Here is a 57368-nt window from a genome sequence, read left to right on the forward strand (position 1 = left end):
GATGTGAATGGAACTGAACGATTTTCACTTACTTTTGAAGTGGACGGTCAGGAGGCATTAAGGAAGTTACATCAGGATTTTATCGAACATGAGATTAATGTCGGTGAAATCGAACATAGAGGACATTCAGGAATTAACTTCGTTTTTAAAGATCTGGATGGAAATAAATTCGATGTGTGGAGCGAATTGAGCCCATCGTTTAAGAAAGAAAATGACTGAAAAATCAAGGGGGAACGTGGGGCATGGGGTATATTAGCGAATTGAGGGAATTGATTGGAACTCGTCCAATCATAATGGTCGGTGCGAATGTAATAGTCGTAGATTCAGAGAATCGATTGCTCTTACAACTACGGGCAGATAATAACTGCTGGGGGTTGCCCGGAGGGTCTATGGAGCCTGGTGAATCCCTACAAGAGGTGGCGAAGCGAGAGTTATATGAAGAATGCAATTTAGTAGCCAATCAACTAACCTTTTTAAATATTTTCTCCGGTGAGCAATATTATTATCAATATCCCCATGGTGATGAAGTTTTTAACGTCATTGCCACTTTTGTTTGTGAAGATTATGAGGGAGAATTACAGGAGGATCAAAATGAGGTTTTATCTTTACAATTCTTTTCGATTGACGATCTGCCGAGTAATTTAAATCCCCCGGAATTTCCAATTATACAGGAATATATCCATAAGAGGGGGATGAAGATTGAAAATTATTCGCTTGGATGAAATCGCGGGGAAACACATTTCTCAATATCGCTCAGATTTTATCATGAGGAAGATATTGATGACAAAACAACCATCTCACGTTGGCATTATGGATTTGAAGGAAAATGGACTCGTAGGTTATCACGAAGCGACAGTTCCGCAAGTGCTCATCATCCTAGAAGGTGAAGGTTGGGTCCGAGTAGGCGAGGAAGAAAAGGTGAAGGTCACAGTAGGGGATGTCGTCTTATGGGAAAAAGGCGAAGGTCATGTAACGACAACAGACAAGGGTATGAAAGCGGTTGTCATTGAATCTGAAGGATTGGATATTGGTGCGTTTTGAAGCGATATCAATAAAATCAAAAAGTAGATTTGGAGATTATAGATAATGAAAAATAACTTATTGGCCCGAATCGAACATATACAAAATGAAATACAATTCTCGGGCACAGTTTTGGTGAGAGATAAAAAAGAGACCTATGCAGATGCTAGTTACGGTTATGCAAATCGTGCTGAACAATTGAAAAACGAAGCAGGAACGCGTTTTGGAATTGCGTCAGGCTGCAAACTATTTACGGCTATTGCGATTTGTCAGCTTGTGGGCGAGGGGAAAATATCTTTTGATACAAAAGTGACAAAGTATCTTCCGTTCGACTTTCTGCATTTCGACGAACATATTACGGTTCACCATTTACTTACTCACACATCTGGTGTACCTGATTATTTTGACGAGGAAGTCATGGACGACTTCGAGGAATTATGGATTAAGAATCCTATGTATCATTTACGTCGTCTAGAGGACTTCTTGCCATTATTTCAAAATGAGCAGATGAAATTTAAACCGGGCGAACGTTTTCATTATAATAATGCAGGGTTTATTCTGCTTGGTTTGATTGTTGAAAAAGCTAGCGGTCTTGTTTTTAAAGAATATATTCAGCAGAAGGTTTTTGCAAAAGCAGATATGACCGATTCTGGCTATTTTGCGCTTGATTCACTTCCTGGAAAAACAGCGATTGGTTATATTGACACCGAAGATGGTACATGGAAAACGAATGCTTATTCAATACCTGTCCAGGGCGGATCTGATGGTGGAGCTTTTGTGACCGCAAATGACATGGCTAAGCTATGGGACGCACTTGTAAATTATCAATTAGTAAATAAAACGCTTACCGATCAATTGCTGACCGCACATGCCAAAGAAGAGGATGGCGATTATTATGGATATGGCGTATGGATTGAGATGCATGACGATAGTGTAGTTAAATATCATGTAATGGGATACGATCCAGGTGTCAGTTTTCATTCCGCCTATTATCCAGCGACAGATATCCGTCTCGTTGTCTGTTCCAATGAATCCGCCGGTGCATTTAATGTAATGCATGGGATTGAAGAAGAATTGAAGTTGACTGAAACAATATAACTAGTACGAGGGGGATAAGAAATGGAATGTTTTATTTGCAAGAAACATCGGGGTGAGCTTCAAACAGATGGCGTTTCAATCTATGAAGATGATTTTGTCTACGTGGGTCATATTGATAACAATGGAAAGCCAGGTTATTTAGGACATCTGATGATTGATCTGAAAAGGCATGCACCGACACTTGGAGATTTGAATCAAGAAGAAGCGGCTGCATTTGGAAGGATCATGGCACGCGTGAGCAAGGCGCTCATGGTTACCGAGGGGGCTGAGCATATTTACTCACTTGTTTCTGGAAACTCAGTACCTCATTTGCATATGCATATCGTGCCGCGTTACCCGGGAACACCTGAACAATATTGGGGACCGATGTCAGTCCGTGAATGGTCCGACGCTCCAATTGGGGGGAATCGTGAAGTCGTCGAGCTTTGTGAACGAGTACGGTCATATTTGGAGAACAACGATGCGCAATAAGTTTTCATGGGTTGGAAGTGAAAAGAATTTTATTGACGAAAAAGACATTCAGTCGGTAGATCGTGTAACCATTGGACGGTTTGGGGGTAATTCTTCCGCCGGTCAGTATAAGAATGAGGATGGCTGCTTGGTTTGGATAGGAGAGGGTTGGGAGTTTGCCGCGATTTTAGACGCGCATTACGGTGCTGAAAGTGCCGAACTTGTCATCCAAACTTTAGAAGTGTACGAACAAGAACTTATTAGGATGATAGCCAATCCGGGATTTCACGATGTGCAGGAAAAGCTTCTTTCTATCTTCCAAAGTGATAAATTTCTTGAGCAATGCAAGAAGGTCAAAGGAGAGACTGCTTGTCTGATCTGTATTCGAAAAGAAAACTACCTTTGGTGGTTTTCCGTCGGGGATTGTGTCGTTTACGTTTTCCATCCGGATTTAATCGCCCTTGGTCAATTTCAATTGAATCAAAGGCAGTTTTATGAGTGGATTGGCCGAGTGAATACGTTTGATAAAACAGTTCCTTGCTTTTCGTCAGGCGTTCGGGAATTAAGGAAAGGGGTCAATCGCATATTCATGACAACAGACGGCTTGCTGGAATGCCCGGGGGAACCCTTTTCCAATCCAATCGACTTAGCGAATATCTTTAACGCTGAACAACTAGAAGTCGCCTTTTCCTTGCTTCTGAATGAAATTGAAAAGAACAATGTAAGGGACAGTACGACAATGATTGCATGGGCAGTTGAAATTTCGAAACAAGGCAGTATTCCAAGCGATTTTATTGAAAATAAATAATCCTAAGGAGAACTGTAATGATAGAATATCCCAATGGTATCCAATATGTCTTTAACGAGGAGCAACAGCGGGAAGTTGTAATAAGAATGCTCGCGCTGATAAAAGAATCTTATATTTTTCCTGACGTTGCAGAGAAGGTATATCAAATAATTCTTAGCAAATTAAATAATGGAGAATATGCAGAAATACTTGACCCTACTCAATTTGCGCTAACAATAACGAAAGACTTACAAGATAGTAGTAAGGATAAGCATCTTGGATTGAAATTTCTAGAAAAAGTCAGCGGGACAAAGTGAAGTAGATATGAAAAAAGAAGCCGAATATAGAAATAAACTTTTACGTTTGCATAATTATGGTTTTGATAAAGTGGAGAGATTACCTGGAAATATCGGCTATCATAAAACAGTTAAGTTCTTTGAAACGGAAATTGCTGGCGATGTAGCTGTCGCATCACTCAATTTCTTAGCAGATACGAGCGGTATAATCTTTGACTTGCGAGACAATACAGGTGGCTATGCGAGTATGATTGCTCTCATTTCGAGTTATTTATTCAAGGAGCAAGTGCACTTGAGTAATTTTCATTGGAGAAAAGATAATCGGATAGAGCAAGTTTGGACGAACTCACATATTCAAGGTCCTTCTCTTCATGAGAAGGATGTATTCATTTTAACGAGTAATCGAACCTTTTCTGAAGCAGAAGACTTTGCGTACACTCTTTAAACGCTTAAGCGGGCTACTATAGTTGGTGAAAGGACGAGTAGCGGTGCGCATCCAGGAGGATTCCAGAGAATCAATGATCATTTTAGTATCAACATACCTATTGGCAGAGCTGTGAACCCTATAACGAATGACAATTGGGAAGGAACAGGTGTGACTCCGCATATAGAAGTACCAGAAGAACACGCTTTACATGTAGCCCAATATATGATTCTCAAGAAATTATTGGAAGAGAGTCCTGATACTGATATAATGGAGAACAGATGGAGTCGACTTAAGGATGAACTTGAGTTAGATCTTAGTGTTGAGGGTTTAGATCTAGAAGATTTACTAAATCAGATGATTGTTAAATGATTTGATCAATTCGAAGATAGTCGGATAAATAAGTCCGAACAACTTGCAATTGTTAGAGGAAAAGTAAAATGAACGCTCCACAGCAAATCTAGTAAAGACGCTTTTCGAAACACGGAAAGCGTCATTTTTCATGGAACAAAGGATTTAGTTAACAAGTTTTGTGATGAAGTTTTACTAACTTGGCAATACTAAGGTGAGAGATTGGAGAAGATGCCACAATGAAAATAAAACAATTAATCGCGAACAATATTAACCGATTAGATGCAGCACTTCCAGAAGATAAATCGTTAGGAATTGCCGGGTTATCCGGTTCTGGAAAAACAACTTTTTGTCAGACGATCGGCGAAGAATCAAAGAAGCGCCTCGTATCGTTATTGCCAAAGGCTGAATATCAGTATTTATTCCCAAACATTATGGAGACCAATTTCAGTGCAATCAAAATGGAAGAGATGCCTTTAGTACTTTTCCTCGGCAGGTCATCCATTTCTTCGAATCCACGTTCTACCATTGGCACGCATACAGGTGTTTTTACAGAAATTCGTGCATGTCTTGCAGACAAGTATAATCTTTCTCCAGAAGTGTTTTCATTCAACAATGAATTAGGCTGGTGTCCAAAATGTAAAGGGCGCGGTAGTAACAGTAATGTCGAATGCAAAACATGTGGTGGTAAACGTTATAACAATGAAGTTATGCAATATACAATTGACTTGTTTGATCAACCACATGCGATTTTCGATATTAACAACTTGAGCGTTGAAACAATTCTCTTACTAGCTGAAGAACTACATCTTAGTGAAGCGAAACGGCTGATCCTCCAAAATATTATCAATATGAATATCGGTTACTTAACATTGAATCGAATCATGGGTACATTGTCGGGCGGAGAATTGACACGCCTTTACTTGGCGGAATTCATGGCAGCTAGTGAAAATACCGTTATTATTATTGATGAAATATCAGTCGGTCTTGATCGCCAAACATTATTGAAAATCTTAGAACAGATCAAGCAATTAGGCTATAAAAATCAAATTTGGCTCATCGACCATTCTGACACAGTGCTCGATATAACGGATGAGCAATTATTCTTTGGACCTGGCAGTGGTAAATACGGCGGGAAAATTGTAGAGGAATCACCACGTCCACAACCTGTGTTTCAGGAACGAAATGAGGAAAAGCCAACAGAAACCTATCTATTTAAAGATCTATACTGCCGTAATATTCAAATGGTTGAATTTGAAATTCCGAAAAATAGACTTGTAACTGTTACGGGTGAATCTGGCTGCGGAAAATCCACGCTTATCAATGAATGTGTAGCCAAAGATTTTGTAAAGCGATATCCCAAAGATAAATTGGTCATGGTTGGGCAGGATCGAAACCAATCAATTACGAGCAGGTCAACTGTTGCAACGTTTCTTGACATTAAACAGAAACTTAACAAATACAGCAACGAGATTGATGATATATTTGAACGTTCAATTGAAGATATTATTGATGAATTACCGAAGGAAGACATTGCTCATAAACGTTTGAGCTTATTGATCAAGCTAGGACTCGGTTATTTAACGTTGGAAAGAAAGACACAAACTCTGTCGACTGGAGAATTTCAATGTGTCCATTTAGTTTCGGAGCTGTTTGCGAACTCAAGAAATCCACATACGCTGTTTATATTTGACGAACCATCAAAAGGATTATCCCAAAATATTTTAAACCAATTCATCGATAGTGTGAGGCTGATTCTTCAAGATGAAACCGTTTCAGTCATAATGATCGAACATAATGAGTATATGATAGAGAGCTCCGATTACATTGTCGATTTCGGGAAGAGAAAGAGTGAGCCTGTCACACATCTAGACATTGATAGTCATCACGACTACTACAAGAATAAAAGCAAGGAAGCTATCAAACAGCCATCACATATTTCTTCCATGCTGAAACAGCAATATGGCATTTCCTATTTAACAGAAAATCATATCGCCTATTTTAAGAATGCGGAAAACATCTATAAAGGCGGTATTTTAAAAAGCTTGTCATCAATGGCCCGGTTGATTTACGGTGAATACGAGTCGGAACAAATTGCTCCAGTCATTGCCATTGACCTAGAAAGACATTTGTATAGCCAATATAGTTTTCTCTATGAGTTAGGTGGAGTGATTAACCATATTGTGGCGGAGCATCCGACAAATAAAGACACGAGAAGCTTCGATTTCTATAATAAGGACAATCATTGTCCCTCCTGCTCAGGACGACTCGAGATTGAAGTGTTTGATAGAGATGTTGTCATTCAAGATAAGAATGTCCCTTTCTGGGATGGTTTGCTTCATCCAGATGTAATGGAAGTATTAAAATACTATAAATATGAGAAGTTGGAATTTCTTTTTGAAGAAATAAAAAATGAGTTGGGTCATGACTTGACGAAAAGCTATAATGAGTTGTCTGATGAAGAAAAGCATACGTTTTGGTACGGATATTATGAGAAATCATTTTATGATAAGGAAGGCAAAGCCCGGAGAACGTGGGTAGGCTTTAATTCAATTGTCGGTATGTATATGTTTATCTCTAAATCAGTCATAAAAGAGGAAATGAAAGCTTCCAAAGAAATGATTGAATGCCCTATTTGTCAAGGTACGGTGTTAAACCATCAAAAGCCGCTTCTTTTTGGAGACAAAGATATTCGTGAATTGATCAAACTGCCGGTAGATGAAGTATTGAAAATTGTTGGAGACTTGCCCGTACTCGTCAAACTGAAATCGATCGTAGGCGGCGATATGATGTTGACAGATGATGTCTCGTTGCTGCCTAGGGAAACACAAGTCACCCTAAAGTTGTTTGAATTGGAGCAGGCAAGCTTCACCGGTTATGAAATGGTATTACAAAATGCCTTGCCATTTTGGGATCTGATTAAAGACAATGTTGAGTCAATATGCACCAATAACAAAGTGACGATCTGTGATTTCGCAAACATTCATGAAACAAGAGAAACAATTATCGATAAGTATTTCACAAATGGAAAATATAAAAAATTGACGTATGTGTATGAAGCATTTGGTTATAAAAAACTTGTTACCCTTATTAATAAAGTTAGAAAGGGCGACCCATGTCCATTCTGTAAAGGTAAGAAAGTGATTTCAGAAGATAATCTTCATGATGGCGTTCATAAATTAACCATTCCATGTGTAATGTGTCATGCGACAGGCGTCAGTGAGGAAGGTCTGAAGGAAATTGTTGAAGGTATCAACGTGCAAACTTGGCTCACTGGAACAGTAAGAGATGCTGTTGAAAAAGACTTATATACAGAAGAGGTTGCAGACATTCTGATTTTCAATCGTATCCGCGAGTTAAATAAACGGGATATGATGGCGCTTTATGAGTGCCTGGAGCGAAATAGATAATGACATAAAGCCTAATTACTTTCTTGCGAGTGAGAAAGTAATTAGGCTTATATTTTCAATTGATTTACGAGACAAGTTTTAGACCTACTGCAGCTCCTAACACCATCCCGATAAAAACAAGTCTTTTCCAGTCTTTGGACTCTCCATAGAAAACCATTCCTAAAATCGCTCCTCCAGATGCACCAATTCCTGTCCAGATTGCGTAAGCTGTACCCATCGGGAGTGTTTTCATTGAATAGGCAAGAAAGATAAAACTTGCTCCAAATCCGGCAATCAATATAGCGAGTGATTGCCAATTACGGTCCTTATGCAATTTATTAATCATCGCAACACCAAACATTTCACATAAGCCAGCTAAGATTAAAGCAATCCATGCCATCTTCATTCATCTCCTTCCTGAGGTTTGTCCGTTGTCACTAGTTTTAAGCCAATGACACCCGCTAATAAAAGCATGATCAAAAGTATTTTTTCTGGTTTAAATGGTTCTCCAAAGAAAAGGATTTCAGAAAAGACAGTTCCTGCTGTACCAAGACCGACAAAAACCGCATATACCGTTCCAACGGGAAGTTTTCGTCCTGCCATGATCATTAAATAAAAACTGATGTAAATCGCAATAGCAGTTCCCGTCCACGTCCAAAAGTCATTCGCATGCTTCAACCCAATCACCCAAAATACTTCGAAGAATGCAGCAATAATTACTTTGAGCCAATCTTTATTCATTTGAAAAGACACCTCCATTATTACTTTGCCCAAAAACAAAAAAGCCTGGGAGACAACTGTAAACAGTTTCTCCCAGGCTTTTATCCTTCCGTGGCACAGCTAAAGCTGTGAGTTTTCTCTCGGACCAGACCAACAATTTGTTGCGGAACCCTAGAAAACATTTACTTATATAATTACTTTACATTATACATACATGAAGAAAAGAGTCAAGGGAGGGCACAGTGCTAATAAGTTGCATATGATAATACATGAATCTCTGAAGGGAATGAAAAAATGTATTATCATCCTTATGGATACTCATATCAAAACCCTAGTTATATGAATGATTCTATGTATAATTATGGCCAAACGACGGATTATTGGATGAATCCTGATGGGGCAATCCAAGCAAATCAACCTAATCCTAATAATACTCCCACTGCTCAAAGGACGACAGGTAGGATAAGGGATTTTGGACCAAACCCAGTTGTCGTTAATATTAGCGAAGCGACGAAACGAAATAATACGTTTCGTACCGCGCTATGGACAGGAACCCATTTACAAACAACGTTAATGAGTCTAGGCCCTGGAGAAGATATCGGTTTGGAAATTCATCCTGATGTGGATCAATTCATTCGTATTGAACAGGGTCAAGGATTGGTTCAAATGGGTAAGTCGAAAAATACTTTGAGCTTTGAAAGAACTGTGTATGACGATTTTGCAATTATTATACCTGCAGGTACATGGCATAACATAACAAATACAGGTGATATTCCACTAAAACTCTATTCCATTTATGCTCCACCTAACCACCCGTTTGGTACTATCCATCGTACGAAGGCAGATGCAGAGGCTGCGGAACGGGGCAGAGGATATAACAATCGAAATACTGGATACGATTCAAGGAATTATTGGTGAAGTGATGGCTAGAGAATGCCCCGACACTTGAAGTATTTGTGTGGGGGCATATTTTTAAGGCCGTTTTGACTGTTTATTCTTTCTTGCTTTTCGAAGCTCTGCAAATTCTTTTGCAATCTCCTCATGCATATCCTCAGGTTTGATCTTCTGGTTCTTCGGTGTTTGCGGTAAAGAACGGGTATTGTTTCCGCCTGTTTTATTATTATGATTATCTCTTCCCATTTTTAATGCTCCTTTCGATTTGCTATCCTACATACTATGGCTTTTCGATAGAAGTTTTATGCCAAAAGGAAGTTCAGTTCAATACCATATTGACGATCTAGCCGTTTCAAATTGTTGTGGAAAGGGTATGCTTAAAAGAGCATACGTTAAGGAGGTTCGGGATAAATGTCACTTAGTGAAGAACTGAAAAAGTTGAAAGAATTCAAATGTAATTCTCGCTGTGTGTTGACTGTGTATTTGAATACGAACCCTGCTGACCCGGAACAACAAAATGGTGCGTGGCGACTTCATTTGAAAAATGGTTTGAAGCGGATTGATGAGTATTTGCAAGCTTCCAATGATGAGAAAGAAATAAAAGCGTATAAAAAACTTAAAGAAAAAGTAACGAAAGAAATTGAAAACAATCAAAACGACTTGAACAAAGGGGTCGTTATTTTTGCGTCTGATAACCCTGAATTATGGTCTGTCCATTATGTACAAGTACAAGTAAAGACAAGTTTCCATTGGGAAGATCATCCGGTCATTGAAGAAATGGAATATATGTTAAAGGCATATCCGGAGGCCGGCATCGTCTTGCCGAGTTTTGGAGAAGTTCGGATTTTGGATACAGCAATGGGCTTTGTTAATGGAGAAAGGACTTATGAATTCGATTCGGGTCTAGAAGTATGGAAAGAACAACAAAGCGTCCGTTCATCTCTCCAACGTGGTTCTGGCGGAGGACAAGGTGATGGACTTGATGACCGTCTTCGAGAAAATCTTGAACGTTTTTATAAAGAATTGGGTGTAATCGTCGAAAAAATGCGGAAAGATCGAAACTGGAAAGAACTATATGTCGTTGGCGAAGCCGAACTAGCAAATTCATTCGCCAAGTCATTACGGACGAAACCGAATAATTGTATTTATAAAAACCTGACCAATGTTGAAGCAAGAAAAGTACTCCATCAAGTATTTGAAAAATAGATTGAGAAACCGTTCCTTTTAATAGGGACGGTTTTTTTATAATTGTACAGTTATACGCTCATCGACATATCATATAGAAAACGATTGATGGGGGGTTGAATTATGGGATTGTTTTTTAACAAGAAAAACCACTCAAACATTTATAAAGGCGAAAAAATTGCTGAAATAAACCAGACCATCTATAGATCCGATACGTTGTCGGAAGCAATGAAGGAGCAACAGAGAGCATTCGACAAGATGAATGAAAAATATAGTGAAATGGAAAAGCAACTACAGAAACAGCGAAGAGTCCAATCCGATCGATGGAAGACAACCGGATTGCGATTCGAAGAAATACTTGATCATCAATCGCAGCATCGTCAATTCGAGCAGGAGGCGATGGAAACGTTAGAAAACTTGGAAAGAAAACATAAAGAACTACAAAAAATTCTCGACAGCAAACGGAAGATGAATGAAGAGCTTGTCGAACAAATCAATATGCTCAGTCAAACCAATGCCGAAATTGCAGAGCGGTTAGATAAGTTTGATGCCGATCAAGAAAAACTCCTTTTGAAAATGGATGCCCAAATCGAAAAGCAGGATCAATTCTCCATTTCACTTGAAGAACAGAAAACAGTTCAAATGGAAATGAACAATCGGATTGAACAGCACGAAGGGTTAATGGATAAGATGATGCGGCAAATGGATTTTCTGAAGTCGGTCTTATTTGAAAGGACGCATTTTATTGCAGAGAAAATCGACAAGAGCTACAAGCTCACAACGACATATATTAGTAATTTAAGAGACAAATCCAATTCTGAATCAAATCGATAAGTCCAATGTCTGTTTGCAATGTGCAGGCGGACTTTTTTCATGAGCTTATCATTCCCCTTTAGCAGGCATTATTTTCATAGCACTTCAATATACTAGCTAGAAAAGGGGGTTGAAAAACATTGAATGAAAATAACGAGAAAAAACCATCTGAAATCGAAAAGGCAATTGAACAAACAGATGGCAAGAAGGAAGGCCAAAAGACATCCATCGGGTTAACAGAAAATGTTGGGGGAATGCTTTGTTATATTTTCATCATTGGTCTTATTTTTCTATTCATGGAAAAAGAAAACCGCTTCATCCGATTCCACGCATTGCAATCTGTTTTTCTGGCCATTGCCATTTTCCTAATTAGCATCATTTTGGGCTTCATTCCTGTCATAGGCACTATTGGTAGCCTGTTGCTAAGCCCGCTCGCTTTCGTCTTGATGATCTTCATGATGTACAAATCGTATCACGGTCATTATTACAAACTCCCATTCATCGGAGATTTGGTCGACAACCAATTGGAAAAGCCATGAGCAATAGCCGCTCGGAAATATCCGATGCGGCTCAGCCTGTTGACAAACGCTCGCATCCGTTGTTGAGGCCTACAGGATGTAGGTCATGCATCCGTTGCCGCAGGACGCGGCGCCTTTAGGATGCCTACTTCCGCTCGTCCGCTCATGAACTTAAGTTCTATTCGCGTCTTCGCTCCACTTCGCGCGGGCTCGCAGGAAGCGAGTCATGCAACCGTCGCCACAGTACGTGGCGCTCTTAGGTTGCCTTCCTCGACAAGCGTTTTCAATCAGGCTGAGGGAAATATTTATTTCTCGGGTTTTCCCTAAAATTAAGTGTAGACAAAGTCAAAAAACGACTTTGTCTACACTCTGAGCCCTTTTGAAATATCAAAAGGGGTTTCTCTTTGGTGAAAACCTAGTAACTTGTTCCTCCCAGCAAGATAATAAATATCCAAAAGAAAAGTTTCATTGCCAAAGTGATAGCGCCTAAAATGATCCCTGCCATTGCCATTCCTTTGCCGATTTGCTGTTTGTTCCCGGAGACTCCGAAGACGATAGCCAATATGCCCAGTAAATAAGGAAGGAGAGGAATTAGATTCAACACCACTCCTAAAATACCTAACACAAGTGAACTGACCGCCATGCCATTTGTTTGTTGGTTTTCATTTTCCACATCTTCACCCCCACTATGACAGCGTATGCAAGTGGAGACAGGGATTTGAATAAATGGAAGATGAAATATTCTAAGAATAATGTAAAATGACATTCTTTTATATCTATTGAAGTGTTATACTATAATTTGATAGGAAATAGAAATTTGCTTAGGAGGAGAATTATGATACCTTTTGCAAAACCAACAGTTGAACAATTTTTCCGTACGTATACAATTACAAATTTTGCTGTAAATAATGATGAAACGAAGCTTATCTTTAATACGAATTTAAATGGCAAGATGAATTTGTGGGCAATGGATTTACCTGGCTCATTCCCATATTTGTTTGCTCACCGGGACGAGTCGTGTAATTTTATTAAGTTCGATCCGGAAAATCGCTATGTATTAGCGGGGTTTGATCAAGATGGGGATGAAAATTATCAAATCTATTCTATTCCGTTCGACGGAGGTTTACCGAAGCCGTTAATTACAGGAGAACCGAATGAGAAATTCTATTTCAGTCATTTAAGTGAGGATGGAAAGAGAATTTACTATGTGACATCCTTAGACAATCCGATGTATTTGAATACACATATGCATAACTTGGAAAGCGGCGTTGATACGTTGTTGAATATCGGAGAGCTTTCACCGACACAGCTCGCTGCAGTTTCTGATGACGAAGAGAAGTTTGTCTTTTCCAGGTCGTTCGCGAATACGTACGTGATCAGCTTTGTGAAAATTGGGGAGGAGACTTTCAACGTAACCCCGGACGCGGCAAAAGTGCATATTGCTTATGATCCGGTCTTCACAGATGATGAGACCATTCACTTTGTAACGGATTATGAAAGCGACTTTGCATATATTGCAAAATTCGATTTTAAAACTAAAACCTTCTCGAAAGTCTTGGAAGTAGAAGGCGAAAGTGTCCAGACAATCAAATATAATAAAGATACAGGTAACATCCATTTCCTTACTATTAAAGGGGTGGCGGACAAATACTATCGCACTGATGTAAATGGGGAAAAGCTAGAGGAGTGTACCTTGCCGGTCGATGTTGTCGATCAAATCCGCATTGCAAAGTCCGGCAACGTATACATTTTAGGTAGAAGCGCCACAGTTCCTCATAATATTTATAAATCTGCTGACGGTAATGAATGGAAAAGGCTTACCGAAAATAAGGTGCTCGGCGTAAGTGAGGATGGCATGGTCGATCCAGACGTCGTTTCCTATACTTCCTTCGATGGTTTGGAAATTGAGGCTCTTTTATTCAAAGCGAAAGAAGAAAACGCCAATGGCTACACGATCTTCTGGCCACATGGAGGGCCACAAGCATCCGAACGGAAGATGTTCCGCTCGATGTTCCAATGTTTCTTGAACAGAGGCTATAACATTTTTGCACCGAACTTCCGCGGAAGCACCGGCTATGGCTCGGAGTTCACAAAAATGGTCGAACAAGATTGGGGAGAAGGTCCGCGCCTCGACTGTTTGGCAGGAATTGAATGGTTATTCGAGAAGGGTATTACTGACCGGGAGCGCCTATTCCTTGTTGGTGGAAGCTATGGCGGCTACATGGCATTGCTGCTCCATGGAAGACATGCAGAGTACTTCAAGGCGGTTGTGGACATTTTTGGTGTGTCCGACCTATTCACATTTGTCAATTCTGTTCCGCCTCACTGGAAGCCGATCATGGATCGTTGGCTAGGTGATCCGGAACGTGACAAAGAGCGTTTCGTCAAAGATTCTCCTGTCACGTATCTTGACGGAATGACGAAACCGATGCTGGTCATCCAAGGTGCGAAAGATCCACGCGTCGTCAAAGAGGAATCCGACCAAATCGTTGCAAAGTTGACAGAGCTCGGGCGTGATGTCGAATACCTTGTGTTGGATGATGAAGGACACGGCTTCTCGAAGAAGGAAAATGAAATAAAGGTGTACAGCAGGATGCTTGAGTTTTTGGAGAAGCATCAAAACTGACTTGAAGAAAAGCTGTCCGCAGTCGTAAATTGACTGTTGGACAGCTTTTTTTTCATGAAGAAGTTTAGTTTTGTGATCATAAACCCGTGTGAGTGATCATAAACCCGTGTGAGTGATCATAAACCCGTGTGAGTGATCATAAACCCGTGTGAGTGATCATAAACCCGTGTGAGTGATCATAAACCCGTGTGAGTGATCATAACCCGTGTGAGTGATCATAAACCCGTGTGAGTGATCATAAACCCGTGTGAGTGATCATAAACCCATGTGAGTGATCATAAATCCGTATAAGTGATCATAAACTCGAATTCCGAACTCGAAAAAGAGTGTCACTCCCAATCCTGTCGCTGCATATCCTCCGCGACGAGTTGCAAGTCATCGGCAGTAATCGTGAGAACTTCGTAATCGCTCGTCTCTGCAAATTTCAATGCCATTCTTTTCATGAATTTGGGTGAACCTTCATTTTCTTCATCGTAGACGATTAATATTCCATCCGAATTCCGCAATAAAAACTTATCCCGCTCAATGAATTGCCAAGGGGCTTCGTATGGGCGTTTCGTTAAACTGACAGAGTAGTCCGCATGTGCAAGGATGAATTCGTATGCTTCTTTTTTTGCCTCGTTCCAATTTTTATCTTGTTCTTGGAAAGGGGTGATGACGGCGAATTTCAAGTCAGGATACAATTCTTGCAAGTCGATCACCGTATGCGCAGCCCATGTCTCCACTCCCGGCTGGCCGCTAATGATTACCCATTCCAGGCCGCTATCAAGTAGAGGAGTCAATCGGTTTTCCAATGCTTTTTTTATGATTCCGATGCCAGGATGCTTATCATTAAAAATGCCTAAATCATGCGCTTTATAGCCTGTTATCACGAGTCGCTTAATCATTTATTCATACCTTCGATTGCCGTACGCGCCAATTTTGAAATGACCATGTCATCCATTGGAGGATTATGCAATCCCGCCCGGACATCCCGATAATACCGTTGTAGTGGGTTGGACAGCTCCAAGCTTTTCGCACCGACGAGACGCATCGCTTGATCGACGATGCGGATTGCTGCGTTCGTCACGACATGTTTCGCTGCTCCTAATTCTTGCTTAATGAGCTCCCTTCGAACAGGATCATCGTAAGCTTGGGCTACACTGTAAAGGAAATGCCGCGATTTCATCAATTCCAGATCGATGTGACCGATATGACTTTGCACATTGGGCAATTCGGAAATTGTCCCTTGAATGCTGTTTGGACTATATTCGACAGCAAACTTCACTGCATAATCACGGGCGGCTTGTGCAATCCCTAAATAACAAGCTGGTATATGAAGAAGCCATCCATTCAATTTTTCTCCTCGAAGCCCTTTGCTCAACTCAACAAAGTCTTCCTCACTGACTTTCACTTCTTTTAAAACCAAATCATGGCTTTCCGTTCCCCGCATGCCTATCATATTCCATGTCTCCTTGATTGAAACACCTTCTCTCGTATGGTCGATGAGGAAAAAGCCAATAGCTTCTTGTTCTTCGACCCATGCGGAAACAAGGGAGTGAGTAAGGACAGGGGACATCGAAGTGAAGGTTTTCTGTCCATTAATTATCCAATACCCGTCTTTTTTGACCGCTGTTGTTTGAGGACGGCCACCGCGGGTCGGACTGCCAGTTTGGGCTTCGCTTGCCGCGCGGTTCACTAATGCGCCGTTCAAGATCTCCTTTGCAAACCTTTCTAGTTTGCTCTTTTCCCATAGCTTACTTGTATAAAGGTCACCGACAGCCCCTTGATGCCAGCCAATCGATAAAGCGGTTGCACCATCGTAGGAAGCGATTGTCTCCTGCATTAAAATCATATCTGTCACGGTAATCCCGCCACCGCCATATTCCTTCGGCAATGTGAGTGCTGTATACCCTAATTCCACAAGAGATTGTATATTTTCTTTCGGAAAAGAGGCTAGTCGGTCTGTCTGTTCAGCCGAACTCCGAATTTGTTGTTCAAGATTACTTATTTTGTCCAACCATTCCCTTTGCAGATCAGTTGCGATGAAGAGCTCCTTTGACATGTAGACACATCCTTTACGTAACGTTCTCATTATTTCTATTATACGGCACAAGTTGATGATTGCAGGGAAAAAGCAATCTTCTTTTGCAATGAACGATTTCATACTATATTTAAATTATAGAATAATCCATACGACACACGATTGCAGTAATGGAATGGATTTTCAAATTTAGGGGGATAAGAGATGAACATTCGACAATTAGAACCGCAAGATGCCGAAGTCTATTTTCAAATCCGATTAGAAGCTTTGTATAAAAATCCTGAAGCTTTTGGATCAAGTTATGAAGAGGAGAAAAAGGAAACCGCCGACAAGTACAAAGAAAGATTACAAGGTACTGATTCCTTTATTTTTGGTGCTTTTGATGACTCCAAACTTGTTGGGGTAATTACGTTATTGACAGAGAAAAGAATGAAACTCAAGCACCGTGCAACAATAGTTGCGATGTACGTAGCACCCGAAAAACGAGGGGAGGGTGTTGCGAAAGCGCTTATGAATGAAGCAATTAATAAAGCAAGGACCCTTGAAGGGATAGAACAAATTCATCTAACAGTTGTAAGTTCAAATATAGCTGCAAAGAAACTGTATTCATCCCTTGGATTCGAAGAATATGGTACTGAGAAAAGAGCGTTGAAAATAGAAGAAACCTATTTAGATGAAGATTTTATGGTTCTTTTCTTAAGGTAGAATTCTTATGAGAAAGCCCGAATATTCTCCTCAGACATTTTTTCGATGTTTAGTTTTCCTTCATTATAGGAACAGTGAAGGAAGATCATAAATGAGGAGTGACGAGAAATGGACGCAAAAGAAACAGCACGTAAAATCCTGGATGAAAGCTATGTCGGAACAATGGCAACTGTCCAACAGGGTAAGCCATTCAGCAGATACATGACATTTTTCAATGAAGGCTTCACGCTTTACACGGCAACTTCAAAAAAGACAGATAAAGTGGATGAGCTTGAAAAGAATCCGAATACACATATTTTGATTGGCTATGAAGGGGAAGGTTTCGGGGATGAGTACCTTGAAATTATGGGAACTGTGACGATCTCCGATGAGGAAAGTGTGAAAGAGAAGGTTTGGAATGAGCATATGAGTCCCTATTTTTCGGGTCCTGATGATCCGGAGCTCGTCATCATGAAAATAACCCCTGATTCAATGCGATTGATGAATAAAAAAGGAGAAGAACCTCAAGAAATTCAATTTTGAATGAAAAATGATCCCTTGCCTATAGGTAAGGGATTTTCTCTATGTGAACAGTATGCGCAATTATAAAAAAGTATTGATTCCGTGCATTCTACGCTATACTAATACAATGTTCTCCGGAGAAATTGGGAAAAGTGAGTGATTATATGAAACAACGTGAGCAATGGACATCAAAGATTGGTTTTATATTAGCAGCCGCTGGAAGTGCAATCGGACTCGGGGCCATCTGGAAGTTCCCTTATATGGCAGGCACGAACGGCGGAAGCGTTTTTTTCTTGTTATTTATTATTTGTACATTGGTAATTGGTCTACCTATTTTACTAGCTGAATTCGTCATCGGGAGAAGAGGGCAGCAGGATGCTGTCAATTCTTTAAAAAAACTGGCACCCGGAAAACCTTGGTTTCTCATAGGCTGGATGGGACTACTAAGTTCCTTTATTCTGTTATCCTTCTATAGCGTCGTAGGTGGGTGGATTCTTTCTTATTTGGTACGGGCGTTATTGTTCCGTCTTGACGTTACCGATTATGGGGGGCTATTCGATACGATTATTGCGAATCCAGGAGAAGTGCTCATTGCACAGGCTGTATTCATGATATTGAATATTTGGATTGTACAAAGCGGCGTCCAAGGCGGTATTGAGCGTGCGAGTCGGTGGATGATGCCATTGCTTTTCATCTTCTTCATTGTATTGGCAATTCGATCATTAACGCTCGACGGAGCAATGGAAGGGATCCGCTTCCTGTTCGTACCGGATTGGTCATATTTAACGGGTAAGACTTTCTTGCTTGCGCTCGGACAGGCTTTCTTCTCGTTAAGCGTCGGCGTAACAGCAATGATGACGTACGCTTCTTATCTATCGAAAGAGGAGAGGTTAGGCCAATCCGCTTTCAACGTGTCTATATTGAATATATTCATCTCGTTGCTCGCGGGTATCGTCATCTTCCCGGCAGTATTTGCGCTAGGCCAATCGCCTGCTGAAGGACCGGGTTTGATCTTCGTCGTCTTACCAGCGATTTTCAATGAAATTCCACTCGGCGGATTTTTCATGATTTTGTTCTTTATTTTATTATTATTCGCGACATTGACATCCTCCATTTCTATGTTAGAAATTGTCGTCTCGACAGGGATTCAGAAGAAAGTAGAAAAGAGACGAACTGCGGCTTGGGTGTTTGGAGCTTTGATTTTCATCGTGGGCATTCCGAGTGCTTTGTCTTTTGGTGTGTTAGCGGATGTGAAGCTGCCCGGAGGCACGTTCTTTGATTTTGCAGATATCCTGACAAGCCGGATCGGATTGCCGATTGGTGCGCTTCTCATTTCGATTTTCGCAGGACATGTGTTGACGACTGCGGAAACGGATGATGAGCTGCGAATGAATCCTCGCTTGAATCATACTTGGAAATTCATCGTGCGCTATATCGCACCAATTGCGATCATCGCTATTTTTATCGCTTCATTTATTGAATAAAGGAACATGAAAAGCATTCTCTTTTATAGAGGGTGCTTTTTCTATTGAGGAGAATTTGTTTTAGTAGTCTAAATAGTTTAAAATATTTGTGAGGTGTATTTTAAACAAGGGAAAAGGGGCCAAAACATGCTTAGTGTAAAGAAAAAGTATTCTATTGAACAATTTATCAATTGTGAGAGTCTATTGGGGGCATCGATTTCACCTGATGATGAAAAAATCTTATTTGGAAGTGACCGTTCTGGCGTCTATAATACGTACGCGGTTTCACGTACAGGAAGCAATGTTGAGCAACTGACATATTCTGATGACAATTATATGATACCCGTAGGCTATTTCCCGGATGGTCGCAAGTTTCTGTACAGAAGTGACCAAGGCGGAAATGAGATCACACATCTTTATGTGCAAACTGAAGATGGGAAAAGTATTGATCTTACCCCGGGTAAAGAAGAAAAAGCACAGTTTCATCGTTGGAGTCGGGATGACAAGCATTTTTTCTATGAATCGAATAAGCGGGATCCGCGTTTTATGGATTTGTATGAAATGAATATTGATACTTTTGAGCCGACGTTATTGTTTAAAAATGAGGATGGTTATTTTGTTATGGCAATTTCAGATGACAAAAAAACGATTGCCTTACAAAAGCCGCGGACATCGAATGATTCGGATATGTTTATTTACACGGAAGAAGAAGGTATCAAACATTTGTCCGATCATGTTGGCGATGTTCAATTTCAGCCAGTTGCTTTTAATTCGGATTCTACCTATTTATATTACTTAACAGATGAAAATCATGAGTTTTTATATTTGATGCGACTCTGTTTATCGTCCGGAAATAGAGAGGTAGTCGCGAAAGAAAACTGGGATATTTTAACGGCCCGCTTTTCTCCTCATTATAAATACCTTTACTATTTTTTAAATAATGATGCCAAGATTGAAGTGAAAGTTATAGAGTCGGAAACTGGAGAGCATGTTGAAATAGCGAATTTTCCGGAAGGGCAAATTAGTGGATTATCTATTTCTAGAAGTGAACAGTATATGGTATTTTTATTAAATCGTTCAACAGCGCCAGCGAATTTGTATGTATACGACTTTGATGCTAAGGAATTAAGTTGCTTAACAGACACACTGAATCCAGAGATTGATGAGCGTGACTTAGTGAATGCACGGGTCGTTCATTATCCTTCGTTTGATGGGCTTGAGATCCCTGCTATCTATTATGAACCGCACTTGGAAGATGGAGAAAAAGCACCTGCACTCGTTTGGGTTCATGGAGGACCAGGTGGGCAGTCGACAGTCGATTTTAGCCCGATGATCCAGTACTTAGTGAACCATGGATATGCCGTGCTCGCTGTGAATAACCGTGGAAGTTCTGGATACGGGAAAACGTTCTTCAAGGCAGCTGATTTGAAGCACGGTGAAATTGATTTGGCTGATTGTATTGAAGGGAAAAAGTTTTTGATTGATACGGGGCGAATCGATGAGAATCGCATCGGCATCATTGGCGGAAGTTACGGCGGTTATATGACGCTTGCTGCTCTCGCATTCCAACCCGGATCATTTGAAGTGGGCGTGAATATATTTGGAGTGTCCAACTGGGAGCGAACGTTAAAAAGTATTCCAGCATGGTGGGAGGCAATGCGTGACCTGTTGTATAAAAAAATTGGTGACCCGTATACACAAACCGAATATATCCGTAGTATTTCACCGCTTTTCCATGCAGAAAAAATTAACAAGCCGCTCATTGTCTTACAAGGCGCAAATGATCCACGTGTTTTGCAAGTGGAATCAGATGATATTGTTGAAAAGGTGAAAGAGAATGGTGTTCCTGTAGAATACATCATTTTTGAAGACGAAGGACATGGTTTTACAAAACGTGAAAATCAAATTAAAGGATATCGAGCAATCCGGGAATTTTTGGATACGTATTTGTAAGTGTAAAAACTCCAGTGCGACGATGCACTGGATTTTTTTGGGGATATTTATATATTCTTTCTAGTTAGGAAGGATATTCAAATTAAATGGAGAATTACATAAGAAATACAATTGAAGGAGTGATAGCATGGAAGTAAAAACGATTGCCACTTTTGAGTGTGAGGTTATCAAGAAGGAGTACAAATTGATTGGACAAAGCCTAACAGCAAATTTTCCCCAATCGTTCCCAGACGCGGCCGTTAAAGTTCAAATGGACTTTGAGAAACGGATCAATGAAGTGAAAAATTGCAAAAATAAGCATGTGTTAATCAGTCCGCATATGTGCAACGATATCGTTGCCACTTATTTCGCATGTGTAGAAGTTGAAGAGCTTACGGAAATTCCTGAAGGGATGATTGGATTTACCATTCCAATGATGGACTATGCGAAAATTAGTTGCTCCAATAAAACGATCAATCAAGGGTATTCCAAAATATTTGCGTGGATGGGCGAGAATGGATATAAACAAAAATGGTTTGATAAGTCGTTTCCAATTGAGATTTTCTATATTCAAGAGGGAGCAGAGGAAGAAGTCGTTGAAATTTTAGTACCGATCCAATGAGTAGAGAACCGGCTATCCCTAATAAGGGGGTAGCCGGTTCATTTTATTTGCTATTGTAGATTGGAACAATTAATTATATGATGACAGACGTACCATGACAGAGGAGGAAACACAATTTGTATTCAGTCATCACGGCTTCACTGATTTTTATCATTACGCTTATTTTTGTTATTTGGCAACCTAGAAACCTGTCCATTGGATGGTCTGCATGTGTCGGCGCAATCATTGCATTACTAGTTGGTGTCGTCGACTTTACGGATGTACTTGACGTAACGGGAATAGTTTGGAATGCAACACTCGCTTTTGTTGCCATCATTATCATCTCATTAATCCTTGATGAAATCGGCTTTTTTGAATGGTCTGCCTTACATATGGCCCGGTTAGCCAAAGGAAGCGGGCTGCGAATGTTTGTTTATGTCAGTATCCTTGGTGCGATCGTGGCGGCGTTATTCGCGAATGATGGCGCAGCGCTAATCTTGACCCCAATCGTATTGGCGATGGTTAGGAATTTGAAGTTCAGCGATAAAATGATATTTCCATTTATCATTGCAAGTGGTTTTATCGCAGATACGACATCATTGCCATTAGTTGTAAGTAACTTGGTCAATATCGTTTCTGCCGACTTTTTTGGCATCGGTTTTGTGGAATATGCGTCGAGGATGATTGTTCCGAACTTATTTTCATTAATCGCAAGCATTCTTGTCTTGTATTTATTTTTCCGTAAGAGCATTCCTAGCAATTATGAAGTAGCTGAATTGAAGAGACCTGAGGAAGCAATCAGGGATCACAAGATGTTTCGTCTTTCCTGGGGAGTTCTGGGCATTTTGCTCGTTGGATACTTCTCGAGTGAATTCATTGGGCTTCCAGTATCGTTCATCGCTGGAATTGTGGCCATTTTCTTTTTGATGATGGCGAAGCAAAGTCCTGCTGTTCAAACGAAACAAGTGTTGAAAGGGGCACCTTGGAATATCGTCTTCTTCTCAATTGGCATGTATGTCGTTGTATATGGATTGAGAAATGCGGGGTTGACGAGCGTCCTGGCAGATATTATTCAATTAGCTGCAGATCAAGGGCTCTTCGTAGCTACAATCTCTATGGGCTTCATTGCAGCATTTTTATCATCCGTCATGAACAATATGCCAACTGTCATGATCGATGCACTCGCGATAGCGGAAACGAACACGACGGGACAAATTCGTGAAGCGCTTATCTATGCAAACATCATTGGGTCGGATTTAGGCCCTAAAATAACACCGATCGGTTCACTGGCAACGTTGCTTTGGCTGCATGTCCTTTCGCAAAAAGGCGTGAAAATTGGGTGGGGAACGTATTTTAAATTCGGAATCATCCTGACGATTCCTACACTTTTTGTAACGCTTGTAGGACTATACGTCTGGTTATTGATCATTTAAAAATAGGGAAGTGATAAAGTATGAAGAAAAAAACTATTTATTTCCTTTGTACCGGCAACTCTTGCCGCAGCCAGATGGCTGAAGGGTGGGGGAAAAAGATTCTTGGTGAGCAATGGGATGTTAAAAGCGCCGGCATTGAAGCGCATGGAGTCAATCCGAACGCAGTAAAGGCAATGAACGAAGTAGGAATTGATATTTCAACTCAAACGTCAGATATCATTGACATGGAAATATTGAATAATGCTGATTTTATCGTTACCTTATGCGGGGATGCGGCAGACAAATGTCCGGTGACACCTGCTCATATAAAACGTGCGCATTGGGGATTCGATGATCCCGCAAAAGCAACAGGAACAGAAGAGGAGAATTGGGCTTTCTTTCAGCGAGTACGGAATGAAATTGGTCGAAGGATTGAACAATTTAGCGAAACTGGGGAATGAATGTAGTGATACTTCAGCTTTATCTTCTGTAATGTTTGCACGTAAAAGCCATTTGAAGTTGTATATATTTGTAGAGAATACGCGCGTGCCTTCCCATTGGCGTGTCTTCATGTAAAAAAGGCTTAAGACGCCGAAGGAATTCGCTATCACAGTGACATCGGTCTCCATAGAGCCGGTAGCATTTATCATGTGCTTTGCAAGCAGCATCTACTGCATTCAGTGGAGCGCCAGGTCCGTTGCAGCCAGGACCGCACCAGTTGTATCCAGGAAATAAGCAAAAACGGAGTTTTCTAATTTCTCTCGGCAACAATTTAATGACCTCCTACGGAATAAAATATTATTATAGTTTATTCTATATATGCGATTACAAATAAGCGGGAACCTACGAAAAGACTAAAAATCCCTTAGCACTTTTTTATAGCGCTAAGGGAGTTAACTCATAACTATGCTTTTGATATTTCTTTATACATTTCCAAAGTAGATAGTAGAAATTCCTTATCATACTGTGTCATCTCATTTATTTTATCTACCCATTGTTCAATGGAGCTCAACTTCGGTTCACGGATCAAGCCTTCATTACTACTTAAGAAACTCTCCCAATTGTTGAATTCCCAATGGGCAATCTCGTTCTCATAGAAGACTCTGCATTCCAATAATGGTGGTTGACTAATTTGATTTTGGGAGTATTCAGCGGCTTGGAAAAAAGTATCGTTGTCGATTGTACTAGGATTATATACTTGTCTAGAAATCTTGCCGTTCGGTCTATGATACAGAATTTCGAAATGCTCATTATGATGTTTTACTTGGATTTTGGCGCCAGGAAAAAAGTCGCTAAGTTTTTCATCCGTATACTCCTCATGATTGTTGCTGACCAGAATGGGGCGTATCCATTGGTCACCTAAATCACATAAATACCGGTTTCCGTTTTCATCCAAAGCGATAACGGCGCTATGCAAATTATGGCTAATCGGGTAAGCTGTAATTCCCTCACTTTGAAATTCGTCCAACAACCAAATGGACAAGTCAAAGCAATTTCCAGTTATCCCATACTGCTCCCGATGTTCTTTCATTAACGAAACATCCCGCTGCTTCTTTTTTGTGCCTTGATGATAAAACCAAAGCTTTGTCAATCTTTCCATCGGAAAGTCATTGAATCTGTTCCATACTTTTAGAATCTGTTCAGGCGCGTGCAAATAAAACACTCACTTTCAAGTCATTTATTAATATTGAATTCATCTATTTCTTCATGCAGCGAACTTGCCCACCATGTTTCTTGAGTACCGTACATATAACTCTTTATTTCTATTTGTAGCGGATGGGGCTGTAAATTCCATTCTTTTAAATCCATCGCATTCACCCAGAAAAATTCAATATGTGGTTCCCTTGAAGTTGGATTAATGTCGGTATGCAAGTCTTCACTATGCACTTCAAATACTTGATTAACCTCGCAATTGAGTACTCCTTTGTTCATCCACTTATGCTCAACTAGTCCAAGAAATTTGTTGACAGTACAAGAGATTCCTAATTCCTCATGTATCTCTCTTATTAGAGCATCCTTTGCACTTTCACCAAACTCAATATGCCCCCCTGGCAAAAAGGTATTTCTATGTCCGATGGCACGAGCGACTAGTATTTTTCCATCTTTAATGAAGATTCCTCTTGCTAAATGGTGAAATTTCTTATCCATAGGTCCCCCCCTTATTAACCGTTCACTTCATTAATACTATTCGGATTATGTAATATCCTTTATTCTAGTAGAATTTCTTTTTGAATGAATATATAACCAGTAAAAGAATACAAAAGAACAGACCCAAGGCATCAAGCCTGACAGGTCTGTTCCGAAGAAAAAAGTTAACTCTCTTGAAGGGAAGAATTAACATTGACGTATTTAATCTATCCTTACTTGCCTGAAGGGTGAGAGGAGGCAGTATGGAAAAGATTATGATGTAAACACTTGTCCTATTACTAAAACCTAAAGGCTAAGGATAAAATGCTTTGCCTTAAAGGGAGAGCTTAATAAAAGAAGGCAGTCCCTACGATAATCAGAAGAATGAACAGAACAACGATTAAAGCAAAGTTGCTGTGAAATCCATATCCTCCTCCATATCCACCACTCATATCTCTTCACCTCCCTGTAACTATTAGTACAGTATATGAACTGGCTTTCTGACGGATTGGACATACATCAGGTACATTGAAAAAGATTCATCACATCGTCATCATATTTTAAAATTGATCTTCTTAATAAAACACCACTCTCCGCATTGGTAAAAGCGGGAGTGGTGTTTCAACGTTCATCTCCCAAAAAAATATAAGGTGTATTGAATAATAGAAACCAGATTACTATTCAATTTATAACAAATTACTCCGTTGAATCTACAAATTTAATTGGGTGCAATGATGGTTTTCTTTACATTCGCATTAAATTTTTGGATATTCGATGAACAAATTGTGTCTTTTATATCGCTGTTTAATGAACTATTTGTGACGATTTTGACCGCTTTTTTAGTGAAGTTTTTGTGAAAAGCGTGTCGAATAATTGTTTTTAGCATTTTATTATATTAAGATAAACTCCTAGTTCAAGGAATTGCTGAACTCTATAACTTCACATGCTGTTTCTATAGCTTATAGAACAAAAGAAAGGGGTACTTCCATGAAAAAGAAATGGGCTTTATTAAGCTTGGTAATTGGTATTTTTACAGTGTTAGCGGGCTGTGAACCGTTAATGGTGCTGGATCCGAAAGGCCCCCAAGCTGAAACAATATCCAATGTTATTTGGATTTCGATAGCTACGATGGCGATTGTAGTAATTTCTGTTTTCGCTTTATTGATTTACGTCGTTCTAAAATATCGTGCTTCGAAACAGGACCCGGATTATGAACCTCCTCATATTGAAGGGAATCCGATTGTTGAAACAATCATTGTAGGGATACCAGTTATCATCATCATTTTCCTTTCCATCGTAACTGTCAAATCTACTTATGAAGTTGAGGCGACACCGCAAGGATATGAAGATCAGGAACCATTGGTCATCTATGCTGCATCTTCTGACTGGAAATGGCATTTCAGTTATCCTGAACAAGGTATTGAAACGGTGAACTACTTGTACATCCCTACGGATCGTGCGTTGGAGTTTAAACTCTACTCCTACGGCCCGATTACAAGCTTCTGGATTCCGCAATTGGGTGGTCAAAAATATGCGATGTCAGATATGATCACTACATTACATTTGGCGGCAGAAGTTCCTGGTGAATATATGGGAAGAAACTCGAACTTCAGCGGGAAAGGCTTTGCAGAGAATGTCTTTAACGTGAAAGCAATGCCTGAAGAAGAATTCAATGAGTGGGTAGAAGATGTGAAAGCGAACGCTGAACCTCTTACTGAAGAGAGATTTGATGAACTGCTCGAACCAGGCCATCTGGGACAATTAACGTTCAGTGGGACTCACTTAGGATTTTTACCACCGCCTGAGCATGATCATGGATCAAGTGAATCTCACGATGAAGAGCATGATTCAGATAAAGCGAGTGGGGATGAAACGGAACATTCCGATCATCAATAAAATTGACTACTTTCCGCTTACCTTATGATATCTGTTACGAAATAAAAGTTCGAAAGGAGCACAAAAAGTATGGATTACTTTGATCGATTTGCCATACCTCATCCGAGTCCTGCCATATACGCATCCATGGTTGCTATTGTTCTAACTTTGATTGCGATTGTCATAGGCTTAACCTATTTTAAAAAATGGGGTTATTTATGGCGTGAATGGTTGACAACTGTTGACCATAAACGGATCGGTATTATGTACCTTATTGCCGCATTACTTATGTTGTTCCGCGGTGGGGTGGACGCACTTATGATGCGGGCACAAACTGCAGTTCCAGACAACACATTGCTGGATGCCCAGCATTACAATGAAGTCTTCACGACCCACGGGGTTGTCATGATCATCTTTATGGCGATGCCATTTATTTATGCTTTAATGAATTTCGTTGTACCTTTACAAATCGGAGCTCGTGACGTAGCGTTCCCACGTTTGAACGCACTAAGTTTCTGGTTGTTCTTTATGGGTGCGATGTTATTCAATATCTCGTTCGTCGTCGGTGGTTCTCCAGACGCTGGTTGGACTTCGTACTTCCCGCTTGCAGGGAATGACTTTAGCCAATCTGTCGGAACGAACTATTATATGTTGTCAATTCAAATTGCTGGTATCGGTACGTTAATCTCAGGTATTAACTTCTGTACGACTATTTTCAAGATGAGAGCACCAGGCATGACGTTGATGAAAATGCCGATGTTCACTTGGACTGCTTTAATTACGAATGCGATTGTTGTGTTCGCTTTCCCAGTATTGACGATTGCGTTGTTACTTGGAACAATGGACCGTCTATTTGGAACACATATCTTTACAATGACAAATGGCGGTATGGATATGCTTTGGGCGAACCTGTTCTGGGTTTGGGGACATCCAGAAGTTTATATCCTCATATTGCCGGCGTTCGGGATTTATAGTGAGGTTGTATCTACCTTCTCACAACGTAACTTGTATGGTTATAAATCAATGGTCGGTTCGATTGTGATCATTTCGTTCCTATCATTCTTAGTTTGGACTCACCATTTCTATACAATGGGTCAAGGTCCTTTGACAAACAGTATTTTCTCAATTACAACGATGGCGATTGCCATTCCAACCGGTATTAAAATCTTTAACTGGTTACTGACAATGCGGAAAGGGAAAATCAAATTCACTGTTCCGATGTTGTACGCAGTAGGGTTTATCCCAATCTTCACAATCGGCGGTGTTACTGGCGTCATGCTTGGTATGGCGAGTGCCGATTATCAATACCATAATACGATGTTCCTGGTAGCGCATTTCCATTACACGATCATTCCAGGTGTAGTGTTTGCGATGCTAGCTGGTCTTACGTATTGGTGGCCAAAAATGTTTGGCTTCATGCTTAATGAAAGAATAGGGAAATGGGCATTCTGGTTTATTGCCATTAGCTTTAACGTCACATTCTTCCCGATGTTCTTCACAGGTTTGGACGGCCAAGCTCGCCGGATGTATACTTACTCAGAAGCAACTGGGTTCGGCCCGTTAAATATGCTTTCCTTCATAGGAGCAGTCGGCTTGGCGATCGGCTTTGCGTTAATCGTCTATAACGTCTATTACAGCGTGCGGCATTCTTCTCGGGATATCGGTTCGGATCCGTGGAATGCACGAACACTCGAATGGGCGACACAAACGCCAGTTCAATCGTATAACTTTGCGCGTACACCACACGTGAACTCTAGTGAAGCTTTCTGGGATCATAAGAAAAATGGTCTATCATTATTCAAAGGCGATATCGAGAAGATTCATATGCCGAATAATAGCGGAGTGCCGTTCATTATGAGCTGTATCTTCTTCGTTTGGGGCTTCTCGTTCGTATTCAGCATGTGGATTCCAGCAATTATTACGACGATTGCAATCTTTGCATGCATGGCTCACCGTTCATTCGAAAAAGACGACGGCTATTATATTCCCGTCGATGAAATTAAAGCAACAGAAAAAGATAGCGAGGTGTTAGCAAATGAAAGTCGATAACTCGCTTCCACTTGAATATAGTACGCATCAAAATAAGATGAATATTTTCGGATTCTGGGTTTTCATAGGTGCCGAAGTCATGCTCTTTGCTACGCTTTTCGCAACCTATTTCACCTTGGAAAACCGTATAGGAAATGGACCATCAGGTGCGGAGATTTTTGAAATCACTCCGGTACTCATCGAAACGTTCTTGTTGCTAACAAGTAGTTTCACGATCGGTCTCGGTGTCCACGCTATGCGACTCGGCAGAAAGAATGCAATGATAACATTCTTCGCCATCACATTGCTATTAGGTTTATCATTCCTCGGTGTGGAAATCTACGAGTTCATTCACTATGCCAATGTGGGAGCAGGACTACAAGTGAGTGCCTTTACAGCAATCTTGCTGACCACATTAGGGACGCATGGGGCTCACGTTACAGTCGGTCTGTTCTGGGGATTGTTCATTATCATGCAAGTGAAAAAGCGTGGTTTGACGCCTGCAACGGCCAATAAATCGTTTATCTTCTCACTTTACTGGCATTTCTTAGATGTCGTCTGGATCTTTATCTTCAGCTTCATCTACTTGAAAGGAATGATGTAATATGAGAGAGTTATTCCCACGTAAACTCGTTATGGGCTTTGTCTTCTCGCTCGTTCTGACGATAGCTGCCTTGACGGTCTATTTCTTAGATATGTCTTATGCAGCAGGGTTGACAGTCCTTTTAGCCACGGCATTAACCCAAGCAGCAGTTCAGCTTATCGGCTTCATGCATGTCGGTGAGTCCGAGGATAAAGTTCCGATTTACTTGAACATTTATTATGGAATTGCGATCGCCCTTGTCACGATTTTCGGTACGCTGCTAATCTTGATTTGGGATATGTAAATTCAAAAGCGAAGGGTGGCGGAACCGTTGCTCCTAACGCTACGCTTTTACTCGCAAAAGCCGTTCTTCGTGACGGCTTTCACTGCGACAGGCATAAGGCGGATCTGCGAAACGGCGCTCTTTGCCGTGCAGCAGAGATGACTTATGTCCCGAGCAGTTGCCACCCGGAGTCTAGACGATAACAAAAGCGGAGGGTGCCTGCTGGCGCCCGAAGCTGGATGATAACAAAAGAGGAAAGGAGCGCCTACGAAGGTGCTCCTTTCCTCTTTTTTTATTGGATACTTCTTATCCTTTGATTCACTTTTTCATGCATTTCTTCTGTAGCAACGAAGAAGACGCCCATCAGGAAGATAAAAATTGCTCCCATAACTGTCCCGATCCCGATACCAGTAATTGCACTGTAATCGCTTACAAAAAATCCATATAAGAAGATCGAGATTCCGATTGTAAGAATTGTGATGCCGACAACTTTAACAGCGTTCAATATTTGTAATTTGGTTTCCATTACCAACACCCCTTTACTCTATTATTTATCCTGTTCACAAATTTGTCAAACTTAATTTTAGCGTAATTTAAAATACTGTCGATAAATCATAACAAAAGCACCCTGTCCGGTTGGATAGGGTGCTCTTGACATTACCTCTGTGCCACTGGTTCGATATTATGGGGGTGAACAGATGTTTTATTACTTTTAATTGAAATTGCTGCAATAATCGAGATGACGCAACAGATGATTAAGAACCAGAATGCCGCATTATAGGAACCTGTTGCTTTGATTATGAATCCCATTACCAATGGAGAAGCGAAGCCTGCAGCCTGTGCACCCATGTTAATGATACCCATTGCAGAACCGATTGTTTTCTTTGGCATCATTTTATGAGGTAAAGCAAATGCTACTGTAAAGGCAAAGCTCTTAAATACCATGCAGAGATTTAAATATAACATTGCCAACGGAATAGAGGTTGTCGTAAACATTAAATAAAGGAAAACCCCTGAAACAAGCATGCCAAAAGCTGCATAATATTTTTCTAGATTTACAAAGAAACGATCTAACAGCCAACTGCTAATAAGCATGGCAATACCCGTTGTTATTCCTGGAAGAGCAGCGTAGAAACCCATTGTCATAATATCCATTCCTCGCGCTTCCATTAGATAGGATGGAAGCCAAGAGGCGATGCCCCAGTTAACGATACCCGCCGCAAACCACATAACAGTGATTTTCCATAATTCAACATTTGATAGTAAATCCCTAAAGGGCACGCTATTCTCAGATGCCTTGAGTTGTTGAGTTTTCGGCTTGAAATAAACCAAAAATGCAAATGTCAGTAAGATACCTAACATACCCACAACGATAAACATATTTCTCCAACCCATCATGACAATCATTGGCGCCGCTACTAGGGGAGCAAGGGCCATTCCAAAATAATTGGAAGACATGAGAGTAGCAGAGGCCTTTGGTCTTTCATCTTTTGGAAAATAATCTGCTATCCCTTTTTGGGCTGCTGAAGGATACGCACCTTGACCGATACCGAATAAAAACCGAATAACGATTAAGGAGATAAATGACCATGCCAATCCTGTGAATACGGTAAATATTGACCATAAAACAATGGACCAAATTAATACTTTTCTTGATCCGAACTTATCCGTTAGCCATCCGCCAGGAATTTGCATAATCGCATAGGAAATAAAAAAACTACTTAAAATCACTCCAACTTGCGCGGCGTCTAAACTGAAATCATCCTTAATGTAAATAACAGCTACACTGATGACCATTCGATCCAAATAATCTACCAGAAATCCAATGAACATCAACCAAAGGATAAAGTTTTTACTGTTTTGAGCTTTTTCAATATGTTTACGCATTATATCGCCCTCATTCTTTGTATTTGTGAGTCTACTTCTAACCGTCTAGAGAAGTAATCTTATAAGCGAATAAAGTTAAATACTCTCAACAAAGTTACTTTTCGGGTGATGCTGTGCTTTAATGACTTGTCCTGCTCTTGTCCCTATATATTCACCGTTATGAACAGTTAGTTTTCCGTTAATCAAAACGTCAATGATTCCTTTAGGCTCTAAAAGAGGCTCTTCAAAACTTGCGCAGTCTTCAATTTTTTCAGGGTCGAAAACGACGATATCCGCTTGGTATCCCTCTCTAATCAGGCCTCGATTTTTTAATCTCATTAGTTGAGCTGGGGCACTTGTCATTTGACGAATAGCTTGTTCGAGTGTCAGTGTTCCTTCTTCTCTTACGTATTTTCCTAGTACTCTTGGAAACGTCCCATATAATCGTGGATGGGGCTTTCCGCCAAAGATTCCATCGGATCCAACCATTTGCAGCGGATGGCTCATGGCAAGCATCACTTCCTCTTCGTAACCCCAATGAATAACCATTGTCACACTACCTTTTTCTTCTAGTAAAAGATCTAAAGCAGCGTCGTCAGGCATCTTATTCGTGATTTCCGCAACTTCTAGCATATTTTTTCCTTCAAGATGCTTATTTTTCTCAGTTTGAACTGAGCTGATTGTGATATTATTCCAACCACAATTTAACACCCAGTTTTCATAGTCAGTGTTATTTTTGAGATCAACACTGATTCTTTTTCGATCCTCTGGATTTTGTAACCTTGCTAGCATCTCGTCAGTTCCGCCTGAATGCATCCAAGGTGGGAGGATGGCATGAAATACAGTTGAAGCTGCATTGTATGGGTATTGGTCAAACGTAATTTCAATACCTTCGGATCTTGCTTCTTCCATTTTTTCTAGTGCTCTTTTGAATTTAGCGCGATTCTTATGGCCGATTACTTTAAAATGAGATATATGCAGTCTAATTCCAGTCTGCCTTGCTACATCGATGACTTCGTCCAAGGCCGTTAAAGAGTGAATGCTTTCATTTCGAATATGAACCACAAAACAACCATCGTATTTTGCGGCCCCTTTGCATAGCTCAATTAGTTCTTCTTTGTTTGAAAAAACATTCGGAGGATATACGAGTCCAGACGATATTCCGACTGCTCCTTGTCGCATTCCTTCTTCAACCAATTCTCTCATCCTGTTCATTTCCTCTTGAGTAGAGGTTCTGCCTTCAAATCCCATAACAAGAGTCCGGACAGCGCCGTGGGGGACGAGGTATGCTGCGTTGCCAATCATTTTTGAGTCTTTCAGAAAAGTTAAGTACTCAGTTATACTGTTCCATGGCCACTCTCCAATATCACCATTCAACCCGTTTAATTGTTTTTGCCATAATGGCTTCGTTTCTTCTGAAACGGGTGCGACCGATATTCCATCTTGACCGAATAATTCAGTCGTTACCCCTTGGAGAGCTTTGATTTTATGAATTTCGGGCTTCGTAGCAAGTAGATCTGAGTGAACGTGAGGGTCAATAAACCCTGGCGATACAGCCATTCCGTTACAATCAATAATTTGTAAGGCTTGTTCATTACTTAAGTCCCCAAGAAATGCAATCTTTTCATCCCTTATCCCAATGTCTAATTTTTTCCACGGATTTCCGCTTCCATCAAATACACGTCCGTTTTTTAAAATCACATCAAACATACTAACACTCCTTTATATTGTTATTGCACTTAACCCCTCATAATTGAAAGCGCTTTCTTCGTTGTAGCCAAAAATTCTAATCACAACACTCCTGTCGATTGATTAATTTCTTCAAATAGTAAAATGTTATATAAGTGACGCGGTCTTCCGCGGTGTATTGGTTGTTCTTCACCTGCAATGACAGCTAAGTTATTGCGCTCAAGTATATTAAGAATCCTTCTGGCACTTCTAATGGTCAAGTCGAGTCCATTAGCGAGATCAATAGCCGTTATATTTTTGCTACCAAAGTTTTCACAAAAAGAAAATAATTTATTGATGGTAGCTATACTCAGTCCAGCTAATTTTGCAAGGTTTATACGGTAGGGGTCATCACTACGCAATGAATATTGTAGTTGAGTTTCTTGTCCGATCGGACCGTAGACGGTACCTTCCACATCTACGACAAAGCAATGAAGCTTGTTCAATTGGGCTTTAACAAGGGCTTCACGTGCATTTATCTCCGCTTCATTAGCTGTGTGTCCAAAGCCTACTCCTAACGACGATTCTATATCCGTTTTCATAGCTATTTCGTTTAGTAGGGGCATTTTCTTGTATTTTTGAGTTACATTTTCAATCGCCCCCCGAGTCGTTATAAATCGAACTTCATCACGGTCTGACCAATCAAAAATTGCCTGAGCTTCTTCTCCGAAGTCAATGAGCAGATTTTGGAGCGCAACTTTTTTTCGCTTTGTCTTATAATCTGCTAATTGGGTAGAAGTAAAGACATTATTAAAATGTAGGATTCCGACTGCTATTTGAGTTGTACTGTTACGTAGTGCCTTACCTTCCAATTTAACTTTCTGCAGACTTGAGCGAATAGTGGATTTGGTAGGAATCACCCGATAAACTAAAACTCCAAGATCAGTTAATGCCTCATATACCGACTTTACACATGTAATTGCGATATCAATCTTATTCTCGGACCAAAGTTGATAATGGAATTGTACTAATTCCTCTGCATTTTGGTCGGTACTTAAGAATAATTCGTCAGGATTAAATTCCAGTTCATCAAGACATTCCTCAACCTCATCCTTATTGAACGTATCTATGCTGAATTGAAAAGGAGAGTCAATCGGATTAAATTCAGTTTCAGTTACGATTTTAAAAAGCGTCCGATATAAAGCGGTCCCTGATAAGGGGATAAAAACCATTGGTTTGTCCGTAATTTGATAATTCTTAGCAATATGATAGGGAATCGTACCGGCAAATAAATAAATATCGGCATTATGTTCTGTTTCTTTCACGACATCTACTGTTTCAAGTTCATGATTATAAGGAGCCGATAATAAGGTTATTTCAGGGTATTCTTTGCCTACTGTTAACACAAGTTCGTTTACGTCTTCTGGCCCTACCGTAACCACCTTTATTTCCATCTCAATTCAATCCTCCTTGTCATCCTATATAGTTTTTTTAAGTTGCTGAATGGTCAGTAAATTATAATTGCCATGTTAACTTGGATTCTATTAAAAGTAAATGTCCTTTAATAGACCTTAAATGATTTTTCATTACTAAAATCTCATCCATTCTATCGAATAGTAATGTAATTGTAATGTTACTGTAAAATAACAAAGATATTTTTTTGATACTATTCTAGTAGAAAGAAAAAACATATAAAAATTACACAAATAGATAAAGAGATAAAACAACAGAGATCAAACAACAGGGGTGGAAAATGAAGAATCGATTTATGCAATTCCTAATTGCTGTGTTTATTATTGCTGCAGTTCCATTTACAACTTCCAATACGGCTAGCGCCGCAAGTTCAAATGAGATTGCAGCTTATGCTCAGAAGTTCATTGGAACGCCATACAAATTTGGAGGGACAACTCCTTCTGGATTTGATTGTTCAGGATATATTCGTTATGTGTTCAATAACTTCAATATTAACTTGCCAAGAACTTCGGCAGATCAATTCAGAGTTGGGAAGTCAGTTGCCAAAGATGAACTTCAACCTGGAGACCTCGTATTCTTTGCGAATACATACAAAAAAGGAATTTCGCATACTGGCATTTACTTAGGGAATGATGAGTTCATTTCTGCAAAAAGTAGAGGGGTCATGAAAGCGAATATTAAGACAGATCCTTATTGGTCGCCAAAGTATGCTGGAGCAAAGCGTATCTCTACTGTCAAAGTAGCCTTTGATGAAGTGGAAGTGAAATCAACAGTGCCAATGAGTGAGACGTTTAAAGATCTTCCTCTTAAGCATCTTGCTCATGATGCAATTATCGCGCTGAACAAAAAAGGTATCATTAATGGATATTTAGATGGCACTTTCAGACCTGAAAATTCGATTACACGAGCACACGCTGCAACGATGATCAATCGGGAGCTTAAATTAAAGGCAACAACTGAATTGACTTTCAAAGACGTATCTCCAAATTATGCATATTATGATGATATTGCCGCACTGGTTGAGGCTGGAATCTTTCAAGGTTACTCAACTGAAGAATTTGGGGTTAACGATAACTTGACGCGTGCGCATCTTGCCGCCATCGTCGATCGGGCATTCGATCTTCAAGAAAAATTGGATTCAGAGTCTCAAGAGGTGTCTTCATATAAAGATGTCCCGACTACTCACTGGGCTTCTGAATCGACCCAAGCATTGAAGACATTGGATCAAACTGAAGTGTTCCAAACGGATAACTTTAACCTTGGGAAGAAAGCATCGCGGGCTGAATTTTCCGCAGCGATTTTCAGTGCAATCTCGGAGGAATAAATCAATAGTAAAAAAACCGTTCCAATCATTAGAGTTGGAACGGTTTTTTTACAGCTTTTGGGGAAGCATCTTTCTTATCCTTATTAGGCGAAGAGTTTTTTAAAGGATCACCGTAGGCTGTATAGGTTGTTGGATCTGGAGCTTGCTTTTTCTCGTTTGCATTTACATTCCGGTTGCTGTTTTGTGTCATTTGAATAAACCTCCTATCTAGAATGAATGATTTTATAATGCCCAAAAGCGCTCTTTTCATTCATCTCAAGAACGATCCTACTCAGTGGGTTCTAGTGTCATGATAAAGGATTCCTATAATTTTTTTCGTTTGATTAATATCATTGTGACCTAGAAAGTGATGTAATTCTTCAATGGAATAGCCAGCTTGATAAAGGTGATTCGCCCTACTAATTCTATAGCCATAAACGGAGTCGTAATCCGGAATGATATATGGATTCATCATTCTAGCTCTTCTAATATAAATACGAAGTTGTCTGCATAATTCTGTACAAGAAATATTCATATTGTGGAAGAAAATCTTTTGATGGGCTACTAAATTATACTCAGCTATATATTGTTCGATAACTTTGGAAAGAGAATACGAAAAGGGTACGATTCTGGTTGTATGAAGGCATTGCAACTTAATGTTAGGTTGATTATGTAATTGAATATCTTCCACTTTGGCATTGAGGATTTCGTTTACTCTTGCACCTGTTTCATATAACAAACTTAATATGATAAAGTGCTTCCTTTCAATTGCATTCGTGAAGTCAATTGTTTTAAGGATTTCCTCAATGGCTAGGATTGAGAAGTAGTTATTTGTTTTACCGAATATCATAATACAAATTACACCCCAAGCTTTTTCAGTAAGCATGGGAGATAGTTTAGAGTTTTATACATACTTGGGAATTGTATATGGTGATGGATAAATAGGGCAGAAAACAAGTCGGTCGGAAAGGTACTAGCAGCAGAAGAGTGAGCGGACTAATTGTAGGAACGCCTCCACTTCTATAGAATGGTGTGAAAAGGGAGGGGGATTAATTATGAACGAAGAAGTTAACAAATTATCGGATGTACTCTTACAAAGTCTTTATGATTATCACTTTGCGAATAACGGTGGAGGTTATACGTTACCTAAAGCTATGCTGAATGCGGACGTAACTAGTAAACTGGCTATTGATCACCTAATCGAAATGGGATATGCCACAGATAGTGGGCAAGGGACAGAGAATCTGGTATTAGCAATAACAGCAGAAGGTATGGAGTATATTAAAAATAAAACATCATAAGAGTTTTGAGATAGCAAGTGGGGCGTCCAAAGAGGCGCCCTTTCTCAATAGCTATGAGTAAATTCGACAAAAACAAAAAAACAGCCCCTAGGCATCCGGCCTAATAGGACTGTTCTGGAGAAGGTTGTTGTTCCGACAACCTTCCTACGGGTTTGGCACCCAATGATTCCGACTGGGCTCGAACCAGCGACCTCTACCCTGTCAAGGTAGCGCTCTCCCAGCTGAGCTACGGAATCGGGAGATGTGTTACTTGCTTACTGCACATTTATTATTATAGCTAGTTTTCCGTAGAAGTCAACACTATTTCTAAAAGTTTTTTCAAACGACGAAAAAAAGGTAGAATAAGAAGAAATGAGGTGATGATAATCGATCTACAATTTTCAATTCCTTTTGCATACGACTTTGATCGGGCGCTTGAACGATTGGCAAGTGACCCCGTTAATGCAATCGATTTGGAGAACCGCGAAATACGTATTCCAATGGAAGAAGGAAACATTGTCAGTTTAAATGCTATTGGCTCGACAGCTGCTCCAGTATTCTTACTGCGAAATGCAATAGATCAAAAACAAGTGGATGAGATCCGCTCTATTTTTCATTTTGACCGACCGTTGGATACAATTGCAGAACACTTCGAAGGAACCGATCTTGAACAGCTATTTAAGGATCATGCCGGCACTCCTCTTATCCGAAGCACTTCGCTCTATGGCACGTTGATGAAAAATATTATTCACCAACAATTGAATCTTGCGTTCGCGCATGTCTTAACGATGCGTTTTGTTGAATCATTCGGGTCTAAGCAGGATGGCGTGTGGCGGTACCCGAATCCGGAACGGATTGCTGCGCTTGAAGTAGAGGATTTGCGGAACCTACAATTCAGTGGAAGGAAAGCAGAATATGTAATCGGACTGTCAAGATCTATAGTAGAGGGAAAGTTGGACTTGACGAAGTTTACGAGAATGGACGACGAAGAGGTAACGAGAGAAATGGTCATTCACCGAGGTGTTGGACCATGGACTGCTCAAAATTTTCTTATGTTCGGACTTGGGAGACCGAACTTATTCCCACTAGCGGATATCGGATTACAAAATGCGTTAAAACGTTTATGGGGCTTCGACCGCAAACCGACCATAGAAGAAATGCAGGCACATTTGCCAGCATGGTCTCCATATTTAAGTTATGCATCGTTATATTTATGGCGAAGTATTGAATAACAAAATACAAAAGCTTCCCCGTTCAAAAGGGAAGCTTGGTCATTTATTGTGTGTGAGATTGTTGCATGTCTTGATTCATTTCGTTTTCATCATTAAAGTAGAGGAAAGTTTCATTGTCGAGGTCTGAGATGCGTTCCTTGTTGAGACCTAATGAAAGATTCCCTTCAAAAATTGTTTCCCACCAAGTATCTGTCGTTGTCATGTTCATTTCCTCCATTTCATTCATTTTCGGTTTGGGTTATGTGATACGTCTTTACCCTTGCACGAGTGCGACTAAAACGCATTCGACTGAAATAGAACCATTAGACCTATTGCTTGTTGGCTAAATAAACAAGTCCTTTTACCTTGGCTTGCTAAGCCTTTACATTCAAATTTCGGGGATGGAAAAACGAATTAGGCAATATTAGTATATGTTGACGCGCATTTTCCCAAACTGCGTAATTGGTCGGAATTTGGCGGATTGAAATCAGTCCTTTTGCTATATTGACATTTCGTTTTGTTGAAGGAGGAGAAAATTTGTGGCAATTGCTCAAAATATAAACTCGATGATTAAAATTCAGCGGGATTTTTTCGATTCTGGCGTCACGAAAACTGTAGAATTCCGGCTGGAAATGCTGGAGTCCTTACGGAAAGCAATTCTTTCGAAAGAAGAGGAAATCCATAAAGCATTACAAAAAGACTTAGGGAAAAGTCCATTTGAATCATATGTAACGGAGGTAGGATTCGTCTTATCGAGCATCACATTTATGATGAAGCATTTGAAAGAGTGGATGGAGCCGGAGTATGTGAAGACGCCGGTTCATTTGCAACCTGCGAAAAGCTTTATCGTACGGGAGCCGTATGGATCTGTTCTCATTATCGGACCTTTTAATTACCCATTCCAGTTAATAATGGAGCCGTTAATTGGCGCCATCGCTGCTGGGAACTGTGCAATTGTTAAACCGTCCGAAGCAACTGTCCATACAGCTAAAGTCATCAAAGATATAATCAAAGAAATTTATCCGCAACAATATGTACAAGTCGTCGAAGGCGAAATTGAAGAAACAACTGCGCTGATCCATGCGCCTTTCGATTACATATTTTTTACAGGGAGCGCTGCAGTTGGAAAGATTGTCATGAAGGCAGCGGCGGAACGGTTAACACCTGTCACTTTGGAGCTCGGTGGAAAGAGCCCTGTCCTCGTCGATCTAACCGCTAACATTAAGAGAGCGGCGGAACGGATCGTATGGGGGAAATTCATTAATAACGGACAAACTTGTGTCGCTCCAGACTATGTCCTCGTCCATAAAGCTGTTAAGAACAAACTTCTGAAAGAAATCATCAATTGCATTCGTGCTTTTTACGGAGAAGACAGCTCAAAAAGCGTCGATTATGGCAGGATCGTTAATGGCAAGCATTTTGACCGGCTAACGGAAATAATTGAAAAGGAAAAGGGACATATCGTTTTTGGTGGGATATCGGACCGGGATGATTTATATATTAGTCCAACCCTATTGGATGGTGTTTCATGGGATGGACCTGCAATGGAAGGAGAACTATTCGGCCCAATTCTTCCGATCTTGACATATGAGAATTTAGGCGAGGCAATCCATCGGATCCGCGAACTGCCCAAGCCATTGGCTGCTTATATGTTCTCCGAAAATGAAAAAGCACAGCAATACTTCTTGGAAAATTTCTCATTCGGTGGCGGATGCATTAATGATACAGTATCGCATGTCGGGAATATCCATTTGCCTTTTGGAGGTGTCGGAGCATCCGGGATGAACGCTTACCACGGGAAAGCAAGCTTCGATTTGTTCACACATTCAAAATCAATCATGAAGAAAAGTACGAAAGTACCGATTCAAATTGGATACCCTCCATACGGCAACAAGCTTTCGATGGTAAAATCCTTTTTGCGATGAAAGCAATCGTTGATGCACCTCGGAAAGAAGTAGTAATATAAGTATCATACATCATTTGTTTATTCTCCATCCGGAAATGATAGAAAAAGAAAAGGGGAAATGAAAGATGCACCAATTTAATGAAGCAAGAACGATTGAATTATTGAAAACGTTAGTTGAAACACCGAGCCCATCCGGTTATACAGAAAAAGTCATGCAAGTGATCATCGACGAGCTTGGGAAAATCGGAGTGCCGTTCAAACGGACAAATAAAGGAGCAGTCATCGCAACGGTAAAAGGGAAAGATGATTCCCGTCACCGCTTATTGACTGCCCATACGGATACGCTCGGTGCAATGGTGAAAGAGATTAAAAGTAATGGAAAATTGAAATTGACGATGGTCGGCGGGTTTAACTGGAATGCAGTGGAAGGTGAGTATTGCCATATACATACCGCTTCAGGCAAGGAAGTCCGCGGAACGATTTTGATGCACCAAACGACGGTTCACGTGTACCGTAATTCGGGAAGTGCTGAAAGGAATGCAGACAACATCGAAGTACGCATCGATGAAAAAGTGACGAATGCAGCTGAAACGAGAGCATTAGGCATTGAAGTAGGGGATTTTGTTTCATTTGATCCTAGATTTGAAGTGACACCAAATGGTTTTGTTAAGTCAAGACATCTCGATGATAAAGCGAGCACGGCGCTCCTCTTAGAATTGATCCGCACATTGAAAGAAAACGATACAGAACTGCCGAATACGACTCATTTTTATATTTCAAACAATGAAGAAATCGGTTATGGTGGGAATTCTAACGTTCCAGCTGAAACAGTTGAGTATATTGCGGTCGACATGGGAGCAATTGGAGATGGCCAATCCTCGGATGAATATACCGTTTCAATTTGTGCGAAAGATTCAAGCGGACCTTACCATTACGCGCTGACGAGACATTTGACAGCCCTTTGTGAAAAAGGAAGCGTCCCATACAAGCTTGATATTTATCCTTATTACGGATCAGATGCATCGGCTGCGATCCGAGCAGGGTTCGATGTGCGGCATGCTCTGTTTGGTCCTGGGATCGAATCGTCTCATGCATTGGAAAGAACCCACGTCGATTCGTTGAAAGCGACAGCGCAATTGCTGCACGCATATGTAACTTCTGAAATGATGGATTGAAGCTGGATATAGAAAAGCTGTAAGGAGGGCTCGTAATGGAGACCGGTTATTTATTTTCAAGTTTACCAATTAAAAAAGTAGAGGGGATTCTCCCCGAAACGGTTACGGATCTATCCGTTGATTCAAGATCTGTCAATGCGGGAGGCGTTTTTGTCTGCATTAAAGGATTTACCGTAGATGGACATGCCTATGTTTCAAAAGCGATTGAAAACGGCGCAAGGGTCATTGTCGCATCAGCACCCGTAGAAGTCGATTTAGACAAGGTTGCGGTCGTTTACGTAGACGACACAACAAGGGCGGTCTCTTTACTGGCGCCTCGTTTCATGGGCTATCCTTCAAAACGGATGACGATGATTGGCGTGACAGGAACGAACGGCAAAACGAGTGTAAGCAATATGCTTCATTCTGTTTTACGCCATGCAGGAGAAAAATCAGCAGTGACGGGGACAATCGGATTCAATTTGGACGGTGTTTTATTTGAAACCGAAAATACGACTGCCGATGTGCTGACGACCCAGCAAATGATCAAGCAGGCAGCTGATGCAGGATGCTCTACAATGACAATGGAAGTCTCTTCGCATGGTCTTGTCGAAGGAAGATTGGCAGGCACCGAATTTGATATTGCAATCTTTACGAATTTATCGCACGACCATTTGGATTTCCATAGGACGATGGAGAATTACGGGCATGCGAAAGGTCTTTTATTCGCACAACTTGGACAAGATCTAGACCAGTCGAAGTACGGTGTTGTCAATGTGGATGATGCATGGGGGTTGCGAATGAAAGAGATGACTTCCTTCCCGGTATTGACGTATGGCATTCACAAGGATGCTGATTTCCGTGCTACAGACGTCAAGTTGACCGTGGATAGCACTTCATTCCACTTGGATTCCCCGGCCGGTGGTTTTGATGTCAAAATGGCGCTTATCGGAGAATTTAATGTGTACAATGCGTTGGCTGTCATAGCTGCTTTGTATGCGAAAGGGCTTGAAATGGAAGTGATCCTCGAAGGCCTTTCTGTCATTCCTTCTGCAAAAGGAAGGATGGAGAAGGTCGAGACGGATTTGCCGTTGACGATCTATATCGATTACGCCCATTCACCAGATGCGATTGAAAAGGCAATTCAAGCAGTGCTTCCTTATAAAGATGCAGACAGCCAATTGATATTCGTCATTGGGACAGGTGGCAACCGGGACCGAATCAAACGCCCGATCATGGCAGAAAAGGCATCGATTGCAGATTATGTCGTGCTGACGACAGACGATCCGAGAGACGAACCGTACGAGACGATTTTGTCGGAATTGGAAGCGGGCATGAAACACAATCGATATGCGTGCATCGGGGACCGTGAAGAAGCGGTTCGGCATGCGGTCTCGGTCGCGGGAGAAGGAGATATTATTATCTTCGCAGGAAAAGGCCACGAAGACTTTCAAATCATCGGCAGAGAAAAACTGCCCCATTCCGACGCCGACATCGCCTTGGACGAGGCTGAAAAGAAGTTTGGAAGAGGGTATATAAAGAAATAAGAGGATTAAGAGCTGTCATTTAGGCAGCTCTTTTCTGTTTTGAATCGTTCTGTATTACCTTCTTTGTATAATTAAGTTATGTCGTTGATTGGAGTGGAAGGCGGCGACTCCTGCGAAAGCCGTAACGAAGAACGGCTTTTGCGAGCAGGATAAGGATGCCTTAATTTCTGCAAAAAGCGCAGAAATACGGCCAATCGAACCCTTCAATGTTCGATTGGCTCACGGACCGCCCGCGGAAAGCGTCCGCCTGTAACGGAAATCAACATAAGTTGTTTTACAAAGTTACAAGAAAAAAATGTTGAAAATGACGCTCATTCTGACTATGCTTAGAAAAGTGGAAAAGAAGGAGTTCAGACAAAATGCAAAAACCTATACATGAAGAGATTGCCTCACGGCGCACATTCGCAATCATTTCCCACCCGGACGCTGGGAAAACGACAATGACAGAAAAACTGCTCTATTTCGGAGGTGCCATCCGTGATGCAGGTACCGTAAAAGGAAAAAAGACAGGGAAATACGCAACATCCGACTGGATGGAAATCGAAAAGCAACGTGGAATATCAGTAACATCTTCCGTATTGCAATTCGACTATGATGGCAAGCGTGTCAATATCCTCGACACACCTGGACACGAAGACTTCAGTGAAGACACCTACCGTACATTAATGGCAGTAGATGCTGCCGTCATGATGGTCGACTCGGCAAAAGGAATCGAGCCACAAACCATTAAACTATTCAAAGTTTGCCGGATGAGAGGCATTCCAATTTTCACATTCATGAACAAAATGGACCGCCAAGGGAAAGAGCCTCTTGAATTGATGGAAGAATTGGAAGAAGTATTGGAAATCGAATCATACGCTATGAACTACCCGATCGGTATGGGAAAAGAATTCATCGGTGTCTATGACCGATACAATCATCGTATCGAACAAGCACGTGTCGAAGGCGATAGCCACTTCCTACCGTTAAATGAAGATGGCGAGCTTGCAGTCGAGCATCCGATGACGGAAACTTCTTATTATCAGCAAGCGCTTGAAGATGTCCTGCTATTGAATGAAGCTGGCAATGAATTCGACGCGGAACGAGTCGCGAAAGGTGAGTTGACGCCTGTCTTCTTCGGAAGTGCCTTGACGAATTTTGGCGTTCAGACATTTTTAGAGACATTCCTTAAATTTGCCCCGGCTCCTCAACCGAGAAAAACGAAAGATGATCAGTTTATCAATCCGAATTCGGAAGAGTTTTCAGGGTTCATTTTCAAAATCCAAGCGAATATGAATCCGGCTCACCGTGATCGTATCGCGTTTGTCCGGATTGTTTCCGGCGGGTTTGAAAGAGGGATGTCGGTTACCGTTCCTCGAATTTCGAAAACGATCAAATTATCGCAGACGACGCAATTCCTCGCAGATGACCGTGAAACGGTAAATGAGGCGGTTGCAGGTGACATTATCGGCTTATATGATACAGGAAACTATCAAATCGGCGACACGGTTGTCGGAGGTAAATCAAATTTTCAATTTGAAGCTTTGCCACAGTTCACTCCTGAATTATTCGTTCGTGTCACAGCCAAAAACGTTATGAAGTCGAAGCATTTCCATAAAGGAATCCTTCAATTGGTGCAAGAGGGCGCCATTCAATATTATAAAACATTGCATACAGAAGAAGTCTTATTAGGCGCAGTCGGACAGCTTCAATTTGAAGTGTTTGAGCATCGAATGAAGAATGAATACAATGTGGACGTCCATATGGAGCATATCGGCTCAAAGGTCGCGCGCTGGATTGAAAATGAAAGCGATGTGAAAGAGTCGATGACGGGGCAACGTTCAATGCTAGTGAAGGACCGTTACGATAATCTTGTTTTCTTGTTCGAAAACGACTTCGCGCTCCGTTGGTTCGGTGACAAATATCCAGACATTCGACTCTACAGCCTATTATAATTTTTTAACCGGGGATTTGGTTTCTCCGGTTTTTTTATTGTATGGGGCAAAGGTCACAAAATGAAATATAAGTTGGGAAATGATCGATAACTTCCGGGAAATGAACGATATCTCCTCCGAATTGATTGATAACCCACGGGAAATGAACGATATCCGTCGGGAAATGATCGATAATTTTTTCAGTCGCGTTTATCCGCAGAATCTTACATTCACGATTGATGTTAAAAGCGACTTTCAATATGATAGTAGTAAGCTTTATTCAACGAAAGGGATGTGCAAATGAAAATCAGTAATTTTTCTATTAAACGACCTGTCTTTACGATTGTGACGATGTTTTTAGTCATCATCCTAGGGGCGGTGTCTTTTTTCAAAATACCCGTGACGCTCATTCCTGAGTTGAATCCGCCGGTAGCGGTTGTCGTCACTAACTATCCGGGTGCTTCCTCTACGGAAGTGAGCGAGAAGTTGACAAAACCGTTGGAGGCGAGTTTGTCGACCGCACCCGGTTTGAAATCGATGCAATCATCGTCGCAGGAAGGGGCCAACTTCATTCTGCTCATGTTTGATTGGTCTACAAAAATTGACGATGTGCAACTAGACATTATGCAAAGGATCGACCAAGTGCCAGTTCCAGAAGGCTCCAGTGCACCGAGGTTCATGAAATTTGATCCAGCCCAATTCCCTGTCATCCAGCTAGCTCTACGGACAAGTACTGAAGAGGCGGATATCCGGAAGATTGCCGAACAACTGGAAACAGAGTTGAGGCGGACAAAAGGGGTGGCGAGCGTCACCGTTTCAGGGAAATTGGTGGAAGAGGTCCAAGTCATTTTGGATCAGAAAAAGCTAGAGAGGTTCGGGCTCGTACAATCGGATATTGTCCAAGCCATTCAAGCAAACAATGTCTCAATGCCCGGAGAACCGATTGAAACAAGTGACAGAAAGCAACTGACGACAAGGATTATCAGCACACTGACGACCATCACAGATATCCGGGAAGTTACGGTAGGACTCAATCCGATGAATGGCAATAAAGTGAAGGTCAAAGATGTCGCCGACGTTGCGATGCTTGAAGCAAAAGCCACTTCCGAAACGAGGGCGAACGATCAACAAGCTGTCCTCATGTCCGTGCTGCAGGAATCTGGAGCAAATACGGCGACGGTTTCTACAGCATTCAAGGACGCGTTGGATAAAGTGCTTGCTGAAGAGGAATACAAGGATGTTGAAGCGGATATTTTATTCGACCAAGGTGACTACGTTAAGCTCGCTGTTGGAAATATAGGGCAATCGCTATTGCTTGGCGGTTTATTTGCGATGCTCGTATTATTCCTATTCTTACGGGGAATTAAAAGTCCGATCATTATCGGCATCGCTATCCCGTATTCGATTATAGTCACGTTTGTCCTCATGTTTTTTGCCGATTTTTCGCTTAATATTATGACCCTTGGCGCATTGGCGCTAGGAATCGGGATGCTGGTAGATAATGCAATTATTGTTATTGAAAATATCGAGCGGCATATCGCGATGGGGAAAAGACAGAAAGAAGCGGCGAGGGATGGGGCTAAAGAGATTAGCGGCGCCATAATTGCTTCGACATTAACAACGCTAGCCGTCTTTGTACCTGTCATTTTCATTAGTGGATTAATCGGGCAGATCTTCACGGAATTTGCGTTGACTATTTCGTTCAGCCTTTTTGCATCGCTTGTCGTCGCTTTAACAGTTGTGCCAATGATGGCTAGCCGGATGCTCAATATGCCTCGAAAGAATATCGAAGCGAGAAGACGCCGCTCAAAAACATTTAACAGATTTGAAAGATCCGTCAAATGGTCCCTTAGACACCGTGCCGTCGTTTTGCTCTTTACTTTCGTTCTTCTTGTCGGCAGCGGTATCGGTTTGTTTAAAGTCGGCACCGAATTTCTTCCGCCGACGGATGAAGGCTTCTTTAGCATCTCAATTAAGATGCCCAACGGATCTTCCTTATCTTCTACAAATGAGGTCGTAAAAAAGATTGAGGATCGGCTGAAAGACGAAGAAGAAATTGACGTTTACGTCAGCTTAGTTGGAGGCACGCAGCAAAGTATGGCGCAAGGTGGTTCGAATTCAGATCGTGCAGAAATGTACGTCAAACTCGTACCACTAGCAGAGAGAAACCGTTCAGTCTTCCAGTTTGTTGACGATGTTCAGCCTGGTGTTCTTGAACTGGTAGGGGAATCAGCAGACGTCCGTTTTGAGATGCAAACCGCAGCTGGATCGAGTCCGAACACATTGTCCTTCTCATTGAAAGACACTAATGAAGAAAGATTGAATGAATCGGTTGCAAAGATTGAAGAAGAACTTTCCAAGTTGGATTCAGTGCTGGAACTATCAAATAATCTCCAAGATACAGTGGAGGAAATCCATATTGATGTAAACCGCGAGAAAGCATCCGACCTTGGTTTAGTGCCTTATCAAATTGCGCAAACCGTCAATTCGATTACACGCGGTCAATTCGCTTCACAATTTGTTGATAAAAAAGACAATGTCGTTAAGGTAATCGTTCAATATGATGAGAAGTATCGGAACAGTATTGACAAATTGAAGCAAATCAAATTGAGGACACCATCTGGGAATTTCGTTGCTCTTCAAGAAGTAGCGACAATTTCCATTGAAGAAGGACCAGTTTCCATCAGACGGGTGGACCAAGCCCACTCAGTTTCATTCAATGTAAAATACGAATCGTCCAATTCCTTGGGCGATATGACCGCGAAAGTGAATGAAATAGTGGAACGCATCGATTTACCTGACGAAACGGAAATGACGTATGGCGGTGATCGAGAGTTATTCGAGAACTCAATCAACGATATGCTATTGGCGATTGCTCTCGCTGTCGTGCTCGTCTATATTGTTATGGCTGCACAGTTCGAATCCTTCAAGTATCCATTTGTCATCATGTTCACTGTGCCGCTGAGTGTGATAGGGGTAGCTCTTGGTCTACTTGTCACAAATACACCGATCAGTGTTACAGCAATCATCGGCATACTCGTGTTAGTTGGCATCGTCGTCAATAATGGAATTGTTCTCGTCGACTATATTAACCAACGGAAAGAAGCCGGGATGTCTTCATTTGACGCGATTATCGTTTCGGTGAGAAATCGAGTTCGGCCAATTTTAATGACAGCGTTGACGACAATTTTAGGATTGGTGCCGCTGGCGCTCGGAATCGGTGAAGGAACGGAAATGAACCAGCCGATGGGAATTGTCGTTATCGGTGGGTTAATCAGTTCCACATTCCTAACATTGTACATCGTTCCGATTGTGTATAGCTTGTTCGATCGGGAAACAAGAAAACGTGCAGTTGAAACCGAATGACTAAAAAGTCCGGGGAAACTTAACTCCGGACTTTTTTTAGATGAAATTAGTGTATGAATTGTGTCCAAGTATTTTTGGTGTTATAATCTCTTAGAAGCACTCAACAACTTAATATTTCTTTTGACAGTTGTCAAAGGGGAGTAGCTATAGGGAAACCTATTTCATAGTCGTCAATACATGGCAAGAGCCATCGGTTATGATAGCAGGATTTTTACTACATAAATTTCTGACTTAGCGAGACCTTTGCCTTTATTAGGTGAGGGTTTTTTTATTTGTAGAAAATAGGAGGCAGAAAAATGGAAGCAATATTATTGGAATACGCATGGGTACTTCTTGTATTGATTGGACTTGAAGGGCTGTTGGCAGCGGATAATGCTGTCGTTATGGCCGTCATGGTAAAGCATTTACCGAAACCACAACAGAAAAAAGCATTGTTCTATGGATTGCTCGGTGCATTTGTCTTCCGCTTTGCGGCTTTGTTCATGATTACGTTTTTAGTCAACATCTGGCAAATACAGGCGCTTGGAGCGGCGTATCTCTTATTCATATCCATTAAAAGCTTGATGGATAGGGGCAAAGGGGATCACGATGAACTAAAGAAACCTCGGAAGAAATCCGGCTTTTGGATGACCGTATTAAAAGTAGAACTTGCGGATATCGCATTCGCTTTAGACTCCATGCTTGCAGCCGTTGCATTGGCTGTTACGTTGCCGGAACTAGGTAATTTCCATATCGGTGGAATTAACGGCGGCCAATTTATTGTCATGTTACTCGGCGGAATCATCGGCTTAATCATTATTCGTTTTGCTGCTAGACAATTTGTTGTATTGCTTGAAAAATTCCCTTCACTAGAAACTGCAGCATTCGTTATTGTAGGCTGGGTAGGTGTCAAGCTGGTAGTTCTGACATTGGCACATCCTAAGTTACAAATTATTGATGAGGCATTTCCGCATTCAACTCTTTGGAAAACGATTTTCTGGACTGTCCTTTTAGCTATCGTCATTGGTGGTTATTTGACAGCCGTTGCACAAAGAAAAAAAGCGAAATGAGAAAATCACAAAGACCGGTACAGTAATTGTACCGGTCTTTGTTATAGTCATTTTCTTTTCTTTTTCGGAAAAGTTCACTAAAATGAAGAGATGATTTCTTCTTATGAGAAAGGTTCTGATGGCATGAAATTCACAAGGGAACATTTATACCGATTTACACCGGCCCAAGTCATCGTCTTTTACTATTTTATAGCGATCGGATTTTCCTTCCTCTTGCTGAATTTGCCGGGCGTCTATTTGCCAGGAGTAGAAGTCAGCTTTATAGATAGCCTGTTCACCGCAGTAAGTGCAGTAAGTGTGACGGGATTGACGCCTATTAGCATAAGTGGCACCTATTCTGTCTTCGGGTTATGTATGCTCATGCTCGTTCTCCAATTAGGCGGAATCGGCATTATGTCGATCGGCACATTCTTTTGGCTATTGGTTAAAAAGAAAATTGGGCTTCGAGAACGACAACTGATCATGGTGGACCATAACCAATATTCGCTTGCTGGAGTCGTCGAGCTCATTAGACATATCGTCCAGATTATCTTTTTAATTGAAATTACAGGCGGAATCATTTTGACATTGTATATTATGAGATATTACGACTCCTTTGGTGAAGCGTTGTTAAACGGGATGTTCATGTCCGTATCAGCAACGACGAATGCCGGGTTCGATCTTACAGGCTCTTCCATGCTTCCTTATTTCAACGATTACTTTGTGCAAACAGTCATAATGATACTAATTATACTAGGTGCCATCGGTTTTCCAGTTCTCATCGAAGTGAAAAGCTATTTCTCAAAAACAGTGCCGAATTTCCGGTTTTCTCTGTTCACAAAAATTACGACCGCCACGTTCGGGCTATTGCTCATTTGGGGTGCATTGCTCATTTTCATTTTGGAGTCGTTCAACTCATTTAAAGGTCTTGCATGGCACGAAAAGATCTTTGCATCCTTATTCCATTCGGTGTCTTCCCGGTCTGCGGGATTGACGACGTATGATATAACACAATTTAGTGATGCTACAGATATTTTTATTTCATCCTTAATGTTTATTGGGGCTTCCCCGAGTTCGGTAGGAGGTGGAATTCGGACGACGACATTCGCGATTGCACTCCTGTTCCTTTATAACTTTGCGCAAGGGAATAATGTCATTAACATCTTCCGGCGTGAAATCAAGCTCATAGACGTTTACCGTTCCTATGCTGTCATCCTCCTTGCGTCAATGATGGTCATGACGGCATTGCTCATCCTGCTAATTACTGAAAAAGATATTCCGGTCGTCGCTTTATTGTTTGAAATCACCTCTGCCTTCGGAACTTGCGGCATGTCGCTTGGAATTACATCGGACTTATCGGTTATCGGTAAATTAATCATCATGGTGCTCATGTTTATCGGGCGGGTCGGTCTCATCTCATTCCTTTACACACTAGGCGGAAGAACGAACAAAAAACCATACACATATCCTAAAGAACGCGTCATCATCGGATAAAAAAGCATCTTTCCTCTATTTTTAGAGGAAAGATGCTTTTTACATTAATGAACTACATATTTCGCCTTTTTAAGAAAGTGAAACTGCGGTTGTTGGCCTTTGCTGAAGAACGTGACAAGATAACCGTCCTCGTTAATTACATTAGGCGTATCGGCTTCTGTCGGACGAACAGCGACAGGGGTAATGAATGTATGCTTGCGAATATTCCTTTCGGTAAGCCTTGTCGGAGTTACCACTCTTTCAAGCAGTTCTTTGTCTTCCAAAATCGAACGTTCGATTGCTGTCAAGGTTTCCGGATCGATGTCCTCATCCCACCAAATATGACGTGGTTGGAAAGTGTGGTGCGCCAAATAATCGATTTTCATAAGACTTCTGACAATCGTCATATTTGCTTTTCCATAATCCAGCAGGAATTCTTCCAGCCTTGTGTACAAGTCTTGAAGCTGGTGGCCAATTCTCGACCAGCCACGGGTTTCCCAGAACGTGCCGAATTGTTGGAAGAAATCAAAGGGCGTTTCAAATACTTCTGAAACTAAATACTCAACTGTGCGTGGCATACGATTGTCGTTCCAATACTTTTCAAGAACGTCTTCGGTTTGTTTAATTCGTAAAATATCATCGAATGTCAGTACATTGTTCGATAATATTTCATAAGGAGCTTTATCGATATACGTATAGCCGTATTGCTCTGCCTGAATTCGCAACCCAGTCCCTCGTAGGAGTTTGAGGAAGCCTAATTGCAGCTCTTCCGGGCGCATGGCGAACACATCGTTAAACGTGTTTCTGAATGAATCATAATCCTCTTCAGGCAGCCCTGCGATCAAATCAAGATGCTGTGCAATTTTCCCGCCTTCTTTAACCATATTGACTGTTCTGGACAGTTTTTCGAAGTTTTGTCTTCGTTTAACGAGTTCATTTGTCAAGTCATTCGTTGATTGGACTCCGATCTCAAAACGGAACAGGCCGGCAGGTGCATTTTCGTTTAGAAAGTTAATCACTTCCGGACGCATAATATCTCCTGTAATTTCAAATTGGAACACGGTTCCTGGCAAATGTTCGTCAATAAGGAACTGAAACATTTCCATCGCATAGCTTCGACTTATATTGAATGTGCGGTCCACGAACTTGATTGTCTTCGCTCCGTTTTTCATCAAATACCGAATATCTTCTTTAATCGCTTCACGATTGAAATAACGGACACCGACCTCTATGGATGATAAACAAAACTGGCATGAGAAGGGGCAACCTCGGCTTGTCTCGATATACGTCACTCGATTAGACAAATGTGGTACGTCTTCTTCAAATCGAAAAGGGGAAGGAAGCTCACGAAGGTCAAGTTTTGGACCGGGAGCCGTAACTTTCAACTGGCCATCCTCCAAATATGCAACCCCTTGAACTTTTGTGATGTCGATTTTTCCGGATTGGTAATCGAGTAATTGCTTGAAAGTTCTTTCTCCTTCTCCGATGACGATAAAATCAATTTCAGGGACTTTTTCCAACCATTTATCATAGTCATATGTCACTTCAGGTCCGCCAGCTATAATGACAAGCTCCGGATTTGTCTTCTTCAAAATGCGGATCACTTTTATTGACTCTTCAATATTCCATATGTACAAGCTAAATCCGACAATATCTGGTTTTTTTTGATAAATATCTGATACTATATTTAAAGTGGGGTCTTTAATTGTGTATTCTGCCAACACCGGTTCGTATTCAGGCATTGCGTACGATTTTAAATACCGAATGGCTAGGTTAGTGTGAATGTATTTTGCGTTTAACGTGGTTAGGACGATATTCATGGAATTGCTCCTTTTGTATGATGCTTATTGATGGTGTAGGTGACTACAATTTAGTCTTTTTTTACTATGTTATTGCTTCTGATAATATGAAATAATCAGAATTAAAGATACTTTGTTAAAATGGATTATCTTTGAATGAATTCTTATCGTTTGACATACTGTTTGGTAATAGGGCACAGGAGGTATCAAATTGAGTGATTTCGATATGATAAAAAACATGTCTTTCCTCTTGGATGACAGTTTTCGACCAAGTTTGATTCTGCATTTAAATGGAGATATCTATTATGAAAATGAGCCATTTAAAATACACTTCAATATAAAAAACAAAAGGAATATTGAAGAGATCATCGATTCGACTTCCATGCTTAAATGGACAGGGTTTTCTGAACGTGCGTCGAAATCGGAACATATCCTCATGGAGAAAATATCAATTACATTATGTTTCGATGAAAATTATCCGGGTGAAGTGCAATTGTTTTATTTTCCGGAAATTACAAAGATTATTGCCAAGTTTGACGTTCAGCAGCCTTGCAAGATACCTTCCGTGAAAACATATTTCAATGCATTCAGACATTCGACCAATTTCATGCTTTTAGTCGATCAGAATGCAAAAATCCGAGATGTCAACGATAAGCATAAAGTTTTCATCAATCGATCGAGGCAAGATCTGATCGGTCAATGTTTTAGCAAAGTAATGTCCATAATTGATCCTGACTATGACGCAGCCGTTCAAGATTGTCTCGAACAAGTGAGAAATCAAGGCTTTGCAGAAACAATTATAACGTACCAAAGATCATCAGAGGATACAAGATACTATCATATTACAAATACCTATGATAAAGAAACTAATATGTTTATTATCCAAATGGATGATACAACCGAAAAAGAGAATCTCCAAGTGCAATTGGCCCATTCCGGATCATTATCAGCGGTTGGACAAATTGCGGCCAGCATTGCCCATGAAATAAGGAACCCGATTACAACTTTAAAGGGATTTACACAGTTGCTGAAAGTGGCCGCTACTGAGGATTCGGTCCGATATATTTCAGTGATCGAGGACGAAATCGAAAGGATGGAGTCTATTCTAGGAGAGATGCTAGTCCTTTCAAAACCATCCGAAAAAAAGAAGTCCCTATTTTCCTTAGAAGTATTGGTCGGGGATATGGTATCGATATTGTCTCCGAAGGCACTTATGGATGGAATTGAAGTTATCCAGCAAACCAAAGTGAACACGACCCCTTTATTATTCGGAGATTCCGATAAGATGAAGCAAGTGCTTCTGAATTTATTTAAAAACGCTTTGGAATCGATGCAAGTCGGGGGGAAACTGTCCATTCTCCTTTCGGAAAACGATGACAAATTAGTTCTTTCCATCACTGATACAGGAAAAGGGATGACACGTCATCAAGTGAGCCAAGTATTCATGCCTTTCTTCAGTTCGAAGCCAGGGGGAACAGGTTTAGGTTTGCCTTTCGTCCTTAAGACTGTTGAAGATCATGGAGGAACGATTGCCGTGGAAAGCCAAATTGGTATCGGGACGAAATTCACATTAACTTTCCCTAGAGCTAAAGAAGAGGCGAACAATGTGTTAAAAGGCAAGCAGTCCATCGTTTCTTGAATTGATTCATTTTGACACAGTCGTCAAAATGTCGATATAATAGTTTCGAGTCACTGACAGGAAAATAAAAGGTGGAACCGTACAATGGTAAATGAAACAGAACGTGCATTAAAATTATTTATCGTCCTTTCAAGGGCGAGCAAGGTCGTCTTGGAAGAGGCGAATAAGACAATCGAATCCTTCAAGCTGAATCCTACCGAGTTCGCAGTATTGGAACTTTTGTATCATAAAGGAAGGCAGCCCATCCAAAAAATCGGACAAAAAATATTGCTTAGCAGTGGTTCTATGACATATGTTGTCGATAAACTCGAAAAAAAGGGGCTTCTTGAACGTGTATTTTGTAAAGAGGATAAACGGGTGACGTTTATGTCCATCACTGAGGCAGGCAAAGAATTGATTGAAGAAATTTTTCCGACCCATGAAGAAAAGATAAAAGAATTGATGTCTGCTCTTTCGGATTCAGAACAGGAAACTGCAATCGAACTCGTAAGAAAACTAGGATTATCTATAAAGGATTTATCATAACCATTCATAAAGAAAACGCCGAACAGCATTTGTTCGGCGTTTTACGTGTTTATTGTTAGTTAATTGTTTGTCCCATATTCAAGAAATCGGTTTTATAATCTTCCTCAAGGTTGTCGAAAAGGGTATATCTAACAACCATCTCGTCTTTCTCAAAAACAATTCCAGTGACTGGTCCTGTATCCGTGTCAACCTTGAACGCTTTAACGTTCATGATTCCTTGATCTTCAGCATTCGTAAATACATCTGTCACTTCTACAGGCTCACCGCCATTGCTTGACGCTTTTAACACTTCTTGCATATTATCCACTAAGTAATCATACGTGCCTTCTTCGGCCGTTTGCGTTTCAATTCGCATGAATGCGTTCGGGTTTTCATCTGCATACAAACTATCCCGGCCTGGCTCTTCACTCGTTAACGTATAGCCTGGCAAAACTTCGATAGAGAATTGCTGTGCGTCACTTTCAGTTACTACCGCTTCAGCCATTGCATCTTCAGATTCCGTGACTTCACTTGCTGTTCCAGAATCAGATTCGGTATCTGTAGATGTCCCATCCGTTGAACTGCCATTCGTTTCATCGACGACTTGTTCTTCGTTTTCCGGGACTCCTTCATTTTGCTCCTTATTATCGGTACCACAAGCTGTAAGGAGAATCGCAGCTGCAAATCCTGTGCATACTAGTTTCCAATTGAGTTTCATTGAAAATACCTCCTCGGTGTCTTTTCATTGACTGTATGAGTTTCACATAATTGGACGAATGAAGATGGAAAATGTTTCACTCATCGCTGCCGTGTATGATGGTATACCGCTTATGGTTAACAACAGTCTTTTCTTCCAGCTCCAGTTCATCGAAGTTTTCCATATATGTCAAATCGACGATTACAGAGTTCTCATTCACTTTCTCTACGATTCCTTGCAACCCATCTTTAAACTCTATAATATTCCCAACCTCAGCAATTTTCATAATTCAAACAGCTCCTTAAACAGATTATCTTTTATATTCTGCCTTAAAATGTGTAAGACGTAAAGTGTTTCACTCTGAAAAAGTGTTTTCATTTATCGGAAAATGTAGCAAATTGAATTTCTTTTTCTATATACAATGATGTATAATAGTGATTTAGGTATATGTACACTCGGGAGGTATTGCGCATGAAACGGAAATTGGAAGATGAAATCGAGTCGGCGCGCAAGGAATTAATCACAATCGCTAAACAAAAAGGCTTATCTTCAATGGAAACATTACAAATAAGCAAAGCCCTCGATTGTTTGATCAATGAATACAATTCTCTCGAGGGAATACCTGGGCATTTTGAAAGATAAATAGAAAGGGTGGGGGATTGTTTTGGTAACGATTACAGATTTTCGAAACGAATTGAACAGGACCGTCATAGGAAGAGAGAAAGAATTCGATCTCATGTTAATCGCCATATTGCAAAAAGGTCATGTATTGCTGGAGAGTGTGCCAGGATCCGGTAAAACGATGATGGCGAAAAGTTTTGCGAACGCTTTCAAAGGGGATTTCAAACGTGTGCAATTTACGCCAGATGTGTTGCCATCCGACGTGACAGGCATCCGTTATTTTAACCCGCAGTCACAAGAGTTCGTTCTTAAAGCCGGACCAGTCAAAACAAATATATTATTAGCTGATGAAATAAACCGTGCAACACCGAGAACTCAATCGAGTTTGCTCGAGTCTATGGAAGAAAGACAAGTGACAATCGATGGAGAAACACTTCCGCTGCCGACGCCTTTCATGGTCATTGCAACACAAAACCCAATCGAATCACAGCAAGGAACTTTCCCATTGCCTGCAGCACAGCTGGACCGTTTTTTGTTCAAACTGAACATTGAATATCCTTCGTTTGAGGAAGAACATGACATTTTACGTCAATACGGCAAAAATCCTGGACAAATACTAACGGAGCGAATCGTTGATGCGGAAACAGTTCAGAAATGGGCAACTGAAGCAAGCGAAGTGACGGTTCATGAAGATATTGAGAAATATATTTTGAAAATAGTCCGAGCGACTCGGGAGCATCCTTATTTGGAGCTTGGTCTAAGTTCCCGTGCTGCACTTGCAATTCTTCAGGCGGCAAGGACGAAAGCTTATATTGA

The 57368-nt window shown here is 40.9% G+C and carries 61 protein-coding genes, 1 tRNA gene and 1 riboswitch (2 of these 63 cut by a window edge); of the genes, 41 read left to right on the forward strand and 21 right to left on the reverse strand.

The window, feature by feature from the left end; translation table 11 throughout:
- The 10 genes from MHZ92_RS00740 to MHZ92_RS00785 form a co-directional block, all read left to right on the forward strand.
- On the forward strand, positions 1–219 hold the 3' portion of the coding sequence (locus MHZ92_RS00740) for a VOC family protein (RefSeq protein ID WP_239429581.1). Its footprint begins 192 nt before the window's first position; the window shows 219 of its 411 coding nt (coding positions 193–411); its start codon lies off the left edge, out of view; the stop codon is at positions 217–219.
- Positions 220–242: 23 nt separating this feature from the next.
- Complete coding sequence (locus MHZ92_RS00745; RefSeq protein WP_239429582.1) at positions 243–722, forward strand: NUDIX hydrolase; 480 nt, start codon at positions 243–245, stop codon at positions 720–722.
- Positions 700–1041 carry a cupin domain-containing protein gene (locus tag MHZ92_RS00750; RefSeq protein ID WP_239429583.1) on the forward strand — a complete coding sequence of 114 codons (342 nt, stop codon included), beginning with the start codon at positions 700–702 and terminating at the stop codon, positions 1039–1041. The genes MHZ92_RS00745 and MHZ92_RS00750 overlap by 23 nt, the downstream gene beginning before the upstream one ends.
- 45 nt (positions 1042–1086) lie before the next feature.
- Positions 1087–2118, forward strand: coding sequence for a serine hydrolase domain-containing protein (locus tag MHZ92_RS00755; RefSeq protein ID WP_239429584.1), 1032 nt, complete (start codon positions 1087–1089; stop codon positions 2116–2118).
- 21 nt (positions 2119–2139) lie between these two features.
- Positions 2140–2589, forward strand: coding sequence for an HIT family protein (locus tag MHZ92_RS00760; protein WP_239429585.1), 450 nt, complete (start codon positions 2140–2142; stop codon positions 2587–2589).
- Complete coding sequence (locus MHZ92_RS00765; RefSeq protein ID WP_239429586.1) at positions 2579–3376, forward strand: protein phosphatase 2C domain-containing protein; 798 nt, start codon at positions 2579–2581, stop codon at positions 3374–3376. The genes MHZ92_RS00760 and MHZ92_RS00765 overlap by 11 nt, the downstream gene beginning before the upstream one ends.
- Before the next feature lie 17 nt (positions 3377–3393).
- Positions 3394–3672 carry a hypothetical protein gene (locus MHZ92_RS00770; RefSeq protein WP_239429587.1) on the forward strand — a complete coding sequence of 93 codons (279 nt, stop codon included), beginning with the start codon at positions 3394–3396 and terminating at the stop codon, positions 3670–3672.
- Between the two features lie 7 nt (positions 3673–3679).
- Positions 3680–4096, forward strand: a complete 417-nt coding sequence (locus tag MHZ92_RS21530) for a S41 family peptidase (protein ID WP_370644525.1) — start codon at positions 3680–3682, stop codon at positions 4094–4096.
- 111 nt (positions 4097–4207) lie between these two features.
- A complete protein-coding gene (locus MHZ92_RS21535) occupies positions 4208–4447 on the forward strand; it encodes a hypothetical protein (RefSeq protein WP_239430081.1) in 240 nt (79 codons plus the stop codon).
- 218 nt (positions 4448–4665) lie between these two features.
- Positions 4666–7836 (forward strand): ATP-binding cassette domain-containing protein, encoded by a 3171-nt coding sequence (locus tag MHZ92_RS00785; protein ID WP_239429588.1) that lies wholly within the window; start codon positions 4666–4668, stop codon positions 7834–7836.
- 64 nt (positions 7837–7900) lie between these two features.
- Here the strand turns inward: MHZ92_RS00785 and MHZ92_RS00790 are convergent, their stop codons facing one another.
- On the reverse strand, positions 7901–8215 hold the full coding sequence (locus MHZ92_RS00790; RefSeq protein ID WP_239430054.1) for a DMT family transporter: 315 nt from the start codon (positions 8213–8215) through the stop codon (positions 7901–7903).
- Positions 8216–8217: 2 nt separating this feature from the next.
- Complete coding sequence (locus MHZ92_RS00795) at positions 8218–8556, reverse strand: DMT family transporter (protein WP_239429589.1); 339 nt, start codon at positions 8554–8556, stop codon at positions 8218–8220.
- A 67-nt stretch (positions 8557–8623) separates the two neighbouring features.
- A riboswitch (guanidine-I (ykkC/yxkD leader) is annotated at positions 8624–8721 on the reverse strand.
- A gap of 108 nt (positions 8722–8829) precedes the next feature.
- Between MHZ92_RS00795 and MHZ92_RS00800 the strand changes: the two genes are divergently transcribed.
- Positions 8830–9453 carry a cupin domain-containing protein gene (locus MHZ92_RS00800; RefSeq protein WP_239429590.1) on the forward strand — a complete coding sequence of 208 codons (624 nt, stop codon included), beginning with the start codon at positions 8830–8832 and terminating at the stop codon, positions 9451–9453.
- Between the two features lie 54 nt (positions 9454–9507).
- Here the strand turns inward: MHZ92_RS00800 and MHZ92_RS00805 are convergent, their stop codons facing one another.
- A complete protein-coding gene (locus MHZ92_RS00805) occupies positions 9508–9675 on the reverse strand; it encodes a YfhD family protein (RefSeq protein ID WP_239429591.1) in 168 nt (55 codons plus the stop codon).
- Positions 9676–9840: 165 nt separating this feature from the next.
- Here MHZ92_RS00805 and MHZ92_RS00810 point away from each other — a divergent pair, with 165 nt between their 5' ends.
- From MHZ92_RS00810 to MHZ92_RS00820, 3 genes are all read left to right on the forward strand, one after another.
- On the forward strand, positions 9841–10635 hold the full coding sequence (locus MHZ92_RS00810; protein WP_239429592.1) for a VLRF1 family aeRF1-type release factor: 795 nt from the start codon (positions 9841–9843) through the stop codon (positions 10633–10635).
- 102 nt (positions 10636–10737) lie between these two features.
- A complete protein-coding gene (locus MHZ92_RS00815; RefSeq protein WP_239429593.1) occupies positions 10738–11448 on the forward strand; it encodes a hypothetical protein in 711 nt (236 codons plus the stop codon).
- 119 nt (positions 11449–11567) lie between these two features.
- On the forward strand, positions 11568–11966 hold the full coding sequence (locus MHZ92_RS00820; RefSeq protein ID WP_239429594.1) for a DUF4870 domain-containing protein: 399 nt from the start codon (positions 11568–11570) through the stop codon (positions 11964–11966).
- A gap of 394 nt (positions 11967–12360) precedes the next feature.
- Here the strand turns inward: MHZ92_RS00820 and MHZ92_RS00825 are convergent, their stop codons facing one another.
- On the reverse strand, positions 12361–12618 hold the full coding sequence (locus tag MHZ92_RS00825; protein WP_239429595.1) for a DUF4190 domain-containing protein: 258 nt from the start codon (positions 12616–12618) through the stop codon (positions 12361–12363).
- Between the two features lie 162 nt (positions 12619–12780).
- Here MHZ92_RS00825 and MHZ92_RS00830 point away from each other — a divergent pair, with 162 nt between their 5' ends.
- Entirely contained in the window at positions 12781–14571 is a 1791-nt protein-coding gene (locus MHZ92_RS00830) for a S9 family peptidase (RefSeq protein WP_239429596.1), read from the forward strand.
- Between the two features lie 329 nt (positions 14572–14900).
- Here MHZ92_RS00830 and MHZ92_RS00835 read toward each other — a convergent pair whose 3' ends face one another.
- Positions 14901–15458, reverse strand: coding sequence for an SLOG family protein (locus tag MHZ92_RS00835; protein WP_239429597.1), 558 nt, complete (start codon positions 15456–15458; stop codon positions 14901–14903).
- Positions 15455–16615 carry an acyl-CoA dehydrogenase family protein gene (locus MHZ92_RS00840; protein ID WP_239429598.1) on the reverse strand — a complete coding sequence of 387 codons (1161 nt, stop codon included), beginning with the start codon at positions 16613–16615 and terminating at the stop codon, positions 15455–15457. The genes MHZ92_RS00835 and MHZ92_RS00840 overlap by 4 nt, the downstream gene beginning before the upstream one ends.
- 183 nt (positions 16616–16798) lie before the next feature.
- Here MHZ92_RS00840 and MHZ92_RS00845 point away from each other — a divergent pair, with 183 nt between their 5' ends.
- The 7 genes from MHZ92_RS00845 to arsC all read left to right on the forward strand — a co-directional run bounded on the left by MHZ92_RS00845 (position 16799) and on the right by arsC (position 23669).
- Positions 16799–17299, forward strand: a complete 501-nt coding sequence (locus MHZ92_RS00845; RefSeq protein ID WP_239429599.1) for a GNAT family N-acetyltransferase — start codon at positions 16799–16801, stop codon at positions 17297–17299.
- A gap of 108 nt (positions 17300–17407) precedes the next feature.
- Positions 17408–17821 (forward strand): pyridoxamine 5'-phosphate oxidase family protein, encoded by a 414-nt coding sequence (locus tag MHZ92_RS00850; RefSeq protein ID WP_239429600.1) that lies wholly within the window; start codon positions 17408–17410, stop codon positions 17819–17821.
- A 143-nt stretch (positions 17822–17964) separates the two neighbouring features.
- The gene (locus tag MHZ92_RS00855; protein WP_239429601.1) at positions 17965–19284 is read left to right on the forward strand and encodes a sodium-dependent transporter; all 1320 of its coding nucleotides are present in this window, start codon (positions 17965–17967) and stop codon (positions 19282–19284) included.
- Positions 19285–19410: 126 nt separating this feature from the next.
- Entirely contained in the window at positions 19411–21216 is a 1806-nt protein-coding gene (locus tag MHZ92_RS00860; protein ID WP_239429602.1) for a S9 family peptidase, read from the forward strand.
- Positions 21217–21343: 127 nt separating this feature from the next.
- A complete protein-coding gene (locus MHZ92_RS00865) occupies positions 21344–21817 on the forward strand; it encodes a GyrI-like domain-containing protein (protein WP_239429603.1) in 474 nt (157 codons plus the stop codon).
- 116 nt (positions 21818–21933) lie between these two features.
- A complete protein-coding gene (locus tag MHZ92_RS00870) occupies positions 21934–23229 on the forward strand; it encodes an arsenic transporter (protein ID WP_239429604.1) in 1296 nt (431 codons plus the stop codon).
- 20 nt (positions 23230–23249) lie between these two features.
- Complete coding sequence (arsC, locus tag MHZ92_RS00875) at positions 23250–23669, forward strand: arsenate reductase (thioredoxin) (protein ID WP_239429605.1); 420 nt, start codon at positions 23250–23252, stop codon at positions 23667–23669.
- A 19-nt stretch (positions 23670–23688) separates the two neighbouring features.
- On the opposite strand, the gene MHZ92_RS00880 is transcribed toward arsC, so the two are convergent.
- The 4 genes from MHZ92_RS00880 to MHZ92_RS00895 all read right to left on the reverse strand — a co-directional run bounded on the left by MHZ92_RS00880 (position 23689) and on the right by MHZ92_RS00895 (position 25787).
- A complete protein-coding gene (locus MHZ92_RS00880) occupies positions 23689–23979 on the reverse strand; it encodes a phospholipase (protein ID WP_370644530.1) in 291 nt (96 codons plus the stop codon).
- A 133-nt stretch (positions 23980–24112) separates the two neighbouring features.
- Complete coding sequence (locus MHZ92_RS00885) at positions 24113–24739, reverse strand: hypothetical protein (RefSeq protein WP_370644531.1); 627 nt, start codon at positions 24737–24739, stop codon at positions 24113–24115.
- A gap of 143 nt (positions 24740–24882) precedes the next feature.
- Positions 24883–25356 (reverse strand): NUDIX domain-containing protein, encoded by a 474-nt coding sequence (locus MHZ92_RS00890; RefSeq protein WP_239429606.1) that lies wholly within the window; start codon positions 25354–25356, stop codon positions 24883–24885.
- Positions 25357–25682: 326 nt separating this feature from the next.
- A complete protein-coding gene (locus tag MHZ92_RS00895; protein WP_239429607.1) occupies positions 25683–25787 on the reverse strand; it encodes a YjcZ family sporulation protein in 105 nt (34 codons plus the stop codon).
- 535 nt (positions 25788–26322) lie between these two features.
- Between MHZ92_RS00895 and qoxA the strand changes: the two genes are divergently transcribed.
- The 4 genes from qoxA (at position 26323) to qoxD (ending at position 30125) form a co-directional block, all read left to right on the forward strand.
- Positions 26323–27231, forward strand: coding sequence for a cytochrome aa3 quinol oxidase subunit II (gene qoxA / locus MHZ92_RS00900; RefSeq protein ID WP_239429608.1), 909 nt, complete (start codon positions 26323–26325; stop codon positions 27229–27231).
- A 69-nt stretch (positions 27232–27300) separates the two neighbouring features.
- On the forward strand, positions 27301–29259 hold the full coding sequence (gene qoxB / locus MHZ92_RS00905; RefSeq protein WP_239429609.1) for a cytochrome aa3 quinol oxidase subunit I: 1959 nt from the start codon (positions 27301–27303) through the stop codon (positions 29257–29259).
- Complete coding sequence (gene qoxC, locus MHZ92_RS00910) at positions 29246–29842, forward strand: cytochrome aa3 quinol oxidase subunit III (RefSeq protein ID WP_239429610.1); 597 nt, start codon at positions 29246–29248, stop codon at positions 29840–29842. Before qoxB ends, qoxC begins: the two co-directional genes overlap by 14 nt.
- Position 29843: 1 nt before the next feature.
- Positions 29844–30125 carry a cytochrome aa3 quinol oxidase subunit IV gene (gene qoxD, locus MHZ92_RS00915; RefSeq protein WP_239429611.1) on the forward strand — a complete coding sequence of 94 codons (282 nt, stop codon included), beginning with the start codon at positions 29844–29846 and terminating at the stop codon, positions 30123–30125.
- Between the two features lie 271 nt (positions 30126–30396).
- On the opposite strand, the gene MHZ92_RS00920 is transcribed toward qoxD, so the two are convergent.
- The 4 genes from MHZ92_RS00920 to MHZ92_RS00935 all read right to left on the reverse strand — a co-directional run bounded on the left by MHZ92_RS00920 (position 30397) and on the right by MHZ92_RS00935 (position 35092).
- The gene (locus MHZ92_RS00920) at positions 30397–30630 is read right to left on the reverse strand and encodes a hypothetical protein (protein ID WP_239429612.1); all 234 of its coding nucleotides are present in this window, start codon (positions 30628–30630) and stop codon (positions 30397–30399) included.
- Between the two features lie 131 nt (positions 30631–30761).
- A complete protein-coding gene (locus MHZ92_RS00925) occupies positions 30762–31991 on the reverse strand; it encodes an MFS transporter (protein WP_239429613.1) in 1230 nt (409 codons plus the stop codon).
- A gap of 75 nt (positions 31992–32066) precedes the next feature.
- Positions 32067–33680, reverse strand: a complete 1614-nt coding sequence (locus tag MHZ92_RS00930) for an N-acyl-D-amino-acid deacylase family protein (protein ID WP_239429614.1) — start codon at positions 33678–33680, stop codon at positions 32067–32069.
- Between the two features lie 80 nt (positions 33681–33760).
- A complete protein-coding gene (locus MHZ92_RS00935) occupies positions 33761–35092 on the reverse strand; it encodes a transcriptional regulator (RefSeq protein ID WP_239429615.1) in 1332 nt (443 codons plus the stop codon).
- A gap of 299 nt (positions 35093–35391) precedes the next feature.
- On the opposite strand from MHZ92_RS00935, the gene MHZ92_RS00940 reads away from it, so the two are divergent.
- Positions 35392–36435: a C40 family peptidase gene (locus MHZ92_RS00940; protein WP_239429616.1), complete on the forward strand. Its 1044-nt coding sequence runs from the start codon at positions 35392–35394 to the stop codon at positions 36433–36435.
- A gap of 28 nt (positions 36436–36463) precedes the next feature.
- Here MHZ92_RS00940 and MHZ92_RS00945 read toward each other — a convergent pair whose 3' ends face one another.
- Both MHZ92_RS00945 and MHZ92_RS00950 read right to left on the reverse strand, forming a co-directional pair.
- A complete protein-coding gene (locus tag MHZ92_RS00945; RefSeq protein WP_239429617.1) occupies positions 36464–36625 on the reverse strand; it encodes a hypothetical protein in 162 nt (53 codons plus the stop codon).
- An 81-nt stretch (positions 36626–36706) separates the two neighbouring features.
- Positions 36707–37264: a tyrosine-type recombinase/integrase gene (locus MHZ92_RS00950; protein ID WP_239429618.1), complete on the reverse strand. Its 558-nt coding sequence runs from the start codon at positions 37262–37264 to the stop codon at positions 36707–36709.
- Between the two features lie 205 nt (positions 37265–37469).
- Here MHZ92_RS00950 and MHZ92_RS00955 point away from each other — a divergent pair, with 205 nt between their 5' ends.
- Positions 37470–37715: a hypothetical protein gene (locus tag MHZ92_RS00955; protein ID WP_239429619.1), complete on the forward strand. Its 246-nt coding sequence runs from the start codon at positions 37470–37472 to the stop codon at positions 37713–37715.
- 163 nt (positions 37716–37878) lie between these two features.
- Here MHZ92_RS00955 and MHZ92_RS00960 read toward each other — a convergent pair.
- Positions 37879–37951, reverse strand: a tRNA-Val gene (locus tag MHZ92_RS00960).
- A gap of 123 nt (positions 37952–38074) precedes the next feature.
- Here MHZ92_RS00960 and MHZ92_RS00965 point away from each other — a divergent pair.
- Positions 38075–38926 (forward strand): DNA-3-methyladenine glycosylase family protein, encoded by an 852-nt coding sequence (locus MHZ92_RS00965; RefSeq protein ID WP_239429620.1) that lies wholly within the window; start codon positions 38075–38077, stop codon positions 38924–38926.
- Positions 38927–38969: 43 nt separating this feature from the next.
- Here MHZ92_RS00965 and MHZ92_RS00970 read toward each other — a convergent pair whose 3' ends face one another.
- The gene (locus MHZ92_RS00970) at positions 38970–39128 is read right to left on the reverse strand and encodes a hypothetical protein (protein ID WP_239429621.1); all 159 of its coding nucleotides are present in this window, start codon (positions 39126–39128) and stop codon (positions 38970–38972) included.
- A 316-nt stretch (positions 39129–39444) separates the two neighbouring features.
- Between MHZ92_RS00970 and MHZ92_RS00975 the strand changes: the two genes are divergently transcribed.
- The 8 genes from MHZ92_RS00975 to MHZ92_RS01010 all read left to right on the forward strand — a co-directional run bounded on the left by MHZ92_RS00975 (position 39445) and on the right by MHZ92_RS01010 (position 51313).
- Positions 39445–40830, forward strand: coding sequence for an aldehyde dehydrogenase (locus tag MHZ92_RS00975; protein ID WP_370644535.1), 1386 nt, complete (start codon positions 39445–39447; stop codon positions 40828–40830).
- A 106-nt stretch (positions 40831–40936) separates the two neighbouring features.
- A complete protein-coding gene (locus MHZ92_RS00980; RefSeq protein WP_239429622.1) occupies positions 40937–41986 on the forward strand; it encodes a M42 family metallopeptidase in 1050 nt (349 codons plus the stop codon).
- A 35-nt stretch (positions 41987–42021) separates the two neighbouring features.
- Positions 42022–43512: a UDP-N-acetylmuramoyl-L-alanyl-D-glutamate--2,6-diaminopimelate ligase gene (locus MHZ92_RS00985; RefSeq protein ID WP_239429623.1), complete on the forward strand. Its 1491-nt coding sequence runs from the start codon at positions 42022–42024 to the stop codon at positions 43510–43512.
- Positions 43513–43871: 359 nt separating this feature from the next.
- The gene (locus MHZ92_RS00990; RefSeq protein ID WP_239429624.1) at positions 43872–45446 is read left to right on the forward strand and encodes a peptide chain release factor 3; all 1575 of its coding nucleotides are present in this window, start codon (positions 43872–43874) and stop codon (positions 45444–45446) included.
- 79 nt (positions 45447–45525) lie between these two features.
- Positions 45526–45729, forward strand: a complete 204-nt coding sequence (locus tag MHZ92_RS00995; protein WP_239429625.1) for a hypothetical protein — start codon at positions 45526–45528, stop codon at positions 45727–45729.
- On the forward strand, positions 45726–48791 hold the full coding sequence (locus MHZ92_RS01000; protein ID WP_239429626.1) for an efflux RND transporter permease subunit: 3066 nt from the start codon (positions 45726–45728) through the stop codon (positions 48789–48791). Before MHZ92_RS00995 ends, MHZ92_RS01000 begins: the two co-directional genes overlap by 4 nt.
- A 296-nt stretch (positions 48792–49087) precedes the next feature.
- Positions 49088–49840, forward strand: a complete 753-nt coding sequence (locus tag MHZ92_RS01005; RefSeq protein WP_239429627.1) for a TerC family protein — start codon at positions 49088–49090, stop codon at positions 49838–49840.
- Between the two features lie 123 nt (positions 49841–49963).
- Positions 49964–51313 (forward strand): TrkH family potassium uptake protein, encoded by a 1350-nt coding sequence (locus MHZ92_RS01010; RefSeq protein WP_239429628.1) that lies wholly within the window; start codon positions 49964–49966, stop codon positions 51311–51313.
- A gap of 44 nt (positions 51314–51357) precedes the next feature.
- Here MHZ92_RS01010 and MHZ92_RS01015 read toward each other — a convergent pair whose 3' ends face one another.
- The gene (locus tag MHZ92_RS01015) at positions 51358–53112 is read right to left on the reverse strand and encodes a B12-binding domain-containing radical SAM protein (protein ID WP_239429629.1); all 1755 of its coding nucleotides are present in this window, start codon (positions 53110–53112) and stop codon (positions 51358–51360) included.
- 190 nt (positions 53113–53302) lie between these two features.
- Here MHZ92_RS01015 and MHZ92_RS01020 point away from each other — a divergent pair, with 190 nt between their 5' ends.
- Complete coding sequence (locus MHZ92_RS01020; protein WP_239429630.1) at positions 53303–54730, forward strand: ATP-binding protein; 1428 nt, start codon at positions 53303–53305, stop codon at positions 54728–54730.
- An 84-nt stretch (positions 54731–54814) separates the two neighbouring features.
- Complete coding sequence (locus MHZ92_RS01025; RefSeq protein WP_239429631.1) at positions 54815–55255, forward strand: MarR family winged helix-turn-helix transcriptional regulator; 441 nt, start codon at positions 54815–54817, stop codon at positions 55253–55255.
- A gap of 55 nt (positions 55256–55310) precedes the next feature.
- Here the strand turns inward: MHZ92_RS01025 and MHZ92_RS01030 are convergent, their stop codons facing one another.
- Complete coding sequence (locus MHZ92_RS01030) at positions 55311–55952, reverse strand: hypothetical protein (protein ID WP_239429632.1); 642 nt, start codon at positions 55950–55952, stop codon at positions 55311–55313.
- 76 nt (positions 55953–56028) lie between these two features.
- Entirely contained in the window at positions 56029–56217 is a 189-nt protein-coding gene (locus tag MHZ92_RS01035; protein WP_060210187.1) for a YkvS family protein, read from the reverse strand.
- Between the two features lie 185 nt (positions 56218–56402).
- Here MHZ92_RS01035 and MHZ92_RS01040 point away from each other — a divergent pair, with 185 nt between their 5' ends.
- Together MHZ92_RS01040 and MHZ92_RS01045 are read left to right on the forward strand one after the other, a co-directional pair.
- The gene (locus MHZ92_RS01040) at positions 56403–56573 is read left to right on the forward strand and encodes an aspartyl-phosphate phosphatase Spo0E family protein (protein WP_239429633.1); all 171 of its coding nucleotides are present in this window, start codon (positions 56403–56405) and stop codon (positions 56571–56573) included.
- A 22-nt stretch (positions 56574–56595) separates the two neighbouring features.
- On the forward strand, positions 56596–57368 hold the 5' portion of the coding sequence (locus MHZ92_RS01045; protein ID WP_239429634.1) for an AAA family ATPase. 163 nt of this gene lie beyond the right edge of the window; only the first 773 of its 936 coding nucleotides appear in the window; it begins with the start codon at positions 56596–56598; the stop codon falls past the right edge of the window.

The organism is Sporosarcina sp. ACRSL, assembly GCF_022346605.1.
GTDB lineage: Bacteria > Bacillota > Bacilli > Bacillales_A > Planococcaceae > Sporosarcina.

Excerpts from the sequence above, each read along its gene's own strand:
- MHZ92_RS00895 (WP_239429607.1), bottom strand. The coding sequence starts at position 25,787 with ATGAGTGGTGGATATGGAGGAGGATATGGATTTCACAGCAACTTTGCT.
- MHZ92_RS00830 (WP_239429596.1), top strand. The coding sequence starts at position 12,781 with ATGATACCTTTTGCAAAACCAACAGTTGAACAATTTTTCCGTACGTAT.
- MHZ92_RS01015 (WP_239429629.1), bottom strand. The coding sequence starts at position 53,112 with ATGAATATCGTCCTAACCACGTTAAACGCAAAATACATTCACACTAAC.
- MHZ92_RS00955 (WP_239429619.1), top strand. The coding sequence starts at position 37,470 with ATGAACGAAGAAGTTAACAAATTATCGGATGTACTCTTACAAAGTCTT.
- MHZ92_RS01030 (WP_239429632.1), bottom strand. The coding sequence starts at position 55,952 with ATGAAACTCAATTGGAAACTAGTATGCACAGGATTTGCAGCTGCGATT.
- MHZ92_RS00815 (WP_239429593.1), top strand. The coding sequence starts at position 10,738 with ATGGGATTGTTTTTTAACAAGAAAAACCACTCAAACATTTATAAAGGC.
- MHZ92_RS00865 (WP_239429603.1), top strand. The coding sequence starts at position 21,344 with ATGGAAGTAAAAACGATTGCCACTTTTGAGTGTGAGGTTATCAAGAAG.
- MHZ92_RS00745 (WP_239429582.1), top strand. The coding sequence starts at position 243 with ATGGGGTATATTAGCGAATTGAGGGAATTGATTGGAACTCGTCCAATC.
- MHZ92_RS00755 (WP_239429584.1), top strand. The coding sequence starts at position 1,087 with ATGAAAAATAACTTATTGGCCCGAATCGAACATATACAAAATGAAATA.
- MHZ92_RS00765 (WP_239429586.1), top strand. The coding sequence starts at position 2,579 with ATGCGCAATAAGTTTTCATGGGTTGGAAGTGAAAAGAATTTTATTGAC.
- MHZ92_RS00805 (WP_239429591.1), bottom strand. The coding sequence starts at position 9,675 with ATGGGAAGAGATAATCATAATAATAAAACAGGCGGAAACAATACCCGT.
- MHZ92_RS00990 (WP_239429624.1), top strand. The coding sequence starts at position 43,872 with ATGCAAAAACCTATACATGAAGAGATTGCCTCACGGCGCACATTCGCA.
- MHZ92_RS01040 (WP_239429633.1), top strand. The coding sequence starts at position 56,403 with ATGAAACGGAAATTGGAAGATGAAATCGAGTCGGCGCGCAAGGAATTA.
- MHZ92_RS00835 (WP_239429597.1), bottom strand. The coding sequence starts at position 15,458 with ATGATTAAGCGACTCGTGATAACAGGCTATAAAGCGCATGATTTAGGC.
- MHZ92_RS00965 (WP_239429620.1), top strand. The coding sequence starts at position 38,075 with ATGATAATCGATCTACAATTTTCAATTCCTTTTGCATACGACTTTGAT.
- MHZ92_RS00940 (WP_239429616.1), top strand. The coding sequence starts at position 35,392 with ATGAAGAATCGATTTATGCAATTCCTAATTGCTGTGTTTATTATTGCT.
- qoxC (WP_239429610.1), top strand. The coding sequence starts at position 29,246 with ATGAAAGTCGATAACTCGCTTCCACTTGAATATAGTACGCATCAAAAT.
- MHZ92_RS00785 (WP_239429588.1), top strand. The coding sequence starts at position 4,666 with ATGAAAATAAAACAATTAATCGCGAACAATATTAACCGATTAGATGCA.
- MHZ92_RS00795 (WP_239429589.1), bottom strand. The coding sequence starts at position 8,556 with ATGAATAAAGATTGGCTCAAAGTAATTATTGCTGCATTCTTCGAAGTA.
- MHZ92_RS00840 (WP_239429598.1), bottom strand. The coding sequence starts at position 16,615 with ATGTCAAAGGAGCTCTTCATCGCAACTGATCTGCAAAGGGAATGGTTG.
- MHZ92_RS00860 (WP_239429602.1), top strand. The coding sequence starts at position 19,411 with ATGCTTAGTGTAAAGAAAAAGTATTCTATTGAACAATTTATCAATTGT.
- MHZ92_RS00995 (WP_239429625.1), top strand. The coding sequence starts at position 45,526 with ATGATCGATAACTTCCGGGAAATGAACGATATCTCCTCCGAATTGATT.
- MHZ92_RS00950 (WP_239429618.1), bottom strand. The coding sequence starts at position 37,264 with ATGATATTCGGTAAAACAAATAACTACTTCTCAATCCTAGCCATTGAG.
- MHZ92_RS00925 (WP_239429613.1), bottom strand. The coding sequence starts at position 31,991 with ATGCGTAAACATATTGAAAAAGCTCAAAACAGTAAAAACTTTATCCTT.
- arsC (WP_239429605.1), top strand. The coding sequence starts at position 23,250 with ATGAAGAAAAAAACTATTTATTTCCTTTGTACCGGCAACTCTTGCCGC.
- MHZ92_RS00810 (WP_239429592.1), top strand. The coding sequence starts at position 9,841 with ATGTCACTTAGTGAAGAACTGAAAAAGTTGAAAGAATTCAAATGTAAT.
- MHZ92_RS00930 (WP_239429614.1), bottom strand. The coding sequence starts at position 33,680 with ATGTTTGATGTGATTTTAAAAAACGGACGTGTATTTGATGGAAGCGGA.
- MHZ92_RS21530 (WP_370644525.1), top strand. The coding sequence starts at position 3,680 with ATGAAAAAAGAAGCCGAATATAGAAATAAACTTTTACGTTTGCATAAT.
- qoxA (WP_239429608.1), top strand. The coding sequence starts at position 26,323 with ATGAAAAAGAAATGGGCTTTATTAAGCTTGGTAATTGGTATTTTTACA.
- MHZ92_RS00760 (WP_239429585.1), top strand. The coding sequence starts at position 2,140 with ATGGAATGTTTTATTTGCAAGAAACATCGGGGTGAGCTTCAAACAGAT.
- qoxB (WP_239429609.1), top strand. The coding sequence starts at position 27,301 with ATGGATTACTTTGATCGATTTGCCATACCTCATCCGAGTCCTGCCATA.
- MHZ92_RS00890 (WP_239429606.1), bottom strand. The coding sequence starts at position 25,356 with ATGGATAAGAAATTTCACCATTTAGCAAGAGGAATCTTCATTAAAGAT.
- MHZ92_RS00800 (WP_239429590.1), top strand. The coding sequence starts at position 8,830 with ATGTATTATCATCCTTATGGATACTCATATCAAAACCCTAGTTATATG.
- MHZ92_RS01000 (WP_239429626.1), top strand. The coding sequence starts at position 45,726 with ATGAAAATCAGTAATTTTTCTATTAAACGACCTGTCTTTACGATTGTG.
- MHZ92_RS00850 (WP_239429600.1), top strand. The coding sequence starts at position 17,408 with ATGGACGCAAAAGAAACAGCACGTAAAATCCTGGATGAAAGCTATGTC.
- MHZ92_RS00980 (WP_239429622.1), top strand. The coding sequence starts at position 40,937 with ATGCACCAATTTAATGAAGCAAGAACGATTGAATTATTGAAAACGTTA.
- MHZ92_RS00935 (WP_239429615.1), bottom strand. The coding sequence starts at position 35,092 with ATGGAAATAAAGGTGGTTACGGTAGGGCCAGAAGACGTAAACGAACTT.
- MHZ92_RS01035 (WP_060210187.1), bottom strand. The coding sequence starts at position 56,217 with ATGAAAATTGCTGAGGTTGGGAATATTATAGAGTTTAAAGATGGGTTG.
- MHZ92_RS01025 (WP_239429631.1), top strand. The coding sequence starts at position 54,815 with ATGGTAAATGAAACAGAACGTGCATTAAAATTATTTATCGTCCTTTCA.
- MHZ92_RS00885 (WP_370644531.1), bottom strand. The coding sequence starts at position 24,739 with ATGAAAGAACATCGGGAGCAGTATGGGATAACTGGAAATTGCTTTGAC.
- MHZ92_RS00845 (WP_239429599.1), top strand. The coding sequence starts at position 16,799 with ATGAACATTCGACAATTAGAACCGCAAGATGCCGAAGTCTATTTTCAA.
- MHZ92_RS00920 (WP_239429612.1), bottom strand. The coding sequence starts at position 30,630 with ATGGAAACCAAATTACAAATATTGAACGCTGTTAAAGTTGTCGGCATC.
- MHZ92_RS01005 (WP_239429627.1), top strand. The coding sequence starts at position 49,088 with ATGGAAGCAATATTATTGGAATACGCATGGGTACTTCTTGTATTGATT.
- MHZ92_RS00770 (WP_239429587.1), top strand. The coding sequence starts at position 3,394 with ATGATAGAATATCCCAATGGTATCCAATATGTCTTTAACGAGGAGCAA.
- MHZ92_RS00945 (WP_239429617.1), bottom strand. The coding sequence starts at position 36,625 with ATGACACAAAACAGCAACCGGAATGTAAATGCAAACGAGAAAAAGCAA.
- MHZ92_RS01010 (WP_239429628.1), top strand. The coding sequence starts at position 49,964 with ATGAAATTCACAAGGGAACATTTATACCGATTTACACCGGCCCAAGTC.
- MHZ92_RS00985 (WP_239429623.1), top strand. The coding sequence starts at position 42,022 with ATGGAGACCGGTTATTTATTTTCAAGTTTACCAATTAAAAAAGTAGAG.
- MHZ92_RS00855 (WP_239429601.1), top strand. The coding sequence starts at position 17,965 with ATGAAACAACGTGAGCAATGGACATCAAAGATTGGTTTTATATTAGCA.
- qoxD (WP_239429611.1), top strand. The coding sequence starts at position 29,844 with ATGAGAGAGTTATTCCCACGTAAACTCGTTATGGGCTTTGTCTTCTCG.
- MHZ92_RS00790 (WP_239430054.1), bottom strand. The coding sequence starts at position 8,215 with ATGGCATGGATTGCTTTAATCTTAGCTGGCTTATGTGAAATGTTTGGT.
- MHZ92_RS00970 (WP_239429621.1), bottom strand. The coding sequence starts at position 39,128 with ATGACAACGACAGATACTTGGTGGGAAACAATTTTTGAAGGGAATCTT.